This window comes from Acinetobacter sp. Lyrl_1, assembly GCF_051948795.1.
GTDB lineage: Bacteria > Pseudomonadota > Gammaproteobacteria > Pseudomonadales > Moraxellaceae > Acinetobacter > Acinetobacter towneri.
This window is the reverse complement of sequence record NZ_JAYJLK010000002.1, coordinates 115,344-173,014: the sequence shown is the minus strand read 5'-3', so window position 1 is coordinate 173,014 and position 57,671 is coordinate 115,344. Positions and strand designations below refer to the sequence as shown.

At 42.8% G+C, this 57,671-nt stretch carries 54 protein-coding genes and 2 pseudogenes; 22 read left to right on the top strand and 34 right to left on the bottom strand.

The features are described from left to right. The first annotated feature begins 33 nt into the window (after positions 1–33). The 3 genes from rpmB (at position 34) to VF675_RS01775 (ending at position 2,316) form a co-directional block, all read left to right on the top strand. The gene (gene rpmB, locus VF675_RS01785) at positions 34–270 is read left to right on the top strand and encodes a 50S ribosomal protein L28 (protein WP_004976147.1); all 237 of its coding nucleotides are present in this window, start codon (positions 34–36) and stop codon (positions 268–270) included. 16 nt (positions 271–286) lie between these two features. Beyond that, a complete protein-coding gene (gene rpmG / locus VF675_RS01780) occupies positions 287–442 on the top strand; it encodes a 50S ribosomal protein L33 (protein WP_004976146.1) in 156 nt (51 codons plus the stop codon). Between the two features lie 158 nt (positions 443–600). Next, the gene (locus VF675_RS01775; RefSeq protein ID WP_154321057.1) at positions 601–2,316 is read left to right on the top strand and encodes a cation:proton antiporter; all 1,716 of its coding nucleotides are present in this window, start codon (positions 601–603) and stop codon (positions 2,314–2,316) included. Between the two features lie 190 nt (positions 2,317–2,506). Here VF675_RS01775 and VF675_RS01770 read toward each other — a convergent pair whose 3' ends face one another. The 11 genes and pseudogenes from VF675_RS01770 to VF675_RS01720 all read right to left on the bottom strand — a co-directional run bounded on the left by VF675_RS01770 (position 2,507) and on the right by VF675_RS01720 (position 12,559). Next, positions 2,507–2,785 carry a hypothetical protein gene (locus tag VF675_RS01770; protein ID WP_131261040.1) on the bottom strand — a complete coding sequence of 93 codons (279 nt, stop codon included), beginning with the start codon at positions 2,783–2,785 and terminating at the stop codon, positions 2,507–2,509. 103 nt (positions 2,786–2,888) lie between these two features. Next, a complete protein-coding gene (locus VF675_RS01765; protein WP_440204657.1) occupies positions 2,889–3,392 on the bottom strand; it encodes a DUF6586 family protein in 504 nt (167 codons plus the stop codon). A gap of 175 nt (positions 3,393–3,567) precedes the next feature. Further along, positions 3,568–3,822, bottom strand: coding sequence for an RNA recognition motif domain-containing protein (locus VF675_RS01760; RefSeq protein ID WP_004976139.1), 255 nt, complete (start codon positions 3,820–3,822; stop codon positions 3,568–3,570). A gap of 79 nt (positions 3,823–3,901) precedes the next feature. Next, positions 3,902–5,890 (bottom strand): ATP-dependent helicase, encoded by a 1,989-nt coding sequence (locus VF675_RS01755; protein ID WP_440204656.1) that lies wholly within the window; start codon positions 5,888–5,890, stop codon positions 3,902–3,904. Between the two features lie 147 nt (positions 5,891–6,037). Then, positions 6,038–6,793: a hypothetical protein gene (locus VF675_RS01750; protein ID WP_004976133.1), complete on the bottom strand. Its 756-nt coding sequence runs from the start codon at positions 6,791–6,793 to the stop codon at positions 6,038–6,040. A gap of 13 nt (positions 6,794–6,806) precedes the next feature. Then, positions 6,807–7,013 carry an OST-HTH/LOTUS domain-containing protein gene (locus VF675_RS01745; RefSeq protein ID WP_338150046.1) on the bottom strand — a complete coding sequence of 69 codons (207 nt, stop codon included), beginning with the start codon at positions 7,011–7,013 and terminating at the stop codon, positions 6,807–6,809. Between the two features lie 24 nt (positions 7,014–7,037). Further along, positions 7,038–7,751, bottom strand: a pseudogene (locus VF675_RS01740) (NYN domain-containing protein); the annotation flags it as partial. A gap of 87 nt (positions 7,752–7,838) precedes the next feature. Continuing rightward, complete coding sequence (topA, locus tag VF675_RS01735) at positions 7,839–10,478, bottom strand: type I DNA topoisomerase (protein ID WP_440204655.1); 2,640 nt, start codon at positions 10,476–10,478, stop codon at positions 7,839–7,841. 34 nt (positions 10,479–10,512) lie between these two features. Continuing rightward, on the bottom strand, positions 10,513–10,962 hold the full coding sequence (locus VF675_RS01730; protein WP_440204654.1) for an ammonium transporter: 450 nt from the start codon (positions 10,960–10,962) through the stop codon (positions 10,513–10,515). A 261-nt stretch (positions 10,963–11,223) separates the two neighbouring features. After that, on the bottom strand, positions 11,224–12,189 hold the full coding sequence (locus tag VF675_RS01725; RefSeq protein ID WP_104853027.1) for a hypothetical protein: 966 nt from the start codon (positions 12,187–12,189) through the stop codon (positions 11,224–11,226). Between the two features lie 127 nt (positions 12,190–12,316). Next, positions 12,317–12,559 carry a SlyX family protein gene (locus VF675_RS01720; RefSeq protein ID WP_004976120.1) on the bottom strand — a complete coding sequence of 81 codons (243 nt, stop codon included), beginning with the start codon at positions 12,557–12,559 and terminating at the stop codon, positions 12,317–12,319. Between the two features lie 35 nt (positions 12,560–12,594). Between VF675_RS01720 and VF675_RS01715 the strand changes: the two genes are divergently transcribed. From VF675_RS01715 to VF675_RS01705, 3 genes are all read left to right on the top strand, one after another. Then, positions 12,595–14,502, top strand: coding sequence for an ATP-binding cassette domain-containing protein (locus VF675_RS01715; protein ID WP_440204653.1), 1,908 nt, complete (start codon positions 12,595–12,597; stop codon positions 14,500–14,502). 141 nt (positions 14,503–14,643) lie between these two features. Further along, entirely contained in the window at positions 14,644–15,579 is a 936-nt protein-coding gene (locus VF675_RS01710; protein WP_104853025.1) for an LpxL/LpxP family acyltransferase, read from the top strand. A gap of 24 nt (positions 15,580–15,603) precedes the next feature. Beyond that, entirely contained in the window at positions 15,604–16,716 is a 1,113-nt protein-coding gene (locus VF675_RS01705) for a glycosyltransferase (RefSeq protein WP_440204652.1), read from the top strand. Between the two features lie 337 nt (positions 16,717–17,053). On the opposite strand, the gene VF675_RS01700 is transcribed toward VF675_RS01705, so the two are convergent. Then, entirely contained in the window at positions 17,054–18,181 is a 1,128-nt protein-coding gene (locus VF675_RS01700) for an endonuclease/exonuclease/phosphatase family protein (protein ID WP_104853024.1), read from the bottom strand. A gap of 189 nt (positions 18,182–18,370) precedes the next feature. On the opposite strand from VF675_RS01700, the gene asd reads away from it, so the two are divergent. The 5 genes from asd (at position 18,371) to truA (ending at position 24,330) form a co-directional block, all read left to right on the top strand. Continuing rightward, positions 18,371–19,489 carry an aspartate-semialdehyde dehydrogenase gene (asd, locus tag VF675_RS01695; protein WP_104853023.1) on the top strand — a complete coding sequence of 373 codons (1,119 nt, stop codon included), beginning with the start codon at positions 18,371–18,373 and terminating at the stop codon, positions 19,487–19,489. 169 nt (positions 19,490–19,658) lie between these two features. Then, positions 19,659–21,077 carry a type IV pilus assembly protein FimV gene (locus VF675_RS01690; protein WP_440204651.1) on the top strand — a complete coding sequence of 473 codons (1,419 nt, stop codon included), beginning with the start codon at positions 19,659–19,661 and terminating at the stop codon, positions 21,075–21,077. A gap of 66 nt (positions 21,078–21,143) precedes the next feature. Beyond that, complete coding sequence (locus VF675_RS01685) at positions 21,144–22,493, top strand: fimbrial protein FimV (RefSeq protein ID WP_278518463.1); 1,350 nt, start codon at positions 21,144–21,146, stop codon at positions 22,491–22,493. 46 nt (positions 22,494–22,539) lie between these two features. Next, entirely contained in the window at positions 22,540–23,520 is a 981-nt protein-coding gene (locus tag VF675_RS01680; protein ID WP_004976109.1) for an asparaginase, read from the top strand. Positions 23,521–23,532: 12 nt separating this feature from the next. Beyond that, positions 23,533–24,330 (top strand): tRNA pseudouridine(38-40) synthase TruA, encoded by a 798-nt coding sequence (truA, locus tag VF675_RS01675; RefSeq protein ID WP_440204650.1) that lies wholly within the window; start codon positions 23,533–23,535, stop codon positions 24,328–24,330. 128 nt (positions 24,331–24,458) lie between these two features. Here truA and VF675_RS01670 read toward each other — a convergent pair whose 3' ends face one another. Continuing rightward, positions 24,459–25,466 (bottom strand): AraC family transcriptional regulator, encoded by a 1,008-nt coding sequence (locus VF675_RS01670; RefSeq protein ID WP_004976104.1) that lies wholly within the window; start codon positions 25,464–25,466, stop codon positions 24,459–24,461. 230 nt (positions 25,467–25,696) lie between these two features. On the opposite strand from VF675_RS01670, the gene infA reads away from it, so the two are divergent. Together infA and VF675_RS01660 are read left to right on the top strand one after the other, a co-directional pair. Continuing rightward, positions 25,697–25,918, top strand: a complete 222-nt coding sequence (gene infA / locus VF675_RS01665; protein ID WP_001284370.1) for a translation initiation factor IF-1 — start codon at positions 25,697–25,699, stop codon at positions 25,916–25,918. A 158-nt stretch (positions 25,919–26,076) separates the two neighbouring features. Then, positions 26,077–26,484, top strand: coding sequence for a hypothetical protein (locus VF675_RS01660; protein ID WP_004976100.1), 408 nt, complete (start codon positions 26,077–26,079; stop codon positions 26,482–26,484). Between the two features lie 114 nt (positions 26,485–26,598). On the opposite strand, the gene leuB is transcribed toward VF675_RS01660, so the two are convergent. The 4 genes from leuB to leuC form a co-directional block, all read right to left on the bottom strand. Continuing rightward, positions 26,599–27,678 (bottom strand): 3-isopropylmalate dehydrogenase, encoded by a 1,080-nt coding sequence (leuB, locus tag VF675_RS01655; RefSeq protein WP_004976098.1) that lies wholly within the window; start codon positions 27,676–27,678, stop codon positions 26,599–26,601. Positions 27,679–27,717: 39 nt separating this feature from the next. Next, a complete protein-coding gene (locus VF675_RS01650) occupies positions 27,718–28,281 on the bottom strand; it encodes a hypothetical protein (protein ID WP_440204649.1) in 564 nt (187 codons plus the stop codon). 102 nt (positions 28,282–28,383) lie between these two features. Continuing rightward, positions 28,384–29,034 carry a 3-isopropylmalate dehydratase small subunit gene (leuD, locus tag VF675_RS01645; RefSeq protein WP_004976094.1) on the bottom strand — a complete coding sequence of 217 codons (651 nt, stop codon included), beginning with the start codon at positions 29,032–29,034 and terminating at the stop codon, positions 28,384–28,386. A 97-nt stretch (positions 29,035–29,131) separates the two neighbouring features. Beyond that, on the bottom strand, positions 29,132–30,580 hold the full coding sequence (leuC, locus tag VF675_RS01640; protein WP_004976092.1) for a 3-isopropylmalate dehydratase large subunit: 1,449 nt from the start codon (positions 30,578–30,580) through the stop codon (positions 29,132–29,134). Positions 30,581–30,907: 327 nt separating this feature from the next. Here leuC and VF675_RS01635 point away from each other — a divergent pair, with 327 nt between their 5' ends. After that, positions 30,908–31,144, top strand: coding sequence for a DUF2061 domain-containing protein (locus tag VF675_RS01635; RefSeq protein WP_167845755.1), 237 nt, complete (start codon positions 30,908–30,910; stop codon positions 31,142–31,144). A gap of 235 nt (positions 31,145–31,379) precedes the next feature. Next, positions 31,380–32,240, top strand: a complete 861-nt coding sequence (locus VF675_RS01630; protein ID WP_167845754.1) for a LysR family transcriptional regulator — start codon at positions 31,380–31,382, stop codon at positions 32,238–32,240. 148 nt (positions 32,241–32,388) lie between these two features. On the opposite strand, the gene VF675_RS01625 is transcribed toward VF675_RS01630, so the two are convergent. Together VF675_RS01625 and VF675_RS01620 are read right to left on the bottom strand one after the other, a co-directional pair. Further along, positions 32,389–32,634, bottom strand: a complete 246-nt coding sequence (locus tag VF675_RS01625; RefSeq protein WP_167845753.1) for a DUF2789 domain-containing protein — start codon at positions 32,632–32,634, stop codon at positions 32,389–32,391. A gap of 153 nt (positions 32,635–32,787) precedes the next feature. Beyond that, positions 32,788–33,438: an HAD family hydrolase gene (locus VF675_RS01620; RefSeq protein ID WP_168417510.1), complete on the bottom strand. Its 651-nt coding sequence runs from the start codon at positions 33,436–33,438 to the stop codon at positions 32,788–32,790. A 183-nt stretch (positions 33,439–33,621) separates the two neighbouring features. On the opposite strand from VF675_RS01620, the gene VF675_RS01615 reads away from it, so the two are divergent. Both VF675_RS01615 and ptsP read left to right on the top strand, forming a co-directional pair. Then, positions 33,622–34,104, top strand: a complete 483-nt coding sequence (locus VF675_RS01615; protein WP_004976084.1) for an RNA pyrophosphohydrolase — start codon at positions 33,622–33,624, stop codon at positions 34,102–34,104. Between the two features lie 121 nt (positions 34,105–34,225). After that, positions 34,226–36,523 (top strand): phosphoenolpyruvate--protein phosphotransferase, encoded by a 2,298-nt coding sequence (ptsP, locus tag VF675_RS01610; RefSeq protein ID WP_194557507.1) that lies wholly within the window; start codon positions 34,226–34,228, stop codon positions 36,521–36,523. Positions 36,524–36,536: 13 nt separating this feature from the next. Here the strand turns inward: ptsP and VF675_RS01605 are convergent, their stop codons facing one another. Continuing rightward, positions 36,537–36,728, bottom strand: a complete 192-nt coding sequence (locus VF675_RS01605; RefSeq protein WP_168417512.1) for a DUF7230 family protein — start codon at positions 36,726–36,728, stop codon at positions 36,537–36,539. Between the two features lie 443 nt (positions 36,729–37,171). Here VF675_RS01605 and VF675_RS01600 point away from each other — a divergent pair, with 443 nt between their 5' ends. After that, positions 37,172–37,663: a macro domain-containing protein gene (locus tag VF675_RS01600; protein WP_004976080.1), complete on the top strand. Its 492-nt coding sequence runs from the start codon at positions 37,172–37,174 to the stop codon at positions 37,661–37,663. Between the two features lie 144 nt (positions 37,664–37,807). Here VF675_RS01600 and VF675_RS01595 read toward each other — a convergent pair whose 3' ends face one another. Then, positions 37,808–39,460 (bottom strand): acyl-CoA dehydrogenase family protein, encoded by a 1,653-nt coding sequence (locus VF675_RS01595; RefSeq protein WP_440204648.1) that lies wholly within the window; start codon positions 39,458–39,460, stop codon positions 37,808–37,810. 81 nt (positions 39,461–39,541) lie between these two features. Between VF675_RS01595 and VF675_RS01590 the strand changes: the two are divergent. Together VF675_RS01590 and VF675_RS01585 are read left to right on the top strand one after the other, a co-directional pair. Next, positions 39,542–40,173, top strand: a pseudogene (locus VF675_RS01590) (TetR/AcrR family transcriptional regulator). Between the two features lie 268 nt (positions 40,174–40,441). Next, positions 40,442–41,962 (top strand): catalase, encoded by a 1,521-nt coding sequence (locus VF675_RS01585; protein ID WP_096902685.1) that lies wholly within the window; start codon positions 40,442–40,444, stop codon positions 41,960–41,962. A gap of 163 nt (positions 41,963–42,125) precedes the next feature. Here the strand turns inward: VF675_RS01585 and VF675_RS01580 are convergent, their stop codons facing one another. The 8 genes from VF675_RS01580 to hcaE all read right to left on the bottom strand — a co-directional run bounded on the left by VF675_RS01580 (position 42,126) and on the right by hcaE (position 49,717). Beyond that, complete coding sequence (locus VF675_RS01580) at positions 42,126–43,178, bottom strand: MBL fold metallo-hydrolase (protein ID WP_096902684.1); 1,053 nt, start codon at positions 43,176–43,178, stop codon at positions 42,126–42,128. A gap of 247 nt (positions 43,179–43,425) precedes the next feature. After that, positions 43,426–44,334, bottom strand: coding sequence for a DMT family transporter (locus VF675_RS01575; protein WP_179991223.1), 909 nt, complete (start codon positions 44,332–44,334; stop codon positions 43,426–43,428). 88 nt (positions 44,335–44,422) lie between these two features. Next, on the bottom strand, positions 44,423–45,649 hold the full coding sequence (gene hcaD / locus VF675_RS01570; RefSeq protein ID WP_440204647.1) for a 3-phenylpropionate/cinnamic acid dioxygenase ferredoxin--NAD(+) reductase subunit: 1,227 nt from the start codon (positions 45,647–45,649) through the stop codon (positions 44,423–44,425). Positions 45,650–45,653: 4 nt separating this feature from the next. Continuing rightward, complete coding sequence (locus tag VF675_RS01565) at positions 45,654–46,619, bottom strand: 3-carboxyethylcatechol 2,3-dioxygenase (protein WP_180080202.1); 966 nt, start codon at positions 46,617–46,619, stop codon at positions 45,654–45,656. A gap of 71 nt (positions 46,620–46,690) precedes the next feature. Beyond that, complete coding sequence (gene hcaB, locus VF675_RS01560) at positions 46,691–47,506, bottom strand: 3-phenylpropionate-dihydrodiol/cinnamic acid-dihydrodiol dehydrogenase (protein ID WP_004976058.1); 816 nt, start codon at positions 47,504–47,506, stop codon at positions 46,691–46,693. Positions 47,507–47,508: 2 nt separating this feature from the next. Next, the gene (gene hcaC / locus VF675_RS01555) at positions 47,509–47,835 is read right to left on the bottom strand and encodes a 3-phenylpropionate/cinnamic acid dioxygenase ferredoxin subunit (RefSeq protein WP_004976057.1); all 327 of its coding nucleotides are present in this window, start codon (positions 47,833–47,835) and stop codon (positions 47,509–47,511) included. Continuing rightward, entirely contained in the window at positions 47,835–48,353 is a 519-nt protein-coding gene (gene hcaF, locus VF675_RS01550) for a 3-phenylpropionate/cinnamic acid dioxygenase subunit beta (protein WP_004976055.1), read from the bottom strand. The genes hcaC and hcaF overlap by 1 nt, the downstream gene beginning before the upstream one ends. Next, positions 48,350–49,717, bottom strand: coding sequence for a 3-phenylpropionate/cinnamic acid dioxygenase subunit alpha (gene hcaE / locus VF675_RS01545; protein ID WP_004976053.1), 1,368 nt, complete (start codon positions 49,715–49,717; stop codon positions 48,350–48,352). The genes hcaF and hcaE overlap by 4 nt, the downstream gene beginning before the upstream one ends. A gap of 281 nt (positions 49,718–49,998) precedes the next feature. Here hcaE and hcaR point away from each other — a divergent pair, with 281 nt between their 5' ends. Both hcaR and VF675_RS01535 read left to right on the top strand, forming a co-directional pair. After that, positions 49,999–50,901, top strand: coding sequence for a DNA-binding transcriptional regulator HcaR (hcaR, locus tag VF675_RS01540; RefSeq protein WP_004976051.1), 903 nt, complete (start codon positions 49,999–50,001; stop codon positions 50,899–50,901). Between the two features lie 331 nt (positions 50,902–51,232). Then, positions 51,233–51,910 carry a DUF1345 domain-containing protein gene (locus tag VF675_RS01535; protein WP_096901303.1) on the top strand — a complete coding sequence of 226 codons (678 nt, stop codon included), beginning with the start codon at positions 51,233–51,235 and terminating at the stop codon, positions 51,908–51,910. A 65-nt stretch (positions 51,911–51,975) separates the two neighbouring features. Here VF675_RS01535 and VF675_RS01530 read toward each other — a convergent pair whose 3' ends face one another. The 5 genes from VF675_RS01530 to VF675_RS01510 form a co-directional block, all read right to left on the bottom strand. Further along, positions 51,976–52,836: an alpha/beta fold hydrolase gene (locus VF675_RS01530; RefSeq protein WP_004976044.1), complete on the bottom strand. Its 861-nt coding sequence runs from the start codon at positions 52,834–52,836 to the stop codon at positions 51,976–51,978. Positions 52,837–53,115: 279 nt separating this feature from the next. Continuing rightward, on the bottom strand, positions 53,116–54,414 hold the full coding sequence (locus VF675_RS01525) for an OprD family outer membrane porin (protein WP_178318624.1): 1,299 nt from the start codon (positions 54,412–54,414) through the stop codon (positions 53,116–53,118). A gap of 427 nt (positions 54,415–54,841) precedes the next feature. Beyond that, a complete protein-coding gene (gene dmpG / locus VF675_RS01520) occupies positions 54,842–55,861 on the bottom strand; it encodes a 4-hydroxy-2-oxovalerate aldolase (protein ID WP_440204646.1) in 1,020 nt (339 codons plus the stop codon). 11 nt (positions 55,862–55,872) lie between these two features. After that, positions 55,873–56,769 carry an acetaldehyde dehydrogenase (acetylating) gene (locus VF675_RS01515; protein WP_096901306.1) on the bottom strand — a complete coding sequence of 299 codons (897 nt, stop codon included), beginning with the start codon at positions 56,767–56,769 and terminating at the stop codon, positions 55,873–55,875. A gap of 25 nt (positions 56,770–56,794) precedes the next feature. Further along, positions 56,795–57,592 (bottom strand): 2-keto-4-pentenoate hydratase, encoded by a 798-nt coding sequence (locus tag VF675_RS01510; protein WP_004976036.1) that lies wholly within the window; start codon positions 57,590–57,592, stop codon positions 56,795–56,797. Positions 57,593–57,671: the final 79 nt, after the last annotated feature.

The window sequence follows — 57,671 nt, the reverse complement described above, 5'->3', positions numbered from 1 at the left end:
ATTTGCTGTTGGCTAAATCAATGGAGTTACACCATGTCTAAGGTTTGCCAAGTTACCGGCAAGCGTCCAGTCGTTGGTAACAACGTCTCACACGCCAACAACAAAACTAAGCGCCGGTTCGAGCCGAACCTGCACAACCACCGTTTCTGGTTAGAAAGCGAAAAACGTTTCGTACGTCTTCGTTTAACCACTAAAGGTATGCGTATTATCGACAAATTGGGCATTGAAAAGGTTGTTGCTGACCTTCGTGCTCAAGGTCAAAAGATCTAAGTAAGGAGTCAGGACAATGCGTGATAAGATTCGCTTAGTTTCTACAGCTGGTACAGGTTATTTCTATACCACTACTAAAAACAAACGTACTATGCCGGAAAAAATGGAAATCAAAAAATTTGATCCAAAAATCCGTCAACACGTAGTTTTCAAAGAAGCTAAAATCAAATAATTTTAGCTTTTTTAAAAAACGACCTTATTCAGGTCGTTTTTTTTTGCACTTTTTTTGCCTCACTTGTTAAAATTTCCTCGTTTTCTTTTTTGGCACTATTTGTGCTTGTCTTATTTCAGTCTTTTGACCGCACCTTCACCATGGCTTAGGAGTTTCTCGTGCCTCATGATGTAGAACTCATCATCTTACTTGCCGTTGGTTTTAGCTTGGCACTGGTATTTGGCTATATCGCTGCGCGCTTACGCCTTCCACCGCTTATGGGCTATCTGATTGCAGGTGTCATCATTAGTCCCAACACACCAGGCATTGTGGCAGATATTCATCTTGCCAACCAATTGGCAGAACTTGGGGTCATGTTCCTCATGTTCGGTGTTGGCATGCATTTCTCGCTAAATGATTTAATGCAGGTACGACGCATTGCTTTGCCTGGTGCAGTATTGCAGATCGCCGTGGCGACCCTGCTCGGTGTAGGCGTGTCGATGATGTGGGGTTGGAGTTTTGGTTCTGCCTTAATTTTTGGCTTGAGTCTGTCTTGTGCCAGTACCGTTGTGCTCTTAAAAGCATTGGGTGATCGTGGCCTGCTCGACTCCGTGAACGGTAAAATTGCCGTAGGCTGGTTGTTAGTTGAAGACTTAGTGATGGTCTTAGCATTGGTGCTTTTGCCTGCCACAGCTGTATTACTGGGTGGACAAGCTATCGACAATGCCAGTGATGAAAATATTTGGCTAACACTCGGGCTGACTTTACTGAAAGTTTCAGGCTTTATTGCCTTTATGCTGATTGTTGGCAAACGCCTTGTGCCCTTCATTATGCAAATTGTGGCTCGCTTAGGCTCGCGGGAACTGTTTACCCTGACTGTGGTCGCTGCTGCGGTATCAATTGCCTTTGGTGCTTATAAAATCTTTGGCGTGTCGATGGCACTTGGGGCGTTCTTTGCGGGGATGGTGGTCAAAGAATCTGATTTCAGTCATCGCGCCGAAGAAGAAACTTTACCCTTACGTGAAATTTTCTCCATTCTATTTTTCGTTGCTGTGGGCATGCTGTTTGACCCGCGTATTCTGATAGAAGAACCACTGCACGTTTTAGCGGTCGTCGGCATTATCATGGTGGGTAAAACCATTGCAGCCATGGCATTGGTCTTGTTCTTCCGCTATCCACTCAATACAGCCTTGACCGTAGGCGCGAGCTTGGCACAAATTGGTGAGTTTTCCTTTATTTTGGCAACACTAGGCGTATCTTTACAACTGCTGTCACTAGAAGGACAAAACCTGATTTTAGCAGGCGCACTCATTTCAATTACCCTCAATTCCTTTGTTTTTTCTGCGATTGAACCTGTGCAAAACTGGATTCGGGAACGCTCTTATTTGGCGCGTTTGCTCGAACGCAGTAATGACCCTTTAGCCATGCTGCCTGATGAAGTTTCTCAAGATTATTTACGTGATCAGGTGGTGATTGTTGGACATGGTGAAGTCGGACGCCGCATTACTCAAAATTTAATGGCTGAAAATATTAAGGTCGTGATTGCGGAAGAAAACCGTGAAATTGTCGAAGACTTACGCGAAAAAGGCATTGCTGCAGTCAGCGGCATTGCCACAGAAGCGGGTGTACTGATTCAGGCACATATTCAACATGCACGACTACTCGTTCTCTCGCCTATGGACATTTTAGATATTCATAAAATTGTGGATATTGCCAAAACCCTAAACCCTGAAATTCAGGTTTTGGTGTGTGCAGAAAGCAAAGCCGAAGCGGAAGTAATTCGTAAAGACAACATTGGTGAAGTGTATTTTGCCAAAGAAGAAATGGCGAAAAATATGAGCAATTATATTTTAAATCAAATTGAAATTGCCCATCATCAGCCACCAACGCATTGAGCATCATTCATCTAAAACCCATAGCCAAAATCACAAAAAGCGCACCGTTTAAGCTGCGCTTTTTTGTTGACGTATAGATTGGCCTTCATTGTGTTGATGAAAAACTATCTAATAATGTCCATGATTTTAACCAAAGCAGATAGACAATCTATTCATTAAAGATAGCTCATCACCGAAAGACCTTTTGGGATTAACTCATAAATTGCGGCTGTTCATCCACAATTTCGGCATGCCATTCATTGACCTGCTTTTCCAACAAGCCAAATAATGCCGCCTGAATCATGTGCTGTGCCACAACAGCCGTCTGATCGCCCAATATGGCTTTGACTTCGTCATTGAACTGGATTTTGACCAATGGCTCTTTCTCTGAGCCTGCATTACGCAATGCCAACTCGCCACCTTCAAGCTGAACCAGCTCTAAAATTGCTTCCTGATTACCAAATAATTCTTTCAATTGCTCTATAGACATATATCCTCCATGCTCGACATGGCGGCAAAGGCGCTTGCACTTTGCATCGTTCAGAATATTTATATCGGGCTGATCAGATTTTTTTCAAGGGCTATTGGTCAGCTTAAAACTCCACCATCTCATTGCGAAAACCATCAATCAATTGGGTTAAGTCACGATGCCATTCGCGCAAAATTTTCGTATCTGGTAGCCATGCTTGCGGAGATTGCGTGACTTTAATAATTAAATTGGATGACGTTTCCTGTTCAGGTTCTGGTGCACTTGGCTCGGGCGTGTACTGACATAAACGATAAGCGCGCTTTAACTCTGCAATAAAACCCGATTTGCTCAGTTGCTGCAAAATTGCCACTTCAGGGGAAATCTGCCCTTTGGCTGCCATCAATTCTTCAATTGATTTAAGGGTTGGATTACTGTCATTTAAACGATAATACCGCACCAATTCCTGCAAAAAAGCCAGTACTGCACCATGCAAATGAAATACCGCAGCTTCACGATGCGCCTGTGCTTGCTGAACATGCTCGGTTTGTTCTGCCTGTTGGCACGAAAGGCGTGCGAAATATAATTTCTGATTGGTACGATCTGCATGAAAACGAGCAACACGGGACATGAGCTTTTCCTCAATTTAGCGTTCTAAGAAGCTTAGATTAAACCGATTTTCCTGCAACACCCAATAAAAAATACACTATTTTTACTGCGATAAAATCGTGCACCAATGCAGTGCCAATCTCGTATTTTTACTAAAAATCACGCATAAAAAAGGAGCATTTTTTGCTCCCTTTGAACTATTTTGATGCAGGCTTATCTTCTGCTGCTTTGACACGTATTCCATGACCATGCAGACGCAAAGTATTCAGCGCTTTAATGGCTTTTACTGCCTCACGTGCATGTGGCATTTCTACAAATGCAAAACCTTTAGATTTTCCTGTTGCAGCATCCAACACCAAATTACAAGATTCTACAGTGCCATATTCCTGAAAAAGTTTTAACAATTCTTCTTCAGTCACAGTACGCTCTAAACTACGAACTAAAATTTTCATCTTACAACCTTAAAATAGGCAAAAAACATCAAAAAGCACTCGCCTACTCTACTTTTTGCAGGAAACCATGTGGCATAGTTTAATCGAGATCTATACCAAAATCTAAATTAATCGCTTGGCGTTCCACCAAGGCACTTTTCACAGTTTGCTGACGGGTACGGTGATGAGTTTCCATCGCACACAACTGCCGTGTCAGATCACTCAAAAAATAACTGTCCAGTTTGCGCCCTTGTTCATCTACCGTATCACGCGCCCATAAATTAAAATTTTGCTTGGTTAAAATCAGTTCATTTTGGGCACGGGTCAAAGCCACGTACAATACTCGACGTTCTTCTTCAATATCATCAAAACTGCCCTGCGCCCGTGCATGTGGATACTGACCTGCAGTCACATTCGCCACATAACAGACTTTTTGCTCAGTCCCTTTGGCAGAGTGAATGGTGATTAAAGTGACCACATCGGTATCAGACTGGCGTTCAATTTCAGAAATAGACACAGGATCGAGCACATATTCTTCTAAAAACTCACTTAACTGCGCATGCTTACCCGCCAGTTGTTGCACCAACTGAAAATCACCCTGACGACGATTCCAGTCTTTTTTATAGTTATCTGCCAATTGTTCCTGAATAGCTTCAATGCCTAAACCGACGCAAGCTGCAACTTCATGTCGTAAGACATCCATTTGCTTCATGATCAATAAAGTTTTTTCTGGCAAGCGTCCAAATTTTTCCAGCTTTTCAATCACCTGATCCATTGTCGGTTCAAGCAACAATTGCTGTGCCAACTTACTCGCACCGACATCGCCCACGCCATTCCATAAAGTGAGAAAACGCATCCACGCAATATCATCTAAAGGATTGGCAATAACGCGCAATAAACTAAGCAAGTCTTTTACATGCGCAGTTTCCAAGAGCTTCATGCCGCCAATAAAACGATACGGCACACTTGCCGCAATACAGGCAGCTTCAATATGTCGCGCTGCAAAACTCGAACGCACCAAGACCATGTGATCTGACCACGGCGCGCCTTGCAAGAAATGTCGCTCTTTAATATCAATCGCAATCCATTTGGCTTCATCAAATTCATTCGGGAAAATATGCATTTTGGGTTTGATGCCATCACCACGATGCGCCTGCAACCGTTTGTTATAGCGAATCTCACTTTGATCTAACAACCAATTGGACAGGTCTAAAATTTCCTGCGTAGAACGGTAATTTTGCTCTAATTTGAAAATTTGAGCATTGGGTACGCGCTCTGTGAAATGATGAATATTTTCAAAATCTGCACCACGGAAACCATAAATCGATTGTGCATCATCGCCCACACAAAACAAACTGACCCGATCTTTTAAAGGCTCAAGCAAAGCCCATTGCAAAGGATTGGTGTCCTGCATTTCATCGACCAGAAGATGCTGACAAATTGACGCGACATAATCGACCAGACCTTCCGACTGCGCCAATGCCGATGACACCACAGCCAAAATATCGTCATAATCGAGAAAGCCACGTGCACGTTTACGGCTTTCGTATTCCTGCATAATTTCAGCAATTTGATCTTTTAATGCCAAATATTCAGGCTGTTGCTTTTCTAAAGCCACACTCAGTTTTTGACGGGTATTCCGCGCAAAAGAATACAAATCACATAATTCTTGAGGCTTAGGCAACTGACTTGGATTTTTCTTATCATCTTTTCCGCGAATGAGGCGAAACATCATCAACTGATCATCACGATCAATAATAGAAAATTGTTCCAAGCCAAAAGCTTTAGGAATACGTCGTAACAAGTACATACAAAAAGTATGAAAGGTCGAAGCACGTAAGCCTTTGGCTTGCTCGCCCAGTGCCAACTCCACCCGTGCGACAATTTCACTCGCCGCACGGCGGGTAAAGGTCAAAATTTGAATTTGATTGGCTGGAATACCTTGATCAATCAAGTACGCTGCACGTGCCACAATGGTTTTGGTTTTGCCACAGCCTGCGCCAGCCAAGACCAGACTATGTTGATATGCTGTCGTGGCTGCTTGTTTTTGCTGGGGATTCAATTCATCAATTAGGCTGGCTAAACTCATAGTGACTCATCGTACTGGGTGGATGAATAGTTTAACAGATCGGTTTAGGAATAAACCCATGAATATAAATGGCTCGGTTCATGCCTAAACACATACTTTTACACAAGCTCTATTGTAGAGATGTGGATAAGTACATGCTTATCCACATTATTTCCAGCCCAATTCTATGGCAGTAATTTCGTTAATACGTGTCTGTTGTAGAGATTCAGGCATTTTACTTTTGCTTTGCGAAAGTGGCACATAACCCGCCATCAGTTCAGCCTGTCGTTGTGGGTACAATGGTTGCTGATTTGGGTCTGCATAACCAATCGGATAAATCGGTTGACCTGTGCTCAAATCATATTTATCTGTGGCACCAAAGGTATGCAGTAATTCATGCACCATCACCATGGTATTGCGCTCACTGTGTGCAGCAGAAGCAAATAAATTCACCGAGCCAATTTTACCTTTTTGCAAAGCGGTGGAATGTTTCAAAATTTGAGTTTGACTCGGATCATAATAATTCAGGTACAGCGTCACGGTTGCCGTACCATCACTGCTTTGTCGTTGCTGCCAAGCGTAAAAACGGAACTTTAAACTCCAAAGTACAGTATTAAGTAGTGATGCCTGCTCAGGCACTTTTGGTGGCAACTCCTTTAATTCTCGCCCCTGTTTGAAATAAAGCGCAATGGGTTGCCCACGATACTGCAAAGAAGCTTGTTTTAGATAGTCTTGAGCAGAATTTAAATTATTGATATTTAACGTATTGATATAGTTTTGGGTATTTGATCGTCCATCGGCATTGATTGGATGTAACAATACGATGATGGGCTTATTCCAGTCTTGATTCTGATCACGCCATGCATTGACTGCAACAACCAGTAAAACCAGCAATAAGCATAAAATTCGGATTTTTTTCCACATACTTTAAATATCTTTAGGCAATCACTTTACCAAGTTTAATCTTATTATCTTTAAACTCGACCCAGCCACCCGCAATTGCTAAAACTGCTTCCTCAAGAGAAGAGAATCCGTAAGGAACAATATCGAGCTCTGGATCCAAGCGCTTGATCGCATCAACTACTGAAGCAATACTTACCCAGTTATTTGCATGTGATACCTGTTTCAAAGCTTCTTGCGTCAATTTGATAATGGTCTTAAAAGTTCTTTTTCTTACCAACAATTGACTTCTAACTTCTTTAATTTCAAATAATTCTAACGATTTAATTAAGCCTGAAAATGTAGCTCTTTTATAATTTCTCGAATCAAAATCAGGCTTAACAACATTAATGTATTGATGAACAACCAAAAGGTTTGCCCAACCATGATCATCAGCTTTATCACGTATTGTTTTTAAAATTAGTGCAAGCACATCCTTATCAATTGTAATTTGACCTTGTGTCACCTGCTCATTTGTATTTTCTTTTAAATCTACAGTTTCACCATTGGTGAGGTTTTTCACATCAATGAAACGATCACAAGCGTTTACAAAAGATATTGGTGTTGTACCCTTACCAAAACCATGAACAAAAAGCCCTTTCTCTCGAATTTTCAAAGCAAGGGGAGTAAAGTCACTATCACTAGAAACTAAGCAGAAACCATCAAATATTCCCGAATACAATAGCTCCATAGCATCAATAACCATTGCAATATCAGTCGCATTTTTTGAAACCGTATAAGCATATTGTTGTACAGGTGTCATGCCACATTTAAGTGATATTTCATACCAGCCCTTTAGTGTTGGGTTGCTCCAATCACCATAAACTCGTTTGACACTTGCTATACCTGATTTGGCGATCTCTTCTAATACAACTTCAACATTCACCATGGATGTATTATCAGCATCAATTAATACTGCTATTTTCTTTGGATTAAGATTCACAAAACCTCTCTGTTTTTTATTTTTCACATTTCAAATTATATGATTTAAAAAAATGCTGACCGAAGCCAGCATTTTTATTTTGGGTGATTAAGCCTCAACCCATTTACCATCTTGGTAAACCAATGACCATTTGGTTTGTTTGCCTTCAGGCGTTTCCGAACCAATATATTGCGCTTGATTCTTACGGCTGAATTTCACTAATGTTGGATTACCCTCTGGGTCTGCATCAGGTGCTTGCAAAATAAATTGATATTTTGGATCAAGCTGTTCTGCAACAGTACGCAATTCCGCGACTTTCGGCGCACGGGTTTCACGTACTTTCGGGAACTTACTGGCTGCCAAAAACAAGCCTGCTGCACCATCACGCAACACAAAGAAATCATCGTGTTTGGTTGAGCGTAAATGTTCCATTTTAATTGGATCAACACGCGGTGGCGCAGGCTGACCATTCTTGAGTACTTTACGTGTGTTTTCACAACTGGTGCAGGCAAAATAAGGGCCAAAGCGACCTGTTTTCAACTGCATTTCGCCATCACACTTGTCGCACGGAATGGTTGGGCCATCATAGCCTTTAATTTTGAACTCGCCTTCTTCTAGCTCGAAACCTGCACAGTCTGGGTTATTCCCGCAAATATGCAGTTTACGACCACCATCAATCACGTAACTATCCATAGCCGTTTCGCAAATTGGGCAGCGTTTTTTAGACATCAAATCTGCAGTTTCAGCGGCATCATCATCCGACAATGCGGCAAGCGACTCGACAGGAGTCAGGTTCAAAGTTCCCTTGCAACGTTCTTTTGGTGGCAAGTTATAGCCTGAACATCCCAAGAAAACCCCTGTTGTACCTGTACGAATCTGCATTGGACGTGAACATTCTTTACAATGCACGGCATCAACTTCTACAGGGAGATTACGGCGCATGCCTTGTTCGCCCTGTGCATTGGTCAAACGCTGTTTGAAGTCACCATAAAAACTGTTGAGTAAGTCTTTCCAGTCACGTTCACCATCTGCAACCTTATCTAGCTGACCTTCCAAGTCTGCTGTAAAGTCGTAGTTCATCAGATTATTAAAACTTTCATCCAGGCGGTCTGTAACAATCTCGCCCATTTTTTCGGCATAAAGACGACGGTTTTCTAGTCTGACATAACCACGGTCTTGAATGGTCGAAATAATCGCAGCATAGGTCGATGGACGTCCAATACCTTTTTTCTCAAGCTCTTTCACCAAAGAGGCTTCGGTAAAACGCGCAGGCGGTTTGGTAAAGTGTTGTGATGGATCAAGCTTCTCTAATTTAAGAATTTCACCGACTTTAACTGCAGGCAGTAACACATCATCATCCGATTTGTTTTGCCCACGCACTTTGGTAAAGCCATCAAAAACTAGCGTACGACCTTTGGCTTTTAACTCGACACCATTGGCATCAACCAAAATGGTCGATGATAAATATTCGGCTGGTGTCATTTGGCAAGCGACGAACTGACGCCAAATCAGATCATATAAACGCTGTGCATCGCGCTCTACACCCACCAAACTGTCGCCTTTAAGCGCAACATTAGATGGACGAATCGCTTCGTGCGCTTCTTGTGCGCCTGCTTTATTGCCATAACGATTTGGTTTAGCAGGCAGATATTTTTGACCAAACTCCGCTTCAATATGCGTACGCACCATATTGACCGCGTCATCACTCAGGAAGGTCGAGTCTGTACGCATATAGGTGATAAAACCTGCCTCATACAAACGCTGTGCTAGCATCATGGTTTTCTTGACTGAAAAACCAAGACGGGTACTCGCAGCCTGTTGCAGCGTTGACGTGATATACGGCGCACTTGGGTTGACTTTGGTCGGCTTATCTTCACGTGCAGATACGGTGTATTGCGCATCTTTAATCAAGTTCAGTAAAGCATCGGTTTCAGCTTTGTTGCGTAACTTGAGGGTTTTACCCGCTTGCTTAACCGCTTCTAGACGAATGTCATCTTTTTCAGATTTAGTATCTGCAAAGACTTGCCAATATTCTTCGGGTACAAAGGCGCGAATTTCACGCTCGCGCTCCACAACCAGCTTCACCGCAACTGACTGCACTCGTCCTGCCGATAAACCACGGGCAATTTTTTCCCAGAGCAGTGGCGAAATCATAAAACCCACCACGCGATCTAAGAAACGACGTGCCTGTTGGGCATTGACTTTGTTGGTATCTAAACGCGCAGGATGCTTAAAGGCTTCTTGAATCGCATTTTTGGTAATTTCGTTAAACACCACACGTTGATAACGTGAGTCATCTCCACCAATGACTTCTTTTAAGTGCCACGCAATCGCTTCCCCTTCACGGTCCAAGTCCGTTGCGAGATAGACTTCATCGACCTGCGATGCCAGTTTTTTTAATTCAGCGACTACATTTTCTTTGCCTGGCAGCACTTCATAGTGTGCTTTCCAGTCATGTTCAGGATCAACCCCCATACGGTTGACTAATGCTTGTTGAGCTTTTTCAGCTTTCTGAGCCTCGGTCAGTTTGGTTCGGGTGGTGGTTTTCTTTTCTGTGGTTTTTGCGCCACCACTGGTTGGCAAATCACGCACGTGACCGACCGAAGACTTCACAATGTAGTCCGAACCAAGATATTTATTGATTGTTTTCGCTTTTGCAGGCGACTCCACAATCACTAAGGCACGTTTGTGACCAGCTTCAGATTTGGCTGCAGTGCTTTTGGATGTGGACCGAGGAGCGTTCGCCATAAGTAACCGTATTTCCTATTTAATGGTTTAAAAATTAACGTTCAGCCAAGCTATGTAAAAAGGCTTTCATCTCATCTAATTGAGTTGCGCGAAGATCGGCTTCTTCATCCCAATAGATTCCTACACAGTTTGCCTGCATATCAATAGCATAAATACCCTTTAATGCAATGGGTAAGTCTTGGAATTTATCATCACCATGTAGCAGCTCTAGCTTTTGATCTTTCACCAAAGCACGCATTAATGGTAGACGTGCATCGGCAATGAGTACGCTGTAATACGCCACCATACTGGCACGTGATTCCGTAGCTTTCGGAATTTTTGTCCAATCAGGTGCAACCACCAAACGAGAGTGTAGTCCCATTTTTCGGGCTTTTTCACGCATCAATCCTAAAGCTTTTTCTCTTGGGCTGACACGCAGACCAAAAATAGAGCCCATCACAAATATAATGATGGCAACGGCAACCCAAATTCCAGTATTTTCCATAGTACAACCTTTCTATTCTTATATTAGAGTTGCATAAGCACAATATAAAACGCAAGATTAAAATAAGCTGTGATTTATTTATTTCAAGTGTTTTAGTCTATCTGCCTACAAACAGCTTAAAATCGTCTTACGTGAAAAGGCATCATTTTCAAAACTTTAAATGGTTGATAAATGATGACTTAAATCAGTCGTATCGATAAAAAACTATCTTGCAGATGGGTTTTAAATCGACTCATGCCATTAATCGAAAAATTCTAAAACTTAGCTTAAAAACATCTCATGACTATATAGCACTTCATGTCCATTCCAATAAATATAGCCTTTTTCAATCAGTTCTTTGAGCAATAAACGAATATCAGACTTTGGAAACAACCGCTCTAGTAAATCACGCAATTCATAAATATCTTTCGGTTTTTCACCTTTTAGCTCACGTAACTTTTTGGCAACTTCCCATTGCACAGGGTCAATTTGGCTAAAGTTTTTAAATAAACTGTGCTGAGGATGTACCTCTGCGGCTTCAGTTTGCGCCACGATTGTAGAAGTGACTGTCGCCTCTTGCGTAGATTCTTCCACAGCATCCAAGTCAAGTTGAACCCACTGCTTCAGTACTTTTTTACGAAAGCTAATTTGCTCATCCACCCGCTTTACAATTTTCAGGTTCATCAACATACCAACCACATGCTGCACTTTGTCGGCCTCAAGTTGCAAAATATTGGCAATCGAGTTTTTTAAAGCCTCTACGTTAGTTGGCTTGCCTGACATTTTTGCCAACGCATCACAATACTTTTTTACCAACAGCAATTCAGGTTTGTTGCGAATTGCCATTGGGCTTGGTAAACGATTTTTGCTTTTCCCAGACTGCATTTCAGGCTGAATATGAATCAGGTGACAGGCAATTTCAGATGCTTGCAACATTTCCATTAAAATCTGAATACTATCAGCCGCAGAAATCACTTCAACTTGTGTTTCTGGCTCTAGCAGTGCCATCAGTTGCCCCACCACCACCGCATATTCAAACTCTTTAAACTCTGCGCGCGGGCTGTCTAAAATCATAAGCTGACCGGTACTGATCCAGCCAGCCAACTCAGTTAAATCCTGCAAGTTATATTCAAATTTTCCTGCACAATTAAACAGATACACACTCGGATGATGCTCAATAATTTCTCGCAACAAAGTCGCGGTAGGCTGGTTGTTTTCAAGGTCAAGTAACACAACTTTAAAGGACATAAACTTTAGCGGACACAATAGGGTTTAAAAGATTCAGGCACAGCAGCCGAGCATTACAGCGGGAAGTACAGCAAAGGTCAAATTAAAATCAGCACGGAAACCAATACCGTTGATTAAGTACGATTGATTAATAGTGTGGTGGGCGATTGGTCATCGGGTCAAATGGTGCAATCCCATCCGACAAATCTGCCGACTCTACCCGCTGATATAACAACTGCATTTGTTTCTTTAAATCAGCAATTTCCAGACTTTGATGAACCACTTGTTCATTCAATTGCTCAACTAAATCGTCCAAAAATGCAATTCGCACTTGCAAATCTTCAATGGGTGCGGAAAATGACGCCTGATCATCTATACTTTGTTTAGTCATTTCAAATCCTCATTTGAGATTTTTTAGGAAACACTATGGCCTATATTACTTTAAGGGATGTCCAACTTGCATTTGGTGGACCTGCCTTGCTCGACGGCGCGAATTTTAACCTAGAACGTGGCGAACGAGTGTGTTTGATTGGCCGTAATGGAGAAGGTAAGTCTACTCTACTTAAACTGATTGAAGGAAGTTTACTGCCCGATGCAGGTGAAGTGTCTATTCAAAATGGCATCACCATTGCCATGTTGGCGCAAGATGTGCCCATGGATTCAGGCAAAGTCGCCGATATTGTTGCTGATGGTGCAGGCGAAGCTGCTGCAGTATTAAAAGCCTATCACGAAGCCAGTGATGCCTGTGTATTGGGCGATATGGATGCCTGTGACCGTATGGGGAACTTGCAACACAAGCTAGATCAGCTAGATGGCTGGGCACTGGAAAATAAGGTCAGTGCCATTTTAAGTAAAATGGGACTTGATCCAAATGCCGACTTGGCCGATTTATCGGGTGGACGTAAACGTCGTGTGTTGTTGGCACGTGCCCTACTCACCCAACCTGACGTATTGTTGCTAGATGAGCCGACCAACCACTTAGATGTGGAAAGTATTGAATGGCTAGAAAAATTTTTACTCGATCAAAATAATTTAACTCTACTGTTTATTTCGCATGACCGTGCTTTTGTCGATAGTATCGCCACCCGCATTGTCGAGTTAGATCGTGGTGTATTACGCAGCTACGAAGGCAACTATTCGCGTTATTTAGATTTAAAAGCGCAGCAACTTGAAGCTGAAGAAAAACAAAATGCGCTGTTTGATAAAAAACTGGCCGAAGAAGAAGCATGGATTCGTCAAGGCATTAAAGCACGTCGTACACGTAACGAAGGACGTGTGCGTGCCTTAAAAGCCTTACGTGAAGAGTCCAAAGCGCGTCGCTTCCAACAAGGCAAAGTCAATATGGCAGCGCAGGAAGCCAATCGCTCAGGTAAACTGGTCTTTGATATTGAACATTTACAAGTGGCCTTTGGCAATCAAGCTCCAATTATCAAAGAATTTTCAACATTGGTATTACGTGGCGACCGTATTGGTTTAGTTGGTGATAACGGTGTCGGTAAAACCACTCTGATTAAAGCCATTTTAGGTGAAATTGAGCATGGCGGCTCTGTCAAAACAGGAACACAACTGGAAATTGCCTATTTTGACCAATTGCGTAACGTCTTGGATTTGGAAAAGTCGGTCAAAGATAACGTGTCTGAAGGTTCAGATTTTGTTGATGTGAACGGACAACGTCGTCATATCTATAGTTATTTACAAGACTTTTTATTCTCACCAGAACGTGCGCGCACGCCTGTTAAAGCCTTGTCTGGCGGTGAACGCAACCGTATTTTACTGGCAAAATTATTACTCAAACCATCTAACCTGATAGTGATGGATGAGCCGACCAACGACTTGGATATGGTCACTTTAGAATTGCTTGAGGAAATGCTCAGCGACTATAAAGGCACCTTATTGCTGATTTCACACGACCGTGCCTTTATGGACAACGTGGTGACTTCAACTTGGGTATTTGATGGCAAAGGCAATATTGATGAATATATTGGCGGCTATCAGGACTATTTGCAGCAACGCCCAGACCAAACTGTGGTTGATCAAAAAAGTGATGTTAAAAAAGCCGTTGCCAAAGCCGAAGCGGCTGCAGCAGCACCAACGGCTAAAAAAGTAAAATTGAGCTACAAAGATCAACGTGCTTTAGAGCAGTTGCCAGGTGAAATTGAAGCACTGGAACAGGAACAAACCGAATTGGCTGAAAAACTGGCGGATGGTTCTTGGTTTGTAACAGATGCCAATGCAGCCACCAAAGCCTCACAGCGTTTGGCTGAAATTGATGAAGAACTGCTGGAAAAACTGGAGCGTTGGGACGAACTGGAAAACTTGGCGAATGGTAACTAGGGTCTATTGACACTTCGTCTACGCTTGTCCTGAAAGACTTCGCAAAACCGTTTTAAGCATCTTTCCCATTGGACGGATGCTTTTAAATTTTAAAATCGGTTCGTGCTAAACTGCAACGATACAACACTTTACACGGTCATTATGAGTCAACACACTGAATATCAACCAGGCGAATTTCAATGGTCTTTCCTGTTGCCAAAATATTGGGGCATCTGGATTGGCATTGTCTGCCTGATGATTTTAGCCATTTTGCCGTGGGCGATTCAGTATCGTTTGGCGCAGCTTTTAGGCAATCTTGCCTTTAACAGCATGAAGTCACGTCGCGTAACTACGTTACGCAATTTGGAAGTGTGTTTTCCTGAATGGAGCGAGGCTGAAGTACATGAAAATGCTCGCCAAGTCTTTGTTGATCAAATGCTGGGCGTATTTGAAACCTTAAATGCATGGTACTGTCCACAGTGGTTTAAAGGACGCACTCAGGTTGAAGGTTTAGAACATATTCAGCAAGCCCAAGCAGATGGTCGCGGGGTTTTATTGTTAGGCACACATTCTACTCTGCTAGATGCAGGTGGCTATGTCTGTGCACAATATTTTGACCCCGATGTGGTCTATCGTCCACAAAACAATCCCTTACTGGACATGCTGATTTACCGTTGTCGCGCCACCATTTACGGTCATCAAATTGACCACGATGACATGCGTGGTTTAATCCGCCACTTAAAAAATGGTCGTGCCATTTGGTATAGCCCAGATCAGGACTTTGGTTTAAAACAAGGTGTTATGGCGCCATTTTTTGGCGTGCCTGCTGCGACAGTTACAGCGCATCGTCGTTTACTTAAAATGACCAAAGCCGCAGCAATTCCGTTATATTTTTACCGTACAGGTGAGCTTTCCAACCCTCAATATAAAGTCTTGATTGAACCTGAACTGCTGGATTTCCCAAGCGCAGATGAAGTTGCAGATGCAACGCGCACCAATTTCATTATTGAGCAGCAATTACGGATCGCTCCTACCCAATATATGTGGTTTCATCGTCGGTTTAAGAGCCGCCCCGAAGGTTATGACAGTATTTACTAATCTGTACGGCAGAAGGAAAGATTCATGAAAGTCATGCAGTTATTACCCGAATTAAACAGTGGCGGTGTAGAACGCGGTACGCTCGAAATCGCCCGAGCCTTGGTCGCTCAAGGACATACGTCATTGGTGGTGTCGAATGGCGGACGGATGGTTAACCAACTCGAAGCTGAAGGTTCCACTCATTTAAAGTTAGCCATCCACAAAAAATCATTATCAAGCTTGTGGCAAATCCGTCCTTTACGCCAACTGATTATGCAACATCAACCTGATATTGTGCATGTACGTTCCCGCGTACCTGCATGGCTAACTCATTTTTCCCTAAAAGGTATTCCAGCCGAAAAACGTCCACACTTAATTTCAACTGTACATGGTTTTTATTCAGTTAACCGTTACAGCCAAATTATGACCCAAGCGGAAAAAGTGATCGCAGTTTCTGACAGTGTAGTCAAATACATTCGTGATCATTATCAAAACTGTCCACCTGAAGATATTGTCCGTATTTATCGTGGAATTGACCCTGCTGCATTTCCGCACGGGTATCAACCTTCGGCACAATGGATGCAACAAACCTATCAAGATTTCCCAGAACTTGAACATAAGTTTTTAATTTGTTTGCCGGGACGTATCACCCGCTTAAAAGGTCATGAAACATTGATTGATCTAATTGCGAAATTAAAAACCCAGTATCCACAGATTCATGCTGTTGTTGTAGGCGGTGCAGATGTTAAAAAAGCAGCTTATTTACAGGAACTGGAACGCAATATTCGGGATAAACATCTGACCGAAGCGATAACCTTTGTTGGACACCGTTCTGACATTCGCGAGTGGCTTGCGTTTAGCGATATTGTACTTTCACTTTCCAATCAGGCGGAAACCTTTGGACGCACTGCACTTGAGGCTTTATCTGTAGGAACACCTGTGATTGGCTGGAACCGTGGTGGTGTGGCTGAAATTTTGTCACAACTGTATCCGCAAGGGCTCATCGCAGCAGATGACCAAGTGGCTTTATTCAATGCAGTGCAATTGCATCTGGAAATACCGCACAGTGTCACCCCTGTTGAATTGTTCAGCTTGGCAGATATGTGTCATCAAACCTTAGATTTATATCAGCAAGTTTTGCAGTCAAAACACACCTAAAGCCTTAAAACTGAATCGAGCTGATTGAAATTTAATTTGTTTAAAAACAATGAGAATGAAAAAATAAGCCCTAAAAAATCATCGCCCGAGTTCTACATCCTGTAAAACTCGGGCTCATGAGGTTGTGCTTTCAAAACTTATTGTTATTTTATTGTATGGCGTTCCTTACCTACATCATATCCTTGATGTTTATCCCTCAGCGTCGTCTTCCTTAATGGGATATTCCGTTCCCGAGTCCTTGTGCTGATGAATTAATCTTAACCAGATCAGTCAGAATAAACCATGCGTCATGTGCCTAAATCCGTGTAAGCCATTTCGTACACTTTTCGTTTAATTTCTAAACCGATTTATCCTGTGCTTTATACGGTTGTGCAATTTCATCGGTCACCAGTTTTTCTTCTTGCTCTGCTTTTTCAATCCCATCCTGAATCGCCTGTTGTGCTTCCTGCTCATCGGCATCGGTTTGCGGCAGTTCTTCCTGAATTCGATCAAACACCCGCCCAGTTTGCAATACCACATACACAGGAAAATGATCTGAACCAATATGTGCTAAACGCTGCATATCTACCAATGCAAAATCTGTACTATGAAATACATGGTCTAATGACCAACGCAGTAAAGGATAATCGGCATGAAAGGTATTGATATAGTGCCGCCCTACGCGCGGGTCGAGCAAGCCACTGATTCTTTGAAACAAGCGCGTAGTCCGCGACCACGCCACATCGTTTAAATCACCCATTACGATACAGCTTTCATCTAAATCTTTGATTTGATCTCCTACAATCAACAATTCGGCATCTCTTAAAACTGAATCTTTGGCTTCGGTAGGACTTGGTGGTTTAGGATGCAAACAATACAACTGTACAGGCTGCCCCGAAGGCAAAATCACACTGGTATGAATGGATGGAATTTCATCGCTGAGAATAAATTTGATCTCACTGTCTTTTAATGGCAAACGGCTATACAAATGCATGCCATATAAATTATCTAAAGGTGCAGCGACCCGATAAGGATAATCGGCTTCAATCACAGACAAGGCTTTCTGCCAAGCCAAATCAGATTCTAGGGTCAACACCAAATCTGGTTTTAAGGCTTGAATATGTTCAATTAAAAGATGATATTTTTGATTTGGTGTCAGAACATTGGACACGATTAATGAAATTTGTTTTTCAGGATTTAGCTGTTCTGGACGAACTTGTTTGACCTGTTTTTTCCACAGCAAGGTGTAGGGCAAGACCATTTTTAACTGATAAGCCAAAGCTGCAATCAGCCCAATTAAAATCACTTGGCTAGACACATCCCACGTCTGCTCCCAAATCAGTAGCAAAACAAAGGCAATGATGCCCAAAACCAAGATCTGTAAACGTGGAAAATCTGCGCCCCGAATCCACCATTCATCACGCGGAATCAGTGACCAAAAACTTAACCAAATGACTAATATTGCAAGCCCTTCTACCCAAATCATCTTGCTTTACTCTTTTGTATTTTTTGTCGTTTTTACATGAAAACCAAAGTTATCAATTTTGTATGTAACACAAACAAGAGATTTCACTCAATAATACTCATGTTTTGTTCATGTAATGCTTGCAGTTGCGTCCCCTTTTGATAGACTTATATTCCTTTATTGTTTTTTAACGCACCGAGGCAAAGTGACATGAAAGTAGGTCTGGTCGGTTGGCGCGGGATGGTGGGTTCCGTCCTTATGCAACGTATGGTTCAAGAAAATGATTTTGCTCATTTTGAGCCATTCTATTTCTCTACCAGTAATGCTGGCGGTGAAGCACCAGCGTTTGGTGGTAAGACTGCCCCAGCACTTATGGATGCAACAGATATTGAAAGTCTGAAGCAAATGGATGTCATTATTACCTGTCAAGGTGGTGATTACACTTCTGCCGTTTTCCCGAAGCTTAAAGCTGAAGGTTGGAATGGTTACTGGATTGATGCTGCATCTACCCTGCGTATGGATGATGAAGCGATTATCGTACTTGATCCAGTCAACATGAATGTCATTAAAGATGGCTTGGTGAATGGCACCAAAACATTTGTGGGCGGTAACTGTACTGTTTCACTCATGTTGATGGGCTTGGGTTCATTATTCCAAAACAATTTGGTGGAATGGGCAACTTCAATGACCTATCAAGCAGCTTCTGGTGCAGGTGCGCAAAACATGCGTGAGCTGATCACAGGCATGGGCTACTTGTATAACAACACCAAAGACTTGTTGGATGACCCACGTTCACCAATTTTAGACATCGACTCTAAAATTGCCGAATTACAACGCGGCGAAGGTTTCCCATCGGCAAACTTTGGTGTGCCTTTAGCGGGTTCTCTCATTCCATATATCGACAAACAGCTTGAAAGCGGTCAGTCAAAAGAAGAATGGAAAGGTCAGGTTGAAACCAACAAGATTTTAGGCAATCAGCAGATTGTTCCTATTGATGGTCACTGTGTACGTATTGGTGCAATGCGTTGTCACTCTCAGGCAATCACATTGAAGCTGAAAAAAGACGTTCCATTGAACGAAATTGAAGATATGATTCGTCAATCAAGCCAATGGGCAAAAGTGGTACCAAATACACGCGAAGCATCAATGACCGATCTTACCCCAGTTGCAGTTACAGGGACTTTAACAGTACCTGTTGGTCGTTTACGCAAAATGAACATGGGTAAAGAGTACCTTGGTGCATTCACTGTAGGTGACCAATTACTTTGGGGTGCAGCAGAGCCATTACGTCGCATGTTACGCATCTTAATTGATTACAAAAATGCTTAAGCCTCGTCTTGAGCACTGAATCATTTTGGATTCTGTGATCAAACTCAACAAGCCAGTCAAATTTGACTGGCTTTTTTATGTAATCAACGTGTTAATATTTTACAATCGACATACAACTCGCTACTCTATCCTTTTCGCCTTGCGATAAATGACCGAGCTAACAATTAAGATGACTGTATATAACAAATTAAAGATCGCCATTTTATCTATTTTGGCTTCACAGCAAATGTATGCAATGAATGTTGACCCGATTCAAATTCAGTCAACAACTGGGGAATTGCTCTATGCCGAAATCAACTTTCGTCAATCGAATGTGAATGAAGCGATTGATGTCAGTTTAGCTACGGCAGAAGATCTGATGTCGATTGGTGCGAGTCACCGTCCGCCTGGTCATCTTAACTTTTTTACACGTCGTAACAGCAATGGTACAGGGGTTATCACCATTACCTCATCTCGACCTCTAACCGAGTCTGAGTTGAATATTGTGGTCAAAATTAAAGAAGGTAATGCAACTCGCCTGCAACATATTCGTACACCATTAAAACGCAGTGCACCTGCGCCATTGGCCGCTATGCAACGCAGTAATGAACAAGCTTTAATGCCTGTTATGATTGTCAATGAGCAAGATATTGCTTTAAATTTACCTGTAAGTACGGCCTATCAGGTTGAAACACCCAAAGCAATTGAACAACAGGCTTTTGAAGCACCGCTAACCATTAAACGCAATACACCGCCTGCGTTAAACCATCAAGCAGTAACAGTGATTCAAACTGCGCCAAGCCGTAGCGCAGCGAGTGAAAATACGACTGTTGCTGCTCCAAAAGCAGCGCCAGCAAAAACAAATAACAACCCAACACCGACAGCATCTACAGCGACTACGTCAGTCACTGCACAACAATCGGCTGATCCATTGGTACAAAAATTTGCTGAACAGCAACGCACGAAGCAACTGGCACAAACTCAGCCTGCTGCTGCCGTGAAAAAGCCTGCACAAACAGCGGCTGCACAGGCTAAACCAAGCCCTGCCACAGCCATGCCTGCAGTCAATACCCAACACGTGGTGCAATCGAATGAATCATTATGGGCAATTGCCTCACGCATTGCGGGTGAAAATAACCGCCCTGTTGCTGAAGTGATGCAGCAAATTAAAGCCAATAATGAGCATGCTTTTATTCAAGGCGATGCCAATCGTTTGCGTCGTGGTGCGACCTTAAATTTACATGCACAAGCTAACTCTAAAACAGAGAAAAAAGCCGCAATTCCAAAACCAGAAACGGCCAGTGCACCACAATCAGGCAAAGCCAAATATCGTTTAAATCAAGCAGAAATGAGCCTCGTGGCAGAGAATCAACAGGACTCCACCCACGGTTCTGCCAAGAAGAACACACAATCCACACAAACTTCGGGTGACTTGTCATTAAAAGTTATGACATCCCGTGAGAAAACCGTTAAATTACAGAGAAACGTAACAGAATTAGAATTGGCATTACGTCAGAAGGATCACAGAATTCAATTACTCAACGCGCGCCTTGCTGAACTGCAACAACAATTGCAAAAACAACAAGCCGCAAATAAGCCAAAACACTAAATGTTACACACAATGATTTTTTTGGGATAAGGTCAAACAGGGACCACATCCTCAAGGGGTATAAACATGCTGATTTATGTGATTCCGTTTATTTTATTACTGGTGATCGCAATTTTCTTGAAAAAGCGTGAAGCAAGTAAAGAAGCCGAACCAAGCAACAAGAAAACAGCAGCGCCAGCCAAAACCAGTGGCAAGAAAACCACAACTACCAAAAAAGTTGCCCAGAAATCGGTGGTGGTTGAAGAGGTTGTTCCAACTCCACAACACTCTACCCCTGTACCTGTTAAAATTCAGACAAATATTGAAAATCTGATTAAGGAACGCAATTTCTTTGCTGCGGAAGCACAGATCAACCAGGCCTTAAAACGTGATAATTCTTTACACGGTCTGTATTTATTCTTGCTCGACATTCATTTACAGCAAAAAGATGAGTTTGCGATTGATCAATTACTCAATCATATACGCGCTTTGGGCCTTGATGATATTTTGGTTCAAGCAGAAGCTCAAAAACAAGTATTTGATGAGCAAAACAACAAAGCAATTGATGGGATTGATTTTCAACCAACGACTCCAGCGGATTTAGAATCGGCTCCTGTTGAACAAAAATCAACTGCTGATTTTGATGCCCTCATACAATCAAAAGATGATATCTCTTCTGATAGCTCTTCTTTTGACCAGTTACAGCACGAACTAACTTCAAATAAAACAGCAGCACCTGAAGCAGCTTTAGAATTTGATACCTCATCGTTAAATTTCAGCCCTGCTGCTGCACCTGTAGAAAAAGCAGCTGAGCCTGAAGTAAAAGCAGAACCTGCTGCTTTAGACTTTAATTTTTCTGTAGATACTGCACCAGCAACAGAGAAAACTGAAACACCCGCAATTACTCCTGAGCCAAGTACAAGTGCTACAGAAGCAGCCCAACCGCTTGAGTTTTCTTTTGATTTAGAACCGAATAAAACTGAAATAGTAGCATCTGAAACACCAGCAAATGCACCTGCTACAACTGAAGCCCCAAGTTTAGACTTTGACTTTTCAACAACAGAAACCCCTGCGACTGTTGAAGCAAAAACTGAACCTGCAACACCTGATTTTAATTTCACATTTGACAATACGCCTGCTGCGGAAACCAATCTTCAACCTACAACTGAACCAGAAATCATTGCTGCACCAAGTATTGCACTTGAACCTGCTGCAACCGTTGTCAGCACAGATGTTGATCTGAATGATCCATTGGTGAAATCATTCCCAGACTTATCTCAAGTGGATGAAATTCAGTTGAACTTAGACTTAGCGAGCCAATATGTAGAGTTGGGCGCTTATGATGCTGCGAAAGCTTTACTTAGCGAACAAGGCGCAAATTATTCTGCTGAACAACGCCAACGTGCCGATCAGTTACTGAATCAAATCGCTTCTTAATTCAAATCAGATTAAGATAAAGCAGTCATTCTTGGCTGCTTTTTTTATGATGAAAAAAATTGCGTTAATCTATATGGGCGGCACTTTTGGCTGTGTCGGTGAACCACTAAGCCCAATGCCTGCGGAGCAATTTCTGCCACGCTTGGCACAGGTCTTACCCCTAAATTTAGAGATTGAATGCTTTGTTGCCCCTGTCATTAAAGACAGTAGTGCCTGCACAGCCGCAGACTGGTTACAGCTCATTCAATATATTCAAAAATTACAACACGATGATTTTCAACATTTCGTTATTTTACATGGCACCGACACCCTCAGCTATGCCAGCGCAGTCTTGGCACGTTTTTTAGCGCAAAGTACCCATGTCATTCTCACGGGTAGCCAATATCCCTTACTCAATGCACAAGGCACAGATACCCGTGAATTTAGTGATGCCTTGGACAACCTAAATTTTGCTTTACAACAGATTCATCAAGTGACTCAGGGAGTATATCTGGCCTTCCATCAGCAACTGATTCATGCCGCAACGGCACTGAAACAACACACCACCGAGTTAAATGCATTTACAGGTCAGTCTGCTTTGGTTTACACGGAGAACAAATCGCAGAATGAGCCAGCATTCAACATTAGCACTCAACATATTGAAAAAGCCCAGCACTTTAACTGCCTGAACTGGATGTTACAGCCAATTGCCATTTCCGCTTTGGTCGATAATTTAAAAGCCTTACAGCAACAGCCACCACACTGCCTCATTTTACAGAGTTATGGTACAGGCAATATGGCCGTCAATGCCGAAGTGATTGAGTTAATTCAGGCCTTACAAGCTCAACAATGTGCCGTGATTCTCACCACCCAAGTCACTTTTGGTGGCATGCAACAACGCTATGCGATCAGCCAGTGGTTACAGGACAGTAAAATTTTAATCAGTGATTGCCAAAGTCACGCAGATCTTTATGCCAAAGCCTTAAAAATGTATTTACAATACGACAGCCTTGCACAGTGGTATGCGCATTGGCAGTCTTCAGTGTGATTTGAGGTGATTATGCAGCGTTTTGCAATCGGAATTGAGTTTTGTGGCATTCGGTATCGGGGTTGGCAAACCCAGCAAGCAGGCGTACCTAGTGTGCAGGAAACCATTGAAAAAGTTCTGAGCAAAATTGCCGATGAACCCATTATTTTACATGGTGCAGGACGTACCGATGCAGGCGTGCATGCAACCAATATGGTGGCACATTTTGATACGCATGCCATTCGCCCTGAACGCGGTTGGTTGATGGGTGCCAACAGCCAACTACCCAAAGACATTGCAATTCAATGGATTAAAACGATGGATATGGACTTCCATGCTCGTTTTAAGGCTCAGGCACGGCGTTATCGCTATGTCGTGTATAACAATCCACAACGCCCTGCCTTGCTGCACAAACAAGTCACTCACGCTTATTATCCCTTAGATGTCGATAAAATGATTGCGGCTGCGCAGAAATTTGAAGGGACACATAATTTTGAAAGCTTTCGTGCCGCAGCGTGTCAGTCCAATCAGCCTGTCCGTCGTGTCAGCCATTGCCGCTTAATTCGTCACGGCAATTATTTAGTGTTAGATATTCAAGCCGATGGTTTTTTGCATCACATGGTTCGCAATATCATGGGTTGTCTATTGGAGATTGGACAAGGTTTATATGACATTGCGCATATTGACCAAATTTTTGCAGCTCAAGACCGTAAAGCAGCAGGAATTACCGCCCCACCCGATGGCTTGTATTTTATTCAGGCACACTATCCTGAACAGTTTGATTTACCGAAAGTTCCCTTAGGGCCACATTGGTTAAATATGCCGGAATAATTTAATCCCTTCCGACCTCCCTTTTCCAAAGAGAGGAGCTCCATTTCGAGGCTTTAAAACGAAAGTCCCCCTTTGAAAAAGGGGGATTTAGGGGGATTCTGTTTAGGAAAGGTTTTAAATTTTCAAACTTAACGCTGCTTGCGCTTTCTATATTCCACTGGGGTTTCATTGGTCCAGCGTTTAAAGGCACGATAGAACGTACTTGGCTCTGAAAAACCCGTTAAGTACACAATCCGCTCCACGCTTTCATTGGTATTCGATAATAATCGTTTAGCCAAACGACATCGATAATCGGACAGAATTTGCTGAAAACTGGTATTGGCTTCGCTCAATTGGGTACGCAAACGGCGTGGCGTGATATTCAATTGCGCCGCTACTGTTTCCAATGTCGTTTCACCGCTTTCTAAAGTTGAACCAATGGCACGGCGTACTTCACCAACCAAGTCATAACGCGCCAGCTCCTGCAGCTTTTCCAATGCCAACTGTTCGTGTAATTGCAATAACTCAGGTTCTGCCTGCCATAGTGGATAATCCAAAATACTCGGATCAAAATACAAACGCGTTTCTTTCTGCCCCAAACTCACAGGACATTCAAAGACACGGAAATATTCATCATCTGCAGCACCATCACTAAAGTTAAAGTCAATATAAATAGGCTGAAAACGACCTTCGGTAATGAATTTAAAGAAGCGTAAAACACCCGACATGGCGCATTCAGAAAAATGACGATTGACGATATTTTCTGACCACGGCTGCACGCCATTGGTTAAATAGCAGCGTCCATCTTCCACCACCAATTTGGCATCAAAAGCATCACTAATCAGGCGTTGATAAGCCAAAGCACGTTTTAGGCCTTCACCAAAGTTTTCTGAAGAAATAAACAAATGTTCAATCACTTGCCCGCGATAAAGTGGCAAATGCTCCCCCAGATGTAAACCAATATCAGGGTCTTTACTGACTTCCTCAGCCGCAACCCAAAACGCATATTGTGCATTTAAAGGCGTACGCTCATTGGCTTCGACCTGATTTAAGGCCACACCTGCTTTTGTTAAAATATCTTCGGTTGGCAACCCCGCACGACGAATCGCTTGGTAGCCTAAACGCAATACAACCGATGCATCAGTTAGCTGACCCACGCAAAAACCTTCCTTGTATGTACTTCATTTATACTTAAAAAGATTGAAATTAGATTAACTGCGATTGACCGAACTGACAACCTACCCAAGCCCATTTTTACAGAAAAAGTATAAACCGATGATTCGCTTATTTTACTAACAGATGCGCTGTGTATAGGGTAAAGCATCTTGTTTTTTTCAGAAAAATTGCCTATAATTTGCGCCTTTCCAATTTGATACTCAGGTAGGCTATGGCCAATAAAGAGGAACTCATCGAGTTCGAAGGCGTTGTCACCGAAACGCTTCCTAATACTATGTTTCGTGTACGTTTAGAAAACGGTCATGAAGTGATTGCTCACATTTCTGGTAAAATGCGTAAACACTATATTCGTATTTTAACAGGCGACAGTGTGAAAGTTGAAATGACCCCTTACGACTTAACCAAGGGTCGCATCACTTACCGCGCACGCTAAGTTTTAGAGTAAGCTAAAGCCACTTTCGGAGTGGCTTTTTTACGTTCACTTAAAAAAATTCTGTTTAGCCTTTAATTCGTCCCCGCCGCTTATCGAATCACCACATTCTTTTCTTGCATTGCCTTCTACAATAAAGTTTTGAGCAAGGGAGAAAAAGCATGTTATTTCGATCCTGCGTTGCTTGTATAACAGGTCTTTTTGCGCTCAGTTTAGTGGCGTGTAGTAGTAATCCACCGCATTCCACTTTAAACCGCGATGCGTATTTACAGCAATTTATTGGTCAATCTAGCCAATATATCCTGACCCATTTGCAATTAAGCCAAATTGGCTATCAACAGCTTGGTACAGCTCAAGCTACCCCTCAATTGCTACATTACCGTATCATTCGTCCTGTACGTGTTCCGATCCCTATGGCGCAGCATCCCACTACAGGTATTGGTGCTGTTCCGTTAAATATCGGTATCCCGAGTCATGAAAGTTACGATGTTGCACTGACTTGTGATTTGTATTTTCGCCTACAGCAGGGTATTGCTACCGCAGTGTATGTTTCGGGACAACGCTGTTAAGTCTCCTAGCTAAAACACTCTGAAAGTACAAAACCAATAAAAAAACGCAGCCCGAAGACTGCGTTTAATGATTTGATTTTGAGCTGTAAGCGATAGGTTAAATCGCTTAAATTTTTAGTTGAGTGCCGTAACGACTGCTTGACCCATTTCAACAGTACCAACTTTATTCATGCCTTCAGACATAATATCGGCAGTACGTAAACCTTGATCTAATACATTGCCTACTGCATCTTCAATGGCTTTTGCTGCCGCTTCTTCGCGGAAGGTGTAACGTAACATCATTGCCACAGAAAGAATGGTTGCCAATGGGTTTGCCAAGTTTTGACCTGCGATATCTGGCGCTGAACCATGGCAAGGCTCATACATACCTTTGCCATTTTCGTCTAAAGATGCAGATGGCAACATACCAATAGAACCTGTCAACATCGCCGCTTCATCAGACAAGATGTCACCAAACAAGTTACCTGTCACCAATACGTCAAATTGTTTTGGCGCGCGTACCAATTGCATCGCTGCGTTATCGACATACATGTGCGACAAGTTGATTTCTGGGTACTGCTCTGCATGTAACTGAGTCACAGTTTGCTTCCACAATTCAGTCACTTCCAGTACGTTGGCTTTATCTACCGAACATACTTTACCACCACGCAATTTCGCCATTTCAAACGCTACTTTTGCAATGCGTTTGATTTCTGACTCAGCATATACGTCGGTGTTAAAACCTTGTTTTTCACCGTTTTCTAATTCACGAATACCACGTGGCTGACCGAAATAGATACCACCCGTCAATTCACGCACGATTAAGATATCTAAGCCCGATACAATTTCAGGTTTTAAGCTTGAAGCATCTGCCAATTGTGGATACAAAATTGCAGGACGTAAGTTCGCAAATAAATTGAGTTCTGAACGCAATTTTAACAAACCACGCTCTGGACGGATTGAGCGCTCAATGTTGTCCCATTTTGGACCACCAACTGCACCCAATAAAATTGCATCGGCTTTTTTCGCTTGCTCAGATGTCACTGCTGGGTACGGTTCGCCATGTGCATCAATTGCAGAACCACCCAATAAACCTTGTTCCCAAGTCAAACCCAAATTGAATTTTTCATTGACACGTGTCAGCACTTGTTCAGCAGCTTTCACAATTTCTGGACCAATGCCGTCACCAGCTAAAATCAAAATATGTTTTGACATGAGAGTTTCCATTGTTCATGACAGTCAAAGACTGTGGGATTAAATTTTTTGTTCTACAAACTCACCCAAGCCATTTAAGACATTGTAGGGTTTGCAAAAACGTCGAATGGTTTTGCTGTTTTGCACCAAATCTACACATAAAGGATCTGGCGCAGACACATTTAATAAGCTGCCTTTAGTACGACTTCGATCACGATACATTCTAAAGGTATATTTTTGCTTGGCATTAAACTTATGAATTACATGCAGTTTTTCTGCACGATCTTTAGAAATGGGATAAAAGCGAATCACCAATTCATGTTGTTTAGGCGGTACAGATAAATACAAGGCATTGGATTTATTTAAGGATGATTCCTGTAAACGCACTAAACCCTCCTGAATGGCAGCACGTGTAACACGATGTTTTTCTGCATCGACAATTGTGACCGTATTTAAACGCTCAAACTCACAATCATCTGTACCCGCACAGTAAATCAGTGCATTGGATTTGCTTTGTTCAGTTTCTTTCACCTGTTTAATGCGTGCTGTATTCCACGTTTGGCATGCGCTTAGCGTGGAGATACATAATCCAATGACAGCAAGCCGACCGAAAATTTTAGTCATTGTTCGCGCCCAACCTCACCTGTTAGATACAAAATATAAAAATTATTATGTGCCGATGTTAGCAAGAGTTAGGCAGCGATGCTATGACAAATTTCAGCGAATTTATGCCTGAATTTCGGCAAAAACCCATGGACGCGACTGCTTAGTTTTCTCTTCATAAGCACGAATGTCATCGGCTGCTTGTAATGTTAAGCCAATATCATCCAAACCATTCAATAAACAGTGCTTACGGAATGGATCTACTTCAAATTTAAATGCCGTACCGCTTGGTGTGCGTACTTCTTGCGCGTCTAAGTCGATGGTTAATTGATAGCCTTCAGTCGCCGCACACTCTTTAAATAATTGCTCGACCTGCTCTTCAGACAAGATCACAGGCAACATGCCGTTTTTAAAGCAGTTATTGAAGAAAATATCGGCAAAGCTTGGTGCAATAACGGTACGGAAACCATATTCATTCAATGCCCAAGGTGCGTGCTCACGGCTTGAACCACAACCAAAGTTGGCACGTGAAATTAAGATTGAAGCACCCTGATAACGCGGCTGATTCAATACAAACTCAGTATTAATCGGACGTTTTGAGTTGTCCTGACCCGGATAACCTTCATCTAAATAACGCAATTCATCAAATAAGTTATCGCCAAAACCTGTACGTTTGATAGATTTCAAAAACTGTTTTGGAATGATTAAGTCTGTATCGACATTGGCACGGTCTAATGGTGCAACGATACCTTGTTCAACGGTATATTTTTTCATGTTTAATTCTCACTGAATCCGTAACCTCTCCCTTGCCCTCTGCTATAGCGAGAGGGAACGCCATCTCTCTGAGAGAAGGCTGGGATGAAGGCATAACTTAGAATGAACGTACGTCTACAAAATGACCTGCGATTGCTGCCGCAGCTGCCATTGCTGGACTCACCAAATGGGTACGACCACCGTTACCTTGACGACCTTCAAAGTTACGGTTTGAAGTCGATGCACAGTGTTCACCCGGTTGCAATTTGTCTGCGTTCATTGCCAAGCACATTGAACAACCTGGTTCACGCCATTCAAAGCCTGCTTCTACAAACACTTTGTCTAAGCCTTCTTGTTCCGCTTGTTGCTTCACTAAACCAGAACCTGGAACCACCATCGCCTGTTTAATACTTGCTGCAACTTTACGACCTTTAATCACTTCAGCGGCTGCACGAATATCTTCAATACGCGAGTTGGTGCATGAGCCAATAAATACGCGGTCTAATTGAATATCTGCCAAAGACTGACCTGCAGTTAAGCCCATATATTGATAAGCACGCGTCCAGTCATTGCGCTGTACATCATCTTTCGCCTGCTCTAAAGTTGGTACGGCTTGTGATACTGGAATGACCATTTCAGGTGAAGTTCCCCAAGACACTTGCGGCTCAATTTCTTCGCCTTGTAATACCACTACGGTGTCAAAGTGCGCGCCTTCATCTGAGTGTAAAGTATTCCAGTAAGCAACTGCTGCATCCCATTGCTCGCCTTTTGGTGCATAGTTACGACCTTTCACGTATTCAATGGTTTTGTCATCCACAGCGACCATACCTACGCGCGCGCCTGCTTCAATCGCCATATTACATACTGTCATACGTCCTTCAATCGACATATCACGGAATACTTGACCACCAAACTCAATCGCGTGACCTGTACCGCCTGCAGTACCAATTTTACCAATGATCGCTAAAACGACATCTTTCGGTGTAACACCTTGACCTAATTTGCCATCTACACGCACTAGCATGTTTTTCATTTTCTTTTGAACTAAGCATTGGGTTGCTAATACGTGTTCAACTTCAGACGTCCCAATACCATGCGCTAAACACCCAAATGCACCGTGAGTCGCTGTATGTGAGTCACCACACACTACGGTCATACCTGGCAAAGTTAAGCCCTGCTCAGGCCCAACCACGTGCGCAATCCCCTGACGGATGTCGTTGATGTCAAACTGCACCACGTTAAAGGTTTTACAGTTGTCATCTAAAGTTTGTACCTGAATACGTGAGGTATCATCTTCAATACCTGCAATACCGTCTGCACGTTCTTTCTTAGACGTTGGTACGTTATGGTCAGGCGTTGCCACGTTGGCACTTAAACGCCACGGCTTACGTCCTGCAAGTTGCAAACCTTCAAAGGCTTGTGGAGAAGTCACTTCATGCAATAAATGACGGTCGATATACAATAAAGCCGAGCCATCATCACGTTGAGTGACCAAGTGATCATCCCACAATTTGTCGTACAAAGTTTTTGCAGCTGGATTTTGTGCTTGTTGGTTTTCGCCTGCCATGTCAGATCTACTCCACTGGACTGGGTAATTTTTTCATTAATTTGATTATAACCGCGAATTTGTATAAATCTAATTTATCATTTTTATTAATTTAAAAACTTTTGGGAATTAATATTTATCTCGAAGCAAAATATTTTTTATTGGTTCAACCTGTTTTGTTTTCAGATTGAGTTCAATCAGCATCGTTTCATCTAAATAAATTAGCTAAAACTAAAATCTAATTTCCCAATCAAAAACACAAAAATATTCGTTTTTACAAATTAAATAAGAATAATTATCCTTTAGCTATCACACAGAGAAATGTCAAAGCAGCACAGGAGTATTCACATGAGTCATATTCAAAAATTTGTTGCTAACAATCAACGCATGTTCAAAAAGACCTTGAGCTACTACATTATGCACATCACCGTGGCAATGGTGGTTGGTTATGTGGTCACGGGTAATATTTGGATGGCTATTACCTTAAGTTTGGTCGAACCAACGGTTCAAGCGGTGGCTTATTTCATTCACGAACGTATTTGGGAAAAGAAAACACAAGCTGAAGAGACCAATATTATCGCCTAGTTAACATATCGTTATGCTCTAGTTATCCTCTTCTCAAGTGAATACTGCTGTTCTATTTCTTCCTCTTAGATCATCGTAGCGCAAGCGACGATGATCTTTTTTATACCCTTTTTAAACCTACTCCTTTGAGGATGTTTCTGCCTACAGTTTCAAAATATGTAGAATTTGTTTTGATTAATTCTAATTTTTTCTAAATAATAAACACAGTGATAAAAAATACTTATAGGTAGTTCAGATGAATCTTGCAGCCTTCGAAGCTTTTGTAAAAGTCATGGAAACGGGCTCTATTTCTTTGGCCGCAGATCAACTGTTTATTACCCAGCCGGCAGTGACCAAACGCATTCACAGTTTGGAAGATTATTTTGGTGTAAAACTGTTTGAATCGGCAGGACGTGGCGTACAGGCTACACATGCGGCACATTCATTGTTACCTAAAGTTAAAAACTGGCTGAATGAGCTGGGTGATATTCATCACACCCTCAGCCATGAACAAGGGCAAGTTCAAGGCAAACTGAAAATTGGCACCAGTCACCATATTGGCTTGCACCATTTACCCAATCATTTACGAGAATACGTACAGGAATTTCCCAATGTCACACTCGATGTGCATTTTGTCGATTCTGAACAGGCACATGAGCAGGTTTTGGCTGGAGATTTAGAACTGGCTTTTCTAACCCTTCCACCTAAACTGGATGAACGCTTGGCTTATGTCACCATTTGGAATGACCCTTTGGTCTTTGTCGTGGCGCCATTTCATCCTCTAGCAGGTCAAAAAAACTTGCAATTGTCCGACTTACTTAGCTACCCAAGTTTATTGCCCGCTGCGCAAACCTATACCAGTCAAATCACCTTGGCAGAGTTTGAAAAGCAAGGGGTAAAACCTAAAGTCACCATGAGCAACAACCCATTAGAATCAATTCGGATGTTGGTGTCTATTGGTTTGGGTTGGTCTGTTCTACCCAAAACTTTGGTCAATCAGGACTTGCAACAGTTAGATATTGATTTAGAAATGAACCGTCAACTCGGTATGGTATGGCACCCTGGGCGGACACAATCACGTGCAGTTTTAGAATTGATTGAGATGATGAAGCATTAAGCATCACGAATGAAGCTATATAAGCAATGAAGACTCAAAATTTTTTATCTATAAACTTACTTTTCTAGACTCAATAAAATGCCCTCAAGTGATTCATCACTTGAGGGCTATTTTTATCAGCATTTCAAAATGCTGCGTGGTCTACATCTTAACGATTGACCGAATCTTCATGTAAAGATTCATTCAATTGATCCACCACAATCGCCCATGAACCATCCGATTTTATTTTTTCAACAATAAACTGACGTTGTGCGTCTGTCCAAAAATCAGCATCGGCAATATTGGTTTCTGCGCTCAGTTGATGTGTCACAATAAATTGCTGAATCGCTTCTTCACTGGCATCTAAACCTAATTGTTCAAATAAATGTGTCATTCTTGGGCGTACACCGCTCATTTTTTCACTCCTGCTGTTTTTTAATACTTGCCTTACCTTAGCATGCCTATTCTAAAAATGAATGACATAATCCAACATTGCAGCAAATAAAAACAAAACAGAAACAAGCGACTAGTCACACCTGATACAGCGACAATTGCACTAGTCTGAGCTTTAAATTGACCAGTCCTGCACATCCCAACCTTGCTCTTCCGCCAAAGCCTGTAAACGTGCATCGGGGTTTACTGCAATGGCATGATCGGCATATTCCAGCAAGAAACGGTCGTTAATGGAATCTGAATATGCCCAAGACTCGGTCACATCACGACCTTCTAGCCATTGCTCCAAACGTACCAATTTGCCCTTTTGGTAACATGCGGTGTTAATTACCTTACCTGTATATTTTCCATCGACCACTTCCGCATTGGTGGCAATAATTTCAGTAATGCCAAATTCACGAAAAATAGGTGCCGTAATAAAGTCAGATGTTGCGGTGATGCCTACCAATTCATGTCCTAAAGCCTGATGACGCTGAATTGCTTTAAAACCTTCAGGACGCATTTGCGGACGAATCACCTTTTGCATAAATAATTCATGCAATTCGGTCAGGTATTGATTGTCGTGCTGAGTTAAAAATTCAAATACAAATTCGTTATATGCAATTGGGTCGAGCTGCCCTGCCTTATAGTCTTCATAAAACTTGTCGTTCATGGCGCGGTGACGGACTGGATCGACCAAACCTTCATTTACCAAAAACTCACCCCAAGAATGATCTGAATCAGTATTTAACAAGGTGTGATCGAGATCAAATAGCGCCAATTTCATGAAAATACTCGTAAAAACTGAAATTTAAGAAAAAAATTGTAAATCTATCTCCGCTAGTCGATAGAAATTCGTTAAGATCATAGCAATTTTAACATTATTTACACTTTGCGTTTTCGAGTTGGAGAAAAGAAATCATCATCCCCGAGTGCAAAGTCATAAATTAAACAATATTTAGGTAGCCAAATGATCGACTCAGAAGGTTTCCGACCCAATGTCGGGATCATTTTGGCAAACGAGTTTGGACAAGTTCTATGGGCAAAACGCATTGGTCACAATGCATGGCAATTTCCACAAGGAGGTATCCAATATGGAGAAACCCCTGAACAGGCACTTTATCGTGAGCTGAGAGAAGAAGTTGGCTTACTGCCCGAACACGTCCAAGTTATCGCGCAAACTAAAGGTTGGCTGCGTTATCGTTTGCCACATCGGTACATACGCACGGATTCAGACCCAGTATGTATTGGTCAAAAACAGAAGTGGTTTTTATTGCAACTGACGGCTTCAGCCCATCATATTCGGCTGAATTTGTCAGACCCGCCTGAATTTGATCAATGGCAATGGGTCAGTTACTGGTATCCGCTCGGTCAGGTCGTCAATTTTAAACGTGACGTCTACCGTAAAGCGATGGTGGAATTGTGCAATCAATTACCGCTCAAAAAACCTTAAAAACCTGCAAAAAATGTAGGTTTTTAAACTTAATGTTATAGACGCAGTTGTGATAACTTAGGGTCATGAGCTGTGTAACAACTGACCTAAAAATAACCCATCTAAATATGGAGTAGCGCGTATGTCAAACATGCAACTGGATACCCTTAGACGCATTGTGCAAGAAATCAATGCGTCCACCAGTTTGCATGAATCACTCGACATTATGGTCAATCAGGTCGCAGAAGCCATGCATGTGGATGTCTGCTCGATTTACCTGTTGGATGAACGTAATCAGCGCTACCTACTTATGGCTTCAAAGGGTTTAAACCCCGAATCTGTGGGACATGTATCTTTACATACCAGCGAAGGTCTAGTTGGACTGGTTGGACAGCGTGAAGAAATTGTTAATCTAGACGATGCGCCTAAACATGAACGATTCATGTACTTAGCCGAAACAGGTGAGGAAATTTATAACTCCTTCCTTGGTGTACCAGTCATGTACCGTCGTAAAGTGATGGGTGTTCTTGTGGTTCAAAACAAGGACAAACAAGACTTTTCTGAAGCGGCAGAGTCCTTTTTAGTGACGCTCTGCGCCCAGCTTTCAGGCGTGATTGCACATGCGCATGCCGTGGGCAATATTGATGTATTCCGCAAACCGAACAACCTGCCTGCCTACAAAACCTTTCAGGGGGTTTCGGGTTCAGGCGGGATTGCTTTAGGTCGTGCGGTCATTTTGTATCCTCCTGCGGACTTGGCTGCTGTGCCAGACCGTGAAGCCGATGACATTAGCGAGGAACTGACTTTACTGGACAACGCACTCGATGCAGTACGTCAGGAAATTCAAGCGCTTGATGACAAAATGCAGGATGCCTTAATGGCAGAGGAGCGTGCACTGTTTAGCGTGTTCCTGCGCATGTTGGATGAAAATGCCCTACCTGCCGAAATTAAAGAACTGATTCGTGAAGGGAACTGGGCGCAAGGTGCGGTGCGTATTGTCATAGACAATCACATTGCCCTATTTTCGCAAATGGAAGATGACTATTTGCGTGAGCGTGTGTCTGATCTGAAAGATTTAGGCCGTCGTATTTTAGCCTCTTTGCAAGAAGCCGATGCCAGTCATCGTGAACTGACCGATGAAAGCATTTTAATTGGCGAAGAAATTTCCACCGCAGCTTTGGTAGAACTGCCTGTCGATAAAATTGCAGCGATTGTCACCACCGAAGGGGCGATGAATTCACACATGGTGATTGTGGCACGTGCCCTTGGCATTCCAACTGTAGTGGGTGTGACTGAGCTGCCAATCAACAGTCTAGACGATGTAGAAATGATTGTAGATGCGCACCAAGGTCGGGTCTTCATCAACCCGCCACGACGTATGCGCACGCGCTATAAAGAGATTCAAAAAGAAGAAGAACAAATTGCCAAAGACCTGAAACAATATGAAACCAAAGATGCCATTACCCCTGACGGCGTTGCGGTAAAATTGTACGTCAATACAGGCTTGATGATTGATGTTGTACGTGGCGTGCAACGTGGTGCCAAAGGGGTCGGTTTATACCGTTCTGAAATTCCGTTTATGTTGCGTGATCGCTTCCCAGGTGAAGAAGAACAACGTGCTATTTACCGCCAACAGCTTAGCCATTTTGCCAATAAACCTGTGGTGATGCGTACGCTGGATATTGGTGCAGACAAGGACTTGCCATACTTCTCAATTGAGGAAGAAAACTCAGCCTTGGGCTGGCGTGGAATTCGCTTCACGCTGGATCACCCTGAAATTTTTTCTTCACAAATTCGCGCCATGCTCAAAGCCAGCATTGGTCTAAATAATCTGCATATTTTACTGCCTATGATTACCAGTGTCAGTGAAGTAGAAGAAGCCTTGTACTTGCTAGATCGTGACTGGCAAGCAGTACAGGAAGAAGAACAGGTTAAAATTAACAAGCCTAAAATTGGCATTATGGTAGAAGTGCCGAGTGTACTGCTGCAAATTGATGAATTTGCCCCATTGGTGGATTTTTTCTCGGTGGGGTCAAACGACTTAACCCAGTATTTATTGGCAGTTGACCGTAACAATCCGCGCGTGGCCAACGTCTATTCACACTTTCACCCTGCAGTACTACGCGCCTTAACCCGCTTGGTAAAAGAATGTCATAAATATGATAAGCCCGTGAGTGTCTGTGGTGAAATGGCGGGAGACCCGCTGTCTGCGGTACTCTTAATGGCGATGGGCTTTAATACCCTGTCGATGAGTTCAAGTAATATTCTGCGGGTACGTAAAGCGATTTGTCATGTACCAATGAGTGATGCACAAAATCTGCTAGAACAAGCCTTAAAAATGAATAACCCACTTATGGTAAAAAGTTTGCTTGAATATTATTTTAAAACCCATGGCTTGGGCGATATGGTGAAACTGGCGACTCGCATCGTAGCTCCATAAACATTTCTAAAGCTCAAGCAGCACGTAATACATCCCAAAAACAACAAGGGCGATAATCATCGGAATATCGCCCTTGTTTGTGTTTGCTATAGCCTCGTTTGGCATTTTTCTTGCGGTCTACAAAAACCTGACTTTTGTTGACCTCGTGCATGTGCTTGGCCACAAAGTTATGCTGAATAAGCTCTGGCTGTTTTTTCTTTGCCATGATGCTGTTCCTTTCAGTTGATCATTGAAATGAGCAGTATGCCTGCTCTATATAAATGGAGGTGTTAGCGTAAAATTCAAGCCGATGATATCTGCAAAATACGGTTATTTTTCCTTCCCCCCTCCATGCAAGTTGGGCAGCCGATCATACGCTTTTTTGTACAATTTACAAGCGATTTACCCTAAATAGTGCTAAGATAAAAATAAGGGTGAAAAACTTACTAAAAGCAGTTTTACTGGATTTTTCTGACGGTTATTTTTGAAAGCTATTTTAAAGAATATTCAGCTGCTTTACCCATACAATTATAGCACGAAATTCTAAAAAATTTTATTACTTTGCAAAGACTTAGTAGTTATAGAATCCACTAGAAAAACGGCAATGATTGGCTAATATGAATATAGAAGATCAGTTAAACAAGACCATTAAAAACAGGAGTCAAATCTATGATTTATGAAGTATCTGGAGATATTTTACTGAGCGAAGCACGTGCAATTGCTCACGGTGTTGCCCCTAACGATAACTTTGCTACAGGTTTGGCTTTAAGTCTGCGCGAGCACTGGCCTGCATTGTATAAAGACTTCCGTAACTATTGCCATATTTACCACCCTAAAGCGGGCGAGCAATGGACTTGGGTCAATGCTGAAGGTCAACGCATTGTGAACCTGATGACTCAGGAAGCCGCTTATGACAACGGTTCAAAACCTGGTAAAGCATCAACAGAATACGTAAACCGTACTTTGAAAAACTTAAAACAGTTGATTGAAGAAGAGAAAATTGAAAGCTTGGCATTACCACGTCTTGCAACAGGTGTAGGCGGTTTAGATTGGGAAGATGTACGTCCACTGATCTACAAACACTTAGAAGATTTGGATATTCCAATCTACATTTACACGCTTTATCAAAAAGGTGTAAAAGCTGAAGAGCCTGCAAAATAAGTATTGCCAGATCAGCTTTGACTCGATCTATTGAGTGTGACTATTCAACACTTAACTGAAAGAGACGGTTCGATTCACCCGTTTGGTGTTTGCCAAGCGGGTGAATTTTTTGGTGTTCTGAACACAGCGAGCGAGTATTGAGTTTTATGCCGCAAATGCACGCTGTAAAATGGCGGCAACATCTACCTGTTCAGGTTTCAGCATACCCACCACTTGCCCATGCGACTCACTATAACGTGACTGAATAAAACCCTGTGCGACAAAGTCTGGGGCATAACGCAGCAACAATACCGCTTGTGCAAAGATCACCAAACGACTGACTAAAGAACGTGCCATAAATTGTAATTCATTGCTGTTCGTGGTCTTCAATAACTGCTGCAAACGATCTAACTCACGGCTCAAAATAGCATCTGTAACGGCAGTACCCGCCAAGTCTTGTAATAACACCTGAATCAGCTCAGGTTCTCGCTGCATGGCGCGTAGCACATCTAAGCACATCACATTGCCTGAACCTTCCCAAATGGTATTCACAGGCGCTTCTTTGAAAATACGTGCCATGATGCCGTTATCGACATAACCATTGCCACCAAAGACTTCCATCATCTCACCTGTAAGCTCCACAGCTCGTTTGCATACCCAAAACTTCGCTGCAGGCGTCATTAAGCGCTTCCATGCCAAAGACACAGCATCATCGCTTTCATAACAATGAGCCAAATGAAAACTGAGTTGTACTGCAGCTTCGGTTTCCAGTGCTAAATCTGCCAAAACCGCCTGCATTAATGGCTGATTAGCCAGTGTCTGCCCAAAAGCCTGACGCTGTCGGGTATAGGCAAGGCACTGCACAAGGGCTTGGCGCAGCATGGCACTACTGCCCACAGCACAGGTTAAACGGGTGTAATTCGCCATTTCAATAATGGTGGGAATACCGCGCCCTGCTTCGCCAATCATGATGCCCCACGCCTGCTGAAATTCGACTTCAGAACTGGAGTTACTCCGATTTCCCACTTTGTCTTTTAAACGCTGTACCTGAATATTATTTTTTCTGCCATCTTCTAACCAACGCGGTACAAAGAAACAAGCCAAACCATCTTGTTCGGTATTGGCGACCACCAAATGTGCATCACACATTGGTGCAGAGAAAAACCATTTATGACCTGTGAGTAAATAGGCTTGCCCACGTCCTGTCGCTGCGACTGGAACGGCGAGCGTTTGGTTGGCCCGCACATCTGAACCACCCTGCTTTTCGGTCATACCCATGCCCAGCCAAATAGATTTCTTTTGTGAAATCGGCACATCACGCGGGTCATATTCATGCGATAACAGTTTCTCACCCATGCTTGCCCACAACTCAGGTTCACGCTGAATGAGCGGAATGCTGCCTAAAGTCATAGAATTTGGGCATAAATTACCGCACTCAACCTGTCCTGCCAAATAAAAACGACTGGCCCAATCGACCCATTTTGCCGTAGATTGCGGTTGCTTAAATGGATGTGCATGCGTGTCAAACTTACGATTCAGCGCCATCCAGTGATGCCACGCAGGATGAAACTCCACTACATCTTTACGACGTCCACGTGCATCGAAGGCATGTAAAATAGGCGTATGCCGATTGGCTAAATCGGCATAATGATAATATTCTGCCGATGCTGCAATGTGCCCCAATTCACTCAGTCGGGTCTGATCTTGACTGCCATAACGGGTTAAAATTTCTTGTAAAACCGTATCGGTTTCAAATAAGTTATAGTCTTGTAATTCATCAAACTGATTTTGAATTTGATGGGTCATCCATGTCTGCATTGTGTCACTCCTAAATAAACGCGGTGCTATCATTGCATTCAGTATAGAGAAAAATATGCGCTCAGGTGTTCGGCTTTATTTATGAAAAATTCTGAGGTTCAAGTGCGCCGTAAGCCGCGCCAATCAAGGGCTAAACTGACTCAAGAGGCTTTACAAGAAAGTTTTGTTCGGCTTTTGCATGAACGCTCGGCAGCTGAAATTACCATTCGCGAAATTACCGATTTGGCAGGTGTCGGTTTAGGCACTTTTTATGAATACTTTGCCAAGAAAGAAGATTTACTGGCATTGACGATTCACCTGCAAGTCAAACAGCATGCAGAACGCTTAAAAAGTTATGCCCAACAGCAACTTGAGTTATCCACAGTTGTTGAAATAAACCGCTATATCGCAACCATCATTCAGTTTCAGCTTCAGCAAATTCAGGCACAACAATGGCTTTGGGCACAGACTTTTTACTGGAACGACAAGTTTCACACATTGAAACTTACCAAAAAAGTTACAGCATGATGCTGCAAATGTGGCAACAGATTTTCGCACCTGTCATACACAATGCCGAACAACAACTGCGCCTTGCTTTGAATCTGCATCGCATCAGTTATGGTTTTATTTCGCAAAGTTTATTAATCAATCCACATTATCAAGATTGGGATGCCTTGCACACCGATATTTCATTGGCGATTCAACCGTTTTTAGCAGCAGTTTCAGACATTTAGTGCAGCAAAACTGATTATTTAGTTTACAAAGATCTATCGAATACACCAATCATAAACAATAAATTTATCTATTTGTAAAATTATAAAAATCGTTTTACATTAAAATGGTGAGATTTGAAAAGCTTTCATCTACAAAGCCCGATCTGCATGGTATTGTGGTGTTGTAGTTGATTTTTTAAACAAACAAAACGGTTCATGGCCGCTTGTTTTAGAAGCTAAATTTCTAATACAGCCCACCACATGATGATCACAATAATGGAGAACAACGATGAGCCAAGAGATAAAAAAATGCCCTGTAACGCATTTAACCACCGATGCAGGCGCACCTGTTGTAGATAACCAAAATAGTATGACTGCGGGCGCACGTGGCCCACTCCTTACTCAAGATTTATGGCTCAATGAAAAGTTGGCAAACTTTGTACGTGAAGTAATTCCTGAGCGTCGTATGCATGCCAAAGGTTCAGGTGCGTTTGGTACGTTTACGGTCACGCACGACATCAGCCAATATACCCGTGCCAAAATTTTCTCTGAAGTTGGCAAAAAAACTGAAATGTTTGCTCGTTTCTCTACCGTTGCAGGTGAGCGTGGCGCTGCCGATGCAGAACGTGACATTCGTGGTTTTGCTTTAAAATTCTATACTGAAGAAGGCAACTGGGATTTAGTCGGTAACAACACACCAGTGTTCTTTTTCCGCGACCCACGTCAATTCCCTGACCTGAATAAAGCGGTAAAGCGTGACCCACGCACCAACCTGCGTAATGCGACCAATAACTGGGATTTCTGGACTTTGCTGCCAGAAGCACTGCACCAAGTCACCATTGTGATGTCGGATCGTGGTATTCCTGTGGGTTATCGTCACATGCATGGTTTTGGTAGCCACACCTATAGTTTTATTAATGCCAATAATGAGCGTTTCTGGGTGAAATTCCACTTCCGCACTCAACAAGGCATTCAAAACCTGACCGATGCAGAAGCAGCAGAATTGATTGGTCGTGACCGTGAAAGCAGCCAGACTGACCTTTACAATGCCATTGAACGCGGTGATTTCCCGAAATGGACGCTGTTCGTGCAAATCATGCCTGAACTGGATGCAGAAAAAGTCCCTTATCACCCATTTGACCTCACCAAAGTTTGGCCGAAAGGTGATTATCCACTGATTGAAGTGGGTGAATTTGAACTGAACCGTAACCCTGAAAACTACTTCCAAGATGTTGAACAGGCTGCCTTTGCACCAAGCAACCTTGTACCAGGAATTAGCTACTCGCCAGATCGCATGTTACAAGCGCGTTTGGTCAACTATGCCGATGCTGCACGTTACCGTGTTGGTGTGAACCATTCACAAATTCCAGTGAATGCTGCACGCTGCCCTGTGCACTCAAACCGTCGTGATGGTCAGGGTCGTATGGATGGCAACTATGGCAGCTTGCCACACTATGAGCCAAACAGCTTCCATCAATGGCAAGAGCAACCACAATACCGCGAACCACCGCTAAAAATTCGTGGCGATGCAGATTTCTGGGATTATCGTGAAGATGATAGCAACTATTTTAGCCAGCCGCGTGCCTTGTTCAATTTAATGAACCCTGAGCAAAAACAAGCACTGTTTGATAACACGGCACGTGCAATGGGTGATGCTTTAGACTTTATTAAGTATCGTCATATTCGTAACTGTTATGCATGTGACCCTGCTTATGGCGAAGGCGTTGCAGCGGCTTTAGGCATGACCGTTGCCGATGCGCAAGCAGCACGTGCCAGTGACCCTGCACTTGGTCAGCCTGGCGTACTGTAATCTTTGTAGTTAAAGATCAAGTCAGTCTGAACAGCAAGACTTTAAACACCAAAACAAAGCCCCTATTTCGATAGGGGCTTTGTGTTCTATATCTATCATTGCCACTTTTCAGTAGCGTGAAAAGTAGCGTGTCACTTTTATTTAAGGTCAAGTTTTTAAAAGATTAAACAATTAATTTCTTACCTTCACGAATACAATAAAACGGATTCATTAATTTAGATGAACGCTTCATGGCATGATGCAAGTCTGCCTCTGGTTGCTCACGCCCTTCATCGGTCAGCTCAAAAGTGCGGTAATGAATGGCCAAAGAACATTTGGAATGTAAATCTTTATGGGCCTGAAAGGCATCTTCAGGGTTCATATGCATATAACGCATCAGATTCCGTGGCTCGTAAGAACCTATAGGTAAAAGTGCCACGCGCGGTGCGCCAATGCGGGTTTGAATTTCTTTAAAGTGTGGCGAGTAACCTGTATCGCCCGCAAAGAAGCAATGATCTTGCCCATGCAAAATAGAAAAACCGCCCCATAACGCCATGTTCTGATCACGTGCGCCACGCCCTGAACCATGTTGTGCAGGGGTGTAGACAATTTTCACTTCTTTAAATAAAGCCGATTGCCACCAGTCCATTTCAATCACATGCAAATCAGGCGGCAAATACCAAGCATTGCCCAAACCTGTATAAATAGGCATGGCAAATTGATGATTCAGCCATTTTAAGGTGGCTAAATCCATGTGGTCATAATGGTTATGGCTCAAGAAGACGGCATGAATGGTCGGTAAATCTTCCAGTGCAATCCCTGCAGGACAGGCACGTTTAGGCCCTCGCCCCTGTTTCGGGCTGGCATGCTCTGCCCAGACAGGATCGGTCAAAAAGTTATACGGGCCAATTTGAATCAGCACCGTTGCATGCCCCACAAACCAAACTTGCCAATCATCCAAACTGGCGTGTGGACGTAATTGTGGCAAAGCACTTGGCGCTGTAAAAAATTGCTGTGCTTCTTGTTGCGGATTGACATTCCAACTGTTCGATTTGCGTTTTAGCAACCATTTCAATAAATCAGTTTGGCTGCGCCCCTCAGGACACGCAATCGGATTAAAAAACTGCGCTCCATCATAATGATTTGAAGGCAAAAACTGCAGCTTGGGTTTACGCCAAGTATGCGACCAACAGGCTTCCGTTGGCAGTTGAAAATGCTTTTGTTCCACGTTGTTCATGTAAGCCCAATAATATATAGCGCATCTACCATGATGCTTTTTATCCTGATCTGTTCAGAAAAAAACACAGCTTTGGTTCATGTGTTGACTCTATCACGCATAGTAGCGAAATCAAGCAGGCAATTTCCTTTATGTTTTTGTTGTTTTGAGAAAAAAGTCGTATCGACAGCGGGTTAATGATCGGAAATTTACACCTCAGATAAACGAGGCTTTAGAAAAACCTAAACACGGGTATAGCAATGCGGGCTTAGCGTTTAGCAAAATATTGTTCGCGCCATTCTTTCCAGAAATACATCACAATCCCGAACATCACCACGGCAATGCCAATAAACGCATTCATGCTGATGTGTTCATTATTTAAGGTCGCACCTAAAATTAACGCGATGATGGGAGTCATCACATTACTTAAAGATACGGTTGAGGCATTTAAACGACGAATCAGCCAGAAATAACACAGCATGGCGACAATAGACGACATGATCATGGTAAATACAAAACCAATCATGGCTTGGCTGCTTGGCATTTGAGTCGGGAAATGCGACCAAATAAAGGGAATTAATAACAATGACCCTGCCGATGATACCAATAAAGAACCTGTGGCTTGTGACATCGGCTTTAAAGGAGCATTGATTTGTTTGACCCAAAAAATTGAGCTGATATAGGACAGCATACTGATAAACATCAACACCACGCCCCATGGATTCACTTTGCTGTCGGCAGAGTCTGCAAAGACAAAGCTGAGTCCTGCAATCGCAATTGCCATACCTGTCCACTGTAAGGCAATCAATTTTTGTGTGCGTAAAATCACATGACCAATCAAGCCTGCTATTAAAGGAGAAAAGCCAAAAATCAGCGCCATTAAGCCTGAAGTTAAATAATTGGCAGCCAAGTAAATAAATAGCTGTGCACCAATTAAATTCAGACTACCCGCCAAATAGCTTTTCATTGAGGTGTGATCAAAAGGCAGTGGATCGCGCATGAGTTTGAGCAAGCATAGCGCAATCACGGAAGCCCCAAAGTAGCGGATAATCAAAACCCACATTGGATGAATTTCCTGCACACTCCAGACAATCGCCAATGGCGTGGTCGCCCAGATTAATACCAATAAGGCATAAATACTGGCGGTTACCACAACAGGAGATGTATTCGTATTCATCGCTTGCTCAACATAAAATGGACACTTTTCTTCGGCAGATAAAAAACAGACCCAAGTTGCCTCAGGTCTGTTTTTCATCAGTTCAAGCTTACTTCACCAATTTGCGAAGGTCTTGGCTCACATCTAAATATTTGTCTGCTTCAAAAGCAGCTTGTTTAGCAATCAGCTTTTTCAAGTGACGCATATCTTTGGCTGAGTTGACGGTAATTCCGCCGACAATCACGCCATCGGTCACACCAAACAATACGAATGAAGACTCACTGCGTTTGGAAGCATCCATCTCACCACGCACATGCCATTCTGCTGCTGACATATCTCCTACAAATTGGTAGTTAATGTCGAGTTGATCAGTCCAGAACCAAGCGGGATTGGCTACAGGATGTTCAACGCCCATCACATGACGCGAGAAGATACCTGCTTGCAGGTTAGCATTTTCCCAAGTTTCTACACGACGATGATTGCCACATTCACGCAGTTGTGATGCGACATCGCCCGCAGCATAAATGTCTGGGTTTGAGGTTTGACAGTTTTCATTCACATGCACGGCAAAGTCTGCATCTAAGCCTGCTTCAACTGCCAGTTGTGCGTTTGGAATAATCCCAATACCGTAAATCACCGCATCGGCACGTAGTTCTTCGCCACCTTCTAGGGTCACGACAATTTCTTCACCATCTAGCTTGCAATCTGCAATTTGCGTAGATAGACGTACATCAACTCCTGCCAATAACTGCTGTTGCAGTAAAAACTCACTCAAGATGAGTGGTGATGAACGTCCCATCACCATTGGTCCCATTTCAATGACAGTTACCTGACAGTCTTTAAAACGTGCAGAAGATGCCAACTCTAAACCAATCACACCACCACCAATTAAGATGATGCGACGACCCGCTTGTAATACAGGGACTAAGGCTTGCGAGTCTTCAAGATTACGCAACGTGTAAACGTGTTTACCTAAGGCATCAAAATTTGGCAAGCGACGTGCAGCACCGCCTGTGGCAAGCAACAACTTGTCGTAGGCAATGACCTCACCATTTTGCAATTCAACCGTATGTGCTTCGGCATTGATTTTGCTCACGCCATTGCCACGAATAGTGGTCACACCTAGTTCTGCCAATTTTTCTTCCGACAGAATCTCGATTTTGGTTTCTTTAGGACGCAAAATCACATCTTTAGACAACGGTGGACGCTCATAAGGCAAATGTGTTTCATCGCCAATTAAGATGATGTTGCCTGCATATTGATTGCCGCGCAGCTCAAGAATGGCGCTCGCCCCTGCCTGACCTGCACCCACAATCACAATTGTTTCTACACTCATGGGCTTAACCTTTTAACTCGGCAGATACGATGCCAAAGCCCGCAATCCACTCACTAATATCTTCATAGCAATGCGTGGTCATTTCATACGCACCCAGTTCATCTAACGCAGCAAAAGCAGCCATCCACGAACGGACTTCCTGACCACCACGACCACCATCTCGACGAATTTCAGCTTCGGTCATGGCTTCCATAGCTGCAAAGTCTGCCTGTTTGAATTTTTCAAGCAAGGCAATATCCCACTCAGGGCTGAGCGGCACAGCCACAGAGGTATCGCCTGCGGCAAGTTTCTGACCGACTGCAATCACTTTGGCCTGACGCGCATGACGTGCTTCAGGGTTCGGATTACGACCTGCAATTAAAAATTCTTCAACTTCTGGCGGTACTGAACCCATTTGTGGTGTTGGTGGATCGTGTGAAAGACCACCTGTACCCAAGACCAAAACGCGCTCATTTTCAAGATTCAACGACTTGATGAATTGACCCACAGCACGACCTAAAGCAATAGTACGCTTGGTGGTTGGCATCGGTGCTGCAGCGCCATTAATAAATACGGGAATGGTTGGATAACGATCTAGCTGCCCCTCACACAAAAAGTGTAATGGCTGAGTCACCCCATGGTCGGCCTGCATACGATACGAATATGCAACATCTACACCTTCATCCAACACACGGCGCACCATTGCCAAGGCTTTGTCTTCAGGCACATCAATACGGTTGTTGTCTTTACCGTAGTCCCAGTCACCCGCAGCCGTAGCACGAATACCGACACAGAAACTTGGCATCAAATCGTAAAAGAAACCGTTGAAATGGTCTGGACCAAAGGTAATGATCAGGGTTGGATCGTAAGCTTTGACTTCGGCAGAAAGTTGCTCAAAGGCAGCACGAACTTTTTGTTCTTTAGATTGATCTTGCGGTGTTGCAAATTCCATTAAAGGACTGTGCGATGCACAAATGAGTTTAACGGCCATAAAAGACTCCTAAATAAGGAAGGCAGCCCAGAGAAAGGCTGCCGATTCGTCTATTGAATTTAGACTCAATTTTATTCGTCAAAAAAACCTGCACGTGGTTGACGCAAACCACGAATACCCAAACCACATTCTGCATTGATCAGAACGCCAGTCAGCGCACGGTTATTTTGACGCGATGCCAAGAGCACATACGAACCAGTCATGTCTTCTGGCTCAGGCAAGAAATTCAGCGGCATACCGCGTGCAATTTTTTCAGGATCACGTGCATCGAGTAAGCCTAGGTTTTCCTGACCTAAAGATGCTGCGCCCTTAATATTGACATTCATCGCTGAAGGCGCAACAGCATTGACACGCACTTTAGGTGCCAATTCATAAGCCAACTCTTTCATGATGCCAACACCTGCATGTTTAGATGCAGTGTAAACAGGACCACCGCCTGAAGAATACAGCGCAGAATTGGATAAGGTTAAGATGATAGAACCTTCAGATTTCACCAACTCATCCAGTGCTGCTTTTGCCCCCAAGATTAACGCCTTGGTATTGATGCCCATGATTTCATCAAAGGCTTTTTCAAGCTGCTCACCAGAAGTATTGACGATATCTGCGTAGTGATCCCAAATCCCTGCATTGCCAATAAAGCAATCCAGCTTTCCAAAACGCTCCACAGTGGCCTGCACAGCACGGACATTGTCTGCATAGTTGGCAACATCACCAGCGACTGCCACGATTTGATCACCAAAACGTTCTTTTAAGGCATCGACTTTAGATTGTGAGCGCTGTAACACGCCCACATGCGCACCTTCTTCAAGAAAGCGCTCGACCAAAGCCCAACCTAAACCAGAACCGCCACCTGTAATCAGTGCCACTTCGCCTTTTAGCCAACCCATGCTTACTCTCCTGCCATTTCTACATATAACGCGCCGTCTTCAACCACCACAGGGAAAGTTTGAATCGGGTCGGTGGCTGGCAAGCATAATGCTTGACCAGTCTTTAAACAGAAACGTGCAGAATGCAGTGGGCATTCAACTGTGCCATCATCTTCAAGATAACCTTCAGACATTGAGGCATTGCCGTGTGAACAACGGTCATTCATGGCAAAGAACTCACCACCGTTGTTGAATACTGCCAGTGCCTCGATACCGTTCACACCGCAGTCCACTTTTAACGCTTCGCCTTCGTCTAATTCGTCAACTTGGCAAACAAAGATTTTATTCATTAGAAGAATACACTCAGGTTGTGTGAGTTATAGGTTACTTGGTCAAGCACAATCTTACGGTTGAATATCTGGAAGCCTAAGCCACCTTCAACACGACGGATTTTGTCATGGCGCTTACCACAGTAAATAGTCACGTCTTTCTCTTTTTGAGTACGGTACAACAAGTAAGTCACGTGTACGTCGTATTCGCCTGCTACCTCTGTCGCTTCAACAATCACGTTGCTGACCATGTGCGTTGTACGTGACGGAGGTTCTTCAGCCCACGCCATACCAGTTTCCAGACGTGCAACACGGCGCTCAAGCAAGTGTTTGTTGTCGTTGAACACCCACGTTGTTGGCGGTTCAACTGAACGACGACGGTCACGAGTTTGTGCATTTGGTGTAGTACGCAAGGTATAAGAAATGTCTTCTGCCATGAGGTCTAACCACTCACGGAATTTCCAGTCGTCCAGCAATTTTGCTTCGCGATACAAGAATTGGCTTACTTCATGTTGAAGTTCTAAACTGATTTGACTCATTTCATTAGCTCCTTCTCGTATTCGTCGGCTGCTTTTTCAACATCTTCCCACTTTTCATGGATCAGCAAGTCTGCCCAACGGCGGTACATACCACGTGCTGCAGTTTCAGAGAAAATGTAGTTGGTGATTCCTGGAATACCATCTTCACGTACTTTTTCGTTACCTTTACCCATTTCTACAATGAGCTTGTTTTGACGTGCTTTATAGCCGCGCAATACTTTTTGAATTTCAATCCAGTTCTCAGAGTCATCTTGCTCTAAGAAACCTGCAGGACCGAAGGCACGTGTTGCAGAGCGCTCAAATGCTTCTTTCACGTCTTGAGGTGCTTCAGCATCGGCAATACAGAATGCCCATACTTCAGTTTTATTTGGACCACGTGGATGCCATACGCGCAGTGTTGCAGTACCGTTCAACCAAGACAGTGTTGGGAACATGGTGTTGTGACCTGCAAGACGTAAGGCACGTACTTCGCCTAAACGCTCTTTCACTTCTTCGTAAGTTTCACGGAAGTAGTTGGCAACTTCACCATCAACCCAAACGTTTGCATCTGGTTTTTCTGTAAAGAAGAAACCTGAACCATGACCACGTGAACCATACTGAATCGCATCTTTGGCAGTTTCCCAAACAGGACGAGCTGTTTGCGCTGCACCTAATTGTTTGCTGCTGTCATCATCTGGTTTTGCACCAAGTACCTGAATCGCAGAGGCGTGTGAGAACAAAGCGTGATATTGGTCAGAAGCAAACTGTTCTGCAGCAAATTTCCAATTACAGTCAATTTCCCACTTGTGTACACCACCAATAATTTCAGTACCACCCGGACGACGGTCAATCACGCCATCTAAGTACCAAGCGATGTCGCCCATGTATTCTTCTAGATCTGGAGTAGTTTCATCCCAGCAACCAAAGATCAAGCCTTTGTAAGACTTCACACGGTTCACTTCCACCAAGCCCCATTGCTCTTTACAAGCACCTTGTGGATACGCACGTTCTTCTAAAGGAATATCTTTGAGTGAACCATCAATACCGTAAGACCAACCATGATATGGGCAAGTAAATGCACGGGTATTACCACAGTCTGCAAAGCTCACACGCATAGAACGGTGACGGCACTGGTTTAAAAATGCTTTGATTGAACCGTCTTTTTGACGTGCCACAATAATTGGATCTTCACCCATGTAGGTGTTGAAGAAGTCGCCAGCTTTAGGAATTTGGCTTTCATGACACAGGAACAACCACGTACGGCCGAACACACGTTCAAGTTCTAATTCGTAGATATCTGGATCTGTATAAATAGATGGAGTGATACGTCCATTTTGTGCATCGACCAAAGCGTCGATTTCGCGCACATCAATTTTTCCACTCATGAAAAGCTCTCCTGTGACCAACAACGGCACAAAGTAAATAGACTCAACTTTTGATGGATAATGGTTTTTTAGGGACGTTTAGTGAAATATTTTTTTTGTTTCAATTAATAGTTTTTATAGATTAATCCAACATTATATTTTGCATTTAAATCGTTGCATAATGATGAAACCCTATTTACTTCGCGAATGACACAATAATTCTCACCGAATAGTTGTTTATAGATCATTCTTTTATTAATCTATAATTAGACATATTTTGAATTAATCTTTGGAATGGTTGTATGGAATTACGTCACCTTCGCTACTTCATTACCGTTGCTGAAGAACTCAACTTCAGTAAAGCCGCACTTAAACTTTATACGGCTCAACCTTCGCTGAGTCAGCAAATTAAAGATTTAGAAGAAGATGTCGGCGTTAAGCTACTCAACCGTACCAAACGTAAAGTCGAGCTAACCGAAGAAGGTGCTGTATTTTTAGAACAGGCGCGTCTGACTTTGGCGCAAGCCGACAAAGCGGTTGCCATGGCACGTCAGGTGTCACAAGCCAAACAGAAAATGCTGCGTATTGGCTTTGTTCCTGTGGCAGAAATGAAAATTTTCCCTTTTGTACTGCCTAATTTACGAGTACAAAACCCAGAATTAAAAATTGAATTGCTAAGTTTGAACAACACTGAGCAAATGAAAATGATTAAAAAAGGTGAACTCGATATCACCTTTACCCGCCACAATATCAACAGTGATGAAATTGAGAGCCAGTTTGTACTGCGTGAACCGTTAATTTTTATTTTGCCCAAAGATCATCCGTTAGCAAAATACGAACGCATTCCTGTCAAAGCATTGAATGGTATTGATTTTATTATTCCTTCGGCAGAAGCTTCGTATAATCTGCATCACCTGATTGTCGATTTTGCCAAACAGCACAACATTGAACTAAACATTGTGCAAAAAGCTGACAACATTTTATTTAATATCAACTCGATTGGTATGGGCTTGGGCTGCACCATTTTACCGGGCTATGTTGCCCCCCTCACCATGGAAAATACCGTCATCCGCCCACTTGATGTAGAACTTCCGCATTTAGATTTGTACGTCAGCTACGGCAAAAACAGCCATTCCGCTGCGGTACAGAAATTTATGGAACTGCTCACACGTGTGTTCTATTTGGACATCAACCGCGAACAATAATTCTAAAACCACTCGCGTTTTTCAACCTTTCAAAAGTGCTTGCTGCTTGATGTAGTAAGCACTTTTTTTGTGCATCCTAAATGCTAAAATAAAGCTTTAGACTTAAGTCTAAACTTATTTTTTTAATCTTTTTCTGAACTACTGCTCATTCTTACACTCAAACATTCGCATTTTTGCAGTCTGCTTTTTCCTCGCTTCGCTACCACATTTCCTGCAAATTACAACTTAAGTCTAATAAGTTAAAATAGGCACCCCATCGCTATTTTCTAAAATTAAGCCGATGATAACAGGCAGTAACACCTTTAGATTGCACATCCAGAAAGGATCAAGAATGATAAAAACACCCTTCAGCAGAATGAAAACAGGGATTCAATATCGTCCTTATTTTTTTATCAGTTTTGTGATTACCATTGTGCTGTATGCTATTTTTCAGACCCTCACTGCATGGTCATGGTCAAGCTGTTTATTGATTAGCTGGAATATCGCGATTTCCTGCTATTTGGTTTTAACCATGCGCAGTTTGTGGCACAGCGATCATGCACATATTTTACAACGTGCCCAACAACAAGATGCCAGCAAATGGCTGATTTTATTCTTGGTATTTCTAACCTTAGTGATGTGCTTTATTGCGATCATTGTCGAGGTGAATTTATTTGCACAAAGTGAGTTTGTGCGCATGGGACATTTTATTTTATCCATTACCACTATTTTATGTGCTTGGTTTTTTATGCACACCATTTTTGCGATTCACTATGCGCATGACTATTATTTGGCACTGCAACAGCAGCAAGAAGGTGGTTTGGATTTTCCCAAGACGTCGCATCCAACCTATCCTGACTTTTTATATTTCAGCTATGTGATTGGTACATCTGCACAAACCGCCGATGTCTCGATTAGCTCACAACCCATGCGGGTACTGAACACGCTACATATTATTTTGGCTTATAGCTTTAATACCACTATTTTGGCAATTTGCATTAACTTGGTCGCGAGCTTTATTCAGCACTAAATTGGGTACATAAAACATCCATAAAAAAGGATGGCAAATTGCCATCCTTTTTTACCTCACTGCGCTTAATTTACGCCACGTGCAGTTAAGTAGTTTTTAATCACAGTGTTAAATTCTTCCGCTTTTTCAACCTGTGACCAGTGACCACATTGGCTGAAAATGTGTGCATCGGCATGTGGCACAATATTTAAAATATCCCATGTACGCGATACTGGAATCACCACATCTTGTGTACCGTGAATCAGCAATACAGGCACAGTGATGTCTTTCATTTTGTCAAAGTCGAGTGGGAACTCGAAACGGTCACGGTCACGCGCGCCCACAACATCCATTAAACGGTCTGAAGCATAGTCATTTTTTGCAGAAGCAAAACGGACTTTGACCAACTCATCTGTAATCAAGTCTTTATTTACCACGAACATTGAAAGCGTCTTTTTAATGCCTTCTTCAGTCAATACAGGATTTGCATGCGCTTTGAGGGCTGCAGTCTGTTTTGCACCGCCTGTACCCATCGAGATAATACCAAGAACACGCTCTGGGTAGTCCAATGCCAACTGGAATGCCAACCAGCCACCCAACGAGTTACCCACCAACCAAGTTTTTTCAATGCCTAAGGCATCTAAAGTACGCACAGCATGATCGACCCATGCACGGATGCCATATTGTGTTCCTGGTGCAACCACAGTTTGACCATAGCCAATGGTATCAATGGCGATACAACGTGCTTGCTCACCAATTTGTGGCAAGTTTAACCACCAGTTTGCAGCAGCCGATACGCCTGTACCTGAACCGTGTAAAAATAGAATAGGTGTACCTTCACCCACTTCGTGATAATGCGTTAATTCGCCTTCTGCTGTTTCAATCCATTTATCTTCTAAGCCAAAGAATGGATCTGTTGTATAGTCAGGGATTTGAACAGTGCTCATATATACTCCTCGTACAGTCTTTAGCTTGCGTTTGGCTCTAGGTATAGAATTTGACGTCAAGTGGACTCATTCAACATTACTTTTTACAGGCTTATATTACCTGTTCACACAGCATCAACTGATACAAATTTACGATCACAACCCATAAAAAAACGATTAAACAACTCTTTGAATTTTATAACTTTAATAAAATAAAAGTCTTAATTTATATAAGGTATTTATTCAGTAAATATTAAAAAAAGAGCGACTATAAAAAGCCGCTCTGATTTTTATCTAGCTTTAGAATTTATAAGTGTAAGTCGTGGCGATACGGTGTTCTTCTAAGTCATTCGCAAAGTTAAAGTTGGTATCGATGAACATGTACTGAAAACCAAGTCCTTTAAGTTTACCTTCAGGCACAACATAATTTACGATTACATTCGTTTCGTTTTCTTTACCCTCTTTAAGCGACTGACCAGCATTGTTGGTTAACTTATGGTAAGTACCATCTATATTATCACCGCGAAAATGACGTACTGTCGCTGTTAAACCAGATACACCCACATCGGCAAAATTATAGGTATAACCCAAACTCCAAGAACGCTCATCTTTACGAATGAAGCTCGCCACAGACCAGTTGTCTAAGTAAGGCTGCGGCACCCACCCGCCCAAGGTCGGGAACATTGGGGCTTTTGTACCGTGCTCACCAAACATTTGTTGATAACCTAACTGTACAGTGTGCATCCCATTGTTGATTTTTGCACCCGCAGACACGGCCTGGCTGTCAATATTGCCATACAGCTTGTCACCCGATTCGCTGTTGTCAAAATAGCGTACATGGGTATCCAGCTTAGTTTTTTCAGCCAAAGTCGTTTTATAGTTTGCAGCGACATAATGTTGTTGATAGATGTTGGTTACATCCGCATACCAATAACTTCCACCTACTTTAGGGGTAAATTGATGATCTACTCCCACAAGATACATGCCATCGTCTGTGCTTAATTTATTCGCTTCAGCAGCAGAAAAATTATTTTGAGGGAACAACGTAAAATCTTGGTATTGGTTATCATAACGTGCATTAATACCGTCTAAATAAGCCAAAGTTAATTTAGTATCTTTTAAATCCTTTGATTCTAACCATGCACCGCTATAAGTCGTTAACAATTGACGCGATGGGTCAAAAAACACCACAGGTGACATTGGTAATAAGTCACCTACTTTTAATTCAGTTTCAGAAAATTTAACTTTTAGAGTTGCACCGACCTTACCAAAATGATCTTTTGACTCTTTACCATCATGCGGCAAAACCCAGTCTGCATTTTTATCACGACCATTGAGTTTTACTGCGTGTTGAACCAGAAGATCAGCACCCACCTGAATTACGCCTAAATCGTGATAACCCGATTTAGCATCCAAGGTGACTGCTTGTGACCATGAACCAAAGTTCCCCGCAGGGTTGTCTTTAATTTGACGATCTAAATAAAAATTCTTAAATTTAAGTTGAACATTGCTGTCGTCAATAAAATCTGCCTGAGTTGCAGTTGTCCCTAAAGTTGCTGTCGCAGCAAAAAGTGCTATCCATAAATTGTGACGATGCATGCGTTTTTCCTATTCATCCAATAAGCGAATCTGGGCATCATGCAAAACTCTTGTCATGAAAAAAATCCGACCACAGTATTAAGCTTTTCTACAAATTCAGCACTTTCTGTATCGAGCAGCTTTTTTCCAAGTTTTTTAATTCTTTTTAACGATAAAAAATTAAGCTCAAAATCCTCACTAAATGAATTTTTATTTGAATTCACTGCTTAATTTAGGTGAAAAACGCTGTTATTTTTTGCATCATGTGAAGGATTAATCTTTTTTAACTTTAAACCCATGTGTTAGCGTTATTTTCTATAAACCTAACTTATAAGAAAAACATTTTAATTAGCACAAAATTCAGCACGTTTTACATCTTTCACAGCATAAAAAAAGCACCCCAAACGCATTTGGAGTGCTTAATTCAAGCCTGCTTTATATTAAAAACTTAGGCTTGCATTTCACGTGCTTTAGACATAGTCAATGCCAAGTCTTCAATCATATCTTCCTGACCGCCCACCGTACCGCGACGACCAAGCTCAAGTAGAATTTCACGCGCAGATACTCCATATTTTGCTTCGGCACGTTTTGCGAACAATAGGAACGATGAGTAAACACCTGCATAACCTAAAGTTGCTGCATCACGGTCTGCACGAATTTGATGCGTCATCATTGGAATGATCAAGTCTTCAGCAATATCCTGCACTTTAAACAAGTCCACACCTGTTTCCATTTGCATACGGTTTGCGACCGCTACAAACAATTCAAGTGGTGTATTACCTGCGCCTGCACCTAAACCAGCCGAAGCCAAGTCAACACGGGTTGCACCTGCGGTCACAGCCGATACAGAGTTCGCAACGCCCATGCCCAAGTTATGGTGACCATGGAAACCAATTTCGATGTCTGAGGCGAGGTTGGCACGTAAAATACCTACGCGATCAGTCACATCTTGAGGCAACATATAGCCTGCAGAATCTGTTACATAGATACAGTTTGCACCGTAAGACACCATTTTTTGTGCTTCTTCGAGCAATTTTTCTGGAGAAGCCATGTGCGCCATCATCAAGAAGCCCACAGTGTCCATACCCAGTTTACGTGCTGCAGTAATGTGCTGTTCAGAAACGTCTGCTTCAGTCGAATGTGTCGCCACACGAATGGTTGCCACGCCTACATCATGCGCCATTTTCAGATGATCAACTGTTCCAATACCTGGCAGTAATAGTGCAGAAACTTTTGCCTGTTTCAGGTTTGGAATCACTGCTTTCAGATATTCTTCATCAGTAGCGGCTGCAAAACCATAGTTCACAGAGTTACCACCTAAGCCATCACCGTGTGTGACTTCAATTAAAGGCACACCTGCATCATCCAAAGCAGTGGCAATCGCAACCATTTGCTCTGGCATGGTTTGATGGCGCATTGGGTGCATACCATCACGTAAAGTCATATCATTAATAATAATCTTAGACATTTTGGTATTCCTTAAGCTTCAGCAGTTTTGAAAACGTGTTCTGCAAACATTTCTGCAGTACGTGCAGCCGCTGCAGTCATAATGTCTAGGTTACCTGCATATTTAGGCAAGTAATCACCCAAACCTTCAACTTCCAAGAAAATTGAAACACGGTTGCCATCAAAAACAGGGCCGTTTACAAGTTTGTAACCCGGTACATATTTTTGCACTTCTTTGATCATGGCATGCACAGATGCTGTAATCGCTGCCTGATCTGGCTCACCTTCCACCAAGCAGTGAACGGTATCACGCATCATTAATGGTGGCTCAGCTGGGTTAATGATGATGATGGCTTTACCTTGTTTTGCACCGCCAACTTCTTCAATCGCGCCTGCAGTTGTACGGGTAAATTCATCAATGTTTTTACGTGTACCCGGTCCCACAGATTTAGTCGATACCGTTGCAATAATTTCACCGTATTCCACAGGTTGAACACGAGAAACTGCAGCCACCATAGGAATTGTTGCCTGACCACCACAAGTCACCATGTTGACGTTTGGCACTTCGCCCGCTTGTAGCAACGCTTCAAGGTTCACTGGTGGTACGCAGAATGGGCCAATTGCTGCAGGCGTTAAGTCAATCATCAACACGCCAAGTTCATTCAGTTTGCGACTGTTTTCTGCATGCACATAAGCGGAAGTTGCATCAAAAGCAATTTTAATGTCATCTTCAAGTACGTGAGGAAGAAGACCATCTACACCGTCACTTGTGGTTTTTAAACCCATTTTTGCCGCACGAGCTAGACCTTCAGATGTTGGGTCAATTCCCACCATCCACACAGGCTCTAACCATTCACTGCGTTGTAATTTATAAAGCAAATCTGTACCAATATTACCTGGACCAATCATTGCACATTTAATCTTTTTCATGCATGTACTCTCTTAGAATCTCGATTTATTCCGCAGCAAACGCAGCTGTCACTGAACCAAAGCCTTCAATTTCGACTTTAAATTCTTCACCTGGCTGTGCAACAACCATAGGACCTAAAGCACCAGTTAAGATGATGTCGCCTTTTAACAATGGACGACCACGGCGCACCATTTCATCGGCTAACCACACGGCAGCGTTTAATGGATTTGCTAAACAAGCTTTACCCACGCCTTGAGAAACTACTTCTTCACCACGGGTCATCACCATTTTGCAGTTCACCAAATCCAGATTTTCTAGCTTGACTGGTTTTGAACCTAGAACGAATGCAGCAGAAGATGCGTTATCGGCCACGGTATCAATCAAACTAATTTTCCAGTTTTCAATACGGCTATCGACCACTTCAATGGCAGGCAAGGCATATTCAGTCGCGCTGATAATATCCGCATACGTGTGTTTTTCTTTGGTTAGATCTTGGTTAATCACCAATGCAATTTCTGCTTCTACTTTTGGCTGAATCAGCAAACCTGCAGGAATCGCTTCACCATCACCATAAGCCATATCGGCAAACAACATGCCAAAGTCAGGCTGATCTACACCCAGTTGTGCTTGAACCACTTTAGAGGTCAAACCAATTTTACGCCCCACCAAACGACGACCTTCTTTTAAGGCACGTTCGGTATTCACTTCTTGAACGGCATAGGCAATATCTACGTCAGCACTTTCACCACCAAGTTCTGGGCGGATTGGCGCAATCGCAGTTTGAGAGAGTTCGGCAGTACGTAATGCTTGCGCAACTGATTCAACAACAGCAGAATTCGACATCAATGTTTCCTTAAACTGCAAAAATTGGGCATATACCCCGAGATGTTGGAAAGGTAATAATAGAAAATAGGGATGATGA

What these genes read in the sequence shown, in the direction of transcription:
- VF675_RS01705 (WP_440204652.1), top strand. Translation starts at nt 15,604, where the DNA reads ATGAAAGTCATGCAGTTATTACCCGAATTAAACAGTGGCGGTGTAGAA.
- VF675_RS01630 (WP_167845754.1), top strand. Translation starts at nt 31,380, where the DNA reads ATGAATCTTGCAGCCTTCGAAGCTTTTGTAAAAGTCATGGAAACGGGC.
- topA (WP_440204655.1), bottom strand. Translation starts at nt 10,478, where the DNA reads ATGGCGAACGCTCCTCGGTCCACATCCAAAAGCACTGCAGCCAAATCT.
- VF675_RS01530 (WP_004976044.1), bottom strand. Translation starts at nt 52,836, where the DNA reads ATGAGCACTGTTCAAATCCCTGACTATACAACAGATCCATTCTTTGGC.
- VF675_RS01625 (WP_167845753.1), bottom strand. Translation starts at nt 32,634, where the DNA reads ATGAGCGGTGTACGCCCAAGAATGACACATTTATTTGAACAATTAGGT.
- VF675_RS01660 (WP_004976100.1), top strand. Translation starts at nt 26,077, where the DNA reads ATGTTATTTCGATCCTGCGTTGCTTGTATAACAGGTCTTTTTGCGCTC.
- ptsP (WP_194557507.1), top strand. Translation starts at nt 34,226, where the DNA reads ATGTCAAACATGCAACTGGATACCCTTAGACGCATTGTGCAAGAAATC.
- VF675_RS01690 (WP_440204651.1), top strand. Translation starts at nt 19,659, where the DNA reads ATGACTGTATATAACAAATTAAAGATCGCCATTTTATCTATTTTGGCT.
- hcaE (WP_004976053.1), bottom strand. Translation starts at nt 49,717, where the DNA reads ATGAGTGGAAAAATTGATGTGCGCGAAATCGACGCTTTGGTCGATGCA.
- VF675_RS01680 (WP_004976109.1), top strand. Translation starts at nt 22,540, where the DNA reads ATGATGAAAAAAATTGCGTTAATCTATATGGGCGGCACTTTTGGCTGT.
- VF675_RS01515 (WP_096901306.1), bottom strand. Translation starts at nt 56,769, where the DNA reads ATGAAAAAGATTAAATGTGCAATGATTGGTCCAGGTAATATTGGTACA.
- infA (WP_001284370.1), top strand. Translation starts at nt 25,697, where the DNA reads ATGGCCAATAAAGAGGAACTCATCGAGTTCGAAGGCGTTGTCACCGAA.
- leuB (WP_004976098.1), bottom strand. Translation starts at nt 27,678, where the DNA reads ATGTCAAAACATATTTTGATTTTAGCTGGTGACGGCATTGGTCCAGAA.
- VF675_RS01760 (WP_004976139.1), bottom strand. Translation starts at nt 3,822, where the DNA reads ATGAAAATTTTAGTTCGTAGTTTAGAGCGTACTGTGACTGAAGAAGAA.
- VF675_RS01525 (WP_178318624.1), bottom strand. Translation starts at nt 54,414, where the DNA reads ATGCATCGTCACAATTTATGGATAGCACTTTTTGCTGCGACAGCAACT.
- VF675_RS01720 (WP_004976120.1), bottom strand. Translation starts at nt 12,559, where the DNA reads ATGACTAAACAAAGTATAGATGATCAGGCGTCATTTTCCGCACCCATT.
- VF675_RS01700 (WP_104853024.1), bottom strand. Translation starts at nt 18,181, where the DNA reads ATGATTTGGGTAGAAGGGCTTGCAATATTAGTCATTTGGTTAAGTTTT.
- VF675_RS01685 (WP_278518463.1), top strand. Translation starts at nt 21,144, where the DNA reads ATGCTGATTTATGTGATTCCGTTTATTTTATTACTGGTGATCGCAATT.
- VF675_RS01580 (WP_096902684.1), bottom strand. Translation starts at nt 43,178, where the DNA reads ATGAACAACGTGGAACAAAAGCATTTTCAACTGCCAACGGAAGCCTGT.
- leuC (WP_004976092.1), bottom strand. Translation starts at nt 30,580, where the DNA reads ATGGCAGGCGAAAACCAACAAGCACAAAATCCAGCTGCAAAAACTTTG.
- rpmB (WP_004976147.1), top strand. Translation starts at nt 34, where the DNA reads ATGTCTAAGGTTTGCCAAGTTACCGGCAAGCGTCCAGTCGTTGGTAAC.
- VF675_RS01605 (WP_168417512.1), bottom strand. Translation starts at nt 36,728, where the DNA reads ATGGCAAAGAAAAAACAGCCAGAGCTTATTCAGCATAACTTTGTGGCC.
- VF675_RS01535 (WP_096901303.1), top strand. Translation starts at nt 51,233, where the DNA reads ATGATAAAAACACCCTTCAGCAGAATGAAAACAGGGATTCAATATCGT.
- VF675_RS01650 (WP_440204649.1), bottom strand. Translation starts at nt 28,281, where the DNA reads ATGACTAAAATTTTCGGTCGGCTTGCTGTCATTGGATTATGTATCTCC.
- VF675_RS01725 (WP_104853027.1), bottom strand. Translation starts at nt 12,189, where the DNA reads ATGTCCTTTAAAGTTGTGTTACTTGACCTTGAAAACAACCAGCCTACC.
- hcaR (WP_004976051.1), top strand. Translation starts at nt 49,999, where the DNA reads ATGGAATTACGTCACCTTCGCTACTTCATTACCGTTGCTGAAGAACTC.
- VF675_RS01765 (WP_440204657.1), bottom strand. Translation starts at nt 3,392, where the DNA reads ATGTCCCGTGTTGCTCGTTTTCATGCAGATCGTACCAATCAGAAATTA.
- hcaF (WP_004976055.1), bottom strand. Translation starts at nt 48,353, where the DNA reads ATGAGTCAAATCAGTTTAGAACTTCAACATGAAGTAAGCCAATTCTTG.
- VF675_RS01585 (WP_096902685.1), top strand. Translation starts at nt 40,442, where the DNA reads ATGAGCCAAGAGATAAAAAAATGCCCTGTAACGCATTTAACCACCGAT.
- leuD (WP_004976094.1), bottom strand. Translation starts at nt 29,034, where the DNA reads ATGAAAAAATATACCGTTGAACAAGGTATCGTTGCACCATTAGACCGT.
- VF675_RS01595 (WP_440204648.1), bottom strand. Translation starts at nt 39,460, where the DNA reads ATGCAGACATGGATGACCCATCAAATTCAAAATCAGTTTGATGAATTA.
- VF675_RS01510 (WP_004976036.1), bottom strand. Translation starts at nt 57,592, where the DNA reads ATGTCGAATTCTGCTGTTGTTGAATCAGTTGCGCAAGCATTACGTACT.
- VF675_RS01770 (WP_131261040.1), bottom strand. Translation starts at nt 2,785, where the DNA reads ATGTCTATAGAGCAATTGAAAGAATTATTTGGTAATCAGGAAGCAATT.
- hcaC (WP_004976057.1), bottom strand. Translation starts at nt 47,835, where the DNA reads ATGAATAAAATCTTTGTTTGCCAAGTTGACGAATTAGACGAAGGCGAA.
- VF675_RS01755 (WP_440204656.1), bottom strand. Translation starts at nt 5,890, where the DNA reads ATGAGTTTAGCCAGCCTAATTGATGAATTGAATCCCCAGCAAAAACAA.
- hcaB (WP_004976058.1), bottom strand. Translation starts at nt 47,506, where the DNA reads ATGGGTTGGCTAAAAGGCGAAGTGGCACTGATTACAGGTGGCGGTTCT.
- VF675_RS01635 (WP_167845755.1), top strand. Translation starts at nt 30,908, where the DNA reads ATGAGTCATATTCAAAAATTTGTTGCTAACAATCAACGCATGTTCAAA.
- rpmG (WP_004976146.1), top strand. Translation starts at nt 287, where the DNA reads ATGCGTGATAAGATTCGCTTAGTTTCTACAGCTGGTACAGGTTATTTC.
- VF675_RS01565 (WP_180080202.1), bottom strand. Translation starts at nt 46,619, where the DNA reads ATGGCCGTTAAACTCATTTGTGCATCGCACAGTCCTTTAATGGAATTT.
- truA (WP_440204650.1), top strand. Translation starts at nt 23,533, where the DNA reads ATGCAGCGTTTTGCAATCGGAATTGAGTTTTGTGGCATTCGGTATCGG.
- VF675_RS01600 (WP_004976080.1), top strand. Translation starts at nt 37,172, where the DNA reads ATGATTTATGAAGTATCTGGAGATATTTTACTGAGCGAAGCACGTGCA.
- dmpG (WP_440204646.1), bottom strand. Translation starts at nt 55,861, where the DNA reads ATGTCTAAGATTATTATTAATGATATGACTTTACGTGATGGTATGCAC.
- VF675_RS01615 (WP_004976084.1), top strand. Translation starts at nt 33,622, where the DNA reads ATGATCGACTCAGAAGGTTTCCGACCCAATGTCGGGATCATTTTGGCA.
- asd (WP_104853023.1), top strand. Translation starts at nt 18,371, where the DNA reads ATGAAAGTAGGTCTGGTCGGTTGGCGCGGGATGGTGGGTTCCGTCCTT.
- VF675_RS01710 (WP_104853025.1), top strand. Translation starts at nt 14,644, where the DNA reads ATGAGTCAACACACTGAATATCAACCAGGCGAATTTCAATGGTCTTTC.
- VF675_RS01575 (WP_179991223.1), bottom strand. Translation starts at nt 44,334, where the DNA reads ATGAATACGAATACATCTCCTGTTGTGGTAACCGCCAGTATTTATGCC.
- VF675_RS01620 (WP_168417510.1), bottom strand. Translation starts at nt 33,438, where the DNA reads ATGAAATTGGCGCTATTTGATCTCGATCACACCTTGTTAAATACTGAT.
- VF675_RS01730 (WP_440204654.1), bottom strand. Translation starts at nt 10,962, where the DNA reads ATGGAAAATACTGGAATTTGGGTTGCCGTTGCCATCATTATATTTGTG.
- VF675_RS01750 (WP_004976133.1), bottom strand. Translation starts at nt 6,793, where the DNA reads ATGTGGAAAAAAATCCGAATTTTATGCTTATTGCTGGTTTTACTGGTT.
- hcaD (WP_440204647.1), bottom strand. Translation starts at nt 45,649, where the DNA reads ATGAGTGTAGAAACAATTGTGATTGTGGGTGCAGGTCAGGCAGGGGCG.
- VF675_RS01715 (WP_440204653.1), top strand. Translation starts at nt 12,595, where the DNA reads ATGGCCTATATTACTTTAAGGGATGTCCAACTTGCATTTGGTGGACCT.